The 57,671-nt window shown below is 64.3% G+C and carries 43 protein-coding genes and 1 pseudogene (1 of these 44 running past the window's edge); 18 read left to right on the forward strand and 26 right to left on the reverse strand.

Annotated elements, in window-relative coordinates; genetic code table 11:
* Nucleotides 1-149: pseudogene (locus AC1DIO_RS27280) on the forward strand (IS481 family transposase); the annotation flags it as partial.
* Nucleotides 150-525: 376 nt separating this feature from the next.
* Here the strand turns inward: AC1DIO_RS27280 and AC1DIO_RS27285 are convergent.
* From AC1DIO_RS27285 to AC1DIO_RS27305, 5 genes are all read right to left on the reverse strand, one after another.
* Nucleotides 526-3,315 carry a virulence-associated E family protein gene (locus AC1DIO_RS27285; RefSeq protein WP_476854376.1) on the reverse strand — a complete coding sequence of 930 codons (2,790 nt, stop codon included), beginning with the start codon at nucleotides 3,313-3,315 and terminating at the stop codon, nucleotides 526-528.
* A 2-nt stretch (nucleotides 3,316-3,317) separates the two neighbouring features.
* Entirely contained in the window at nucleotides 3,318-3,518 is a 201-nt protein-coding gene (locus AC1DIO_RS27290) for a hypothetical protein (protein ID WP_476854377.1), read from the reverse strand.
* Nucleotides 3,518-3,769, reverse strand: a complete 252-nt coding sequence (locus tag AC1DIO_RS27295; RefSeq protein ID WP_476854378.1) for a hypothetical protein — start codon at nucleotides 3,767-3,769, stop codon at nucleotides 3,518-3,520. Before AC1DIO_RS27295 ends, AC1DIO_RS27290 begins: the two co-directional genes overlap by 1 nt.
* Nucleotides 3,770-3,851: 82 nt before the next feature.
* On the reverse strand, nucleotides 3,852-4,166 hold the full coding sequence (locus AC1DIO_RS27300) for a hypothetical protein (protein ID WP_476854379.1): 315 nt from the start codon (nucleotides 4,164-4,166) through the stop codon (nucleotides 3,852-3,854).
* On the reverse strand, nucleotides 4,166-5,341 hold the full coding sequence (locus tag AC1DIO_RS27305) for a tyrosine-type recombinase/integrase (protein WP_476854380.1): 1,176 nt from the start codon (nucleotides 5,339-5,341) through the stop codon (nucleotides 4,166-4,168). Before AC1DIO_RS27305 ends, AC1DIO_RS27300 begins: the two co-directional genes overlap by 1 nt.
* Nucleotides 5,342-7,207: 1,866 nt before the next feature.
* Here AC1DIO_RS27305 and AC1DIO_RS27310 point away from each other — a divergent pair.
* Entirely contained in the window at nucleotides 7,208-7,900 is a 693-nt protein-coding gene (locus tag AC1DIO_RS27310; protein ID WP_441504890.1) for a MarC family protein, read from the forward strand.
* A gap of 731 nt (nucleotides 7,901-8,631) precedes the next feature.
* Here AC1DIO_RS27310 and AC1DIO_RS27315 read toward each other — a convergent pair.
* The 10 genes from AC1DIO_RS27315 to AC1DIO_RS27360 all read right to left on the reverse strand — a co-directional run bounded on the left by AC1DIO_RS27315 (nucleotide 8,632) and on the right by AC1DIO_RS27360 (nucleotide 18,784).
* Nucleotides 8,632-9,906 carry a polysaccharide biosynthesis/export family protein gene (locus tag AC1DIO_RS27315; protein ID WP_441504891.1) on the reverse strand — a complete coding sequence of 425 codons (1,275 nt, stop codon included), beginning with the start codon at nucleotides 9,904-9,906 and terminating at the stop codon, nucleotides 8,632-8,634.
* A 1-nt stretch (nucleotide 9,907) separates the two neighbouring features.
* Nucleotides 9,908-11,173, reverse strand: a complete 1,266-nt coding sequence (locus AC1DIO_RS27320; protein WP_441504892.1) for a hypothetical protein — start codon at nucleotides 11,171-11,173, stop codon at nucleotides 9,908-9,910.
* Nucleotides 11,170-12,177, reverse strand: a complete 1,008-nt coding sequence (locus AC1DIO_RS27325; protein WP_441490654.1) for an SDR family NAD(P)-dependent oxidoreductase — start codon at nucleotides 12,175-12,177, stop codon at nucleotides 11,170-11,172. Before AC1DIO_RS27325 ends, AC1DIO_RS27320 begins: the two co-directional genes overlap by 4 nt.
* Nucleotides 12,174-12,866 (reverse strand): sugar transferase, encoded by a 693-nt coding sequence (locus AC1DIO_RS27330; protein WP_441504893.1) that lies wholly within the window; start codon nucleotides 12,864-12,866, stop codon nucleotides 12,174-12,176. The genes AC1DIO_RS27325 and AC1DIO_RS27330 overlap by 4 nt, the downstream gene beginning before the upstream one ends.
* Before the next feature lie 44 nt (nucleotides 12,867-12,910).
* Nucleotides 12,911-14,047, reverse strand: a complete 1,137-nt coding sequence (locus AC1DIO_RS27335; protein WP_476854381.1) for a DegT/DnrJ/EryC1/StrS family aminotransferase — start codon at nucleotides 14,045-14,047, stop codon at nucleotides 12,911-12,913.
* A 66-nt stretch (nucleotides 14,048-14,113) separates the two neighbouring features.
* Nucleotides 14,114-14,833 carry a nucleotidyltransferase family protein gene (locus AC1DIO_RS27340; protein ID WP_441490651.1) on the reverse strand — a complete coding sequence of 240 codons (720 nt, stop codon included), beginning with the start codon at nucleotides 14,831-14,833 and terminating at the stop codon, nucleotides 14,114-14,116.
* Between the two features lie 706 nt (nucleotides 14,834-15,539).
* Nucleotides 15,540-16,274 (reverse strand): hypothetical protein, encoded by a 735-nt coding sequence (locus AC1DIO_RS27345; RefSeq protein WP_476854382.1) that lies wholly within the window; start codon nucleotides 16,272-16,274, stop codon nucleotides 15,540-15,542.
* Between the two features lie 134 nt (nucleotides 16,275-16,408).
* On the reverse strand, nucleotides 16,409-17,206 hold the full coding sequence (locus AC1DIO_RS27350; RefSeq protein WP_441504896.1) for an FkbM family methyltransferase: 798 nt from the start codon (nucleotides 17,204-17,206) through the stop codon (nucleotides 16,409-16,411).
* Between the two features lie 628 nt (nucleotides 17,207-17,834).
* Nucleotides 17,835-18,077: a VanZ family protein gene (locus tag AC1DIO_RS27355; RefSeq protein WP_476854383.1), complete on the reverse strand. Its 243-nt coding sequence runs from the start codon at nucleotides 18,075-18,077 to the stop codon at nucleotides 17,835-17,837.
* A gap of 182 nt (nucleotides 18,078-18,259) precedes the next feature.
* Nucleotides 18,260-18,784: a helix-turn-helix transcriptional regulator gene (locus tag AC1DIO_RS27360; RefSeq protein ID WP_069882281.1), complete on the reverse strand. Its 525-nt coding sequence runs from the start codon at nucleotides 18,782-18,784 to the stop codon at nucleotides 18,260-18,262.
* 1,326 nt (nucleotides 18,785-20,110) lie between these two features.
* Here AC1DIO_RS27360 and AC1DIO_RS27365 point away from each other — a divergent pair.
* The 5 genes from AC1DIO_RS27365 to AC1DIO_RS27385 are packed head-to-tail and all read left to right on the forward strand — an operon-like array spanning nucleotide 20,111 to nucleotide 28,335.
* Nucleotides 20,111-21,334, forward strand: a complete 1,224-nt coding sequence (locus tag AC1DIO_RS27365) for a glycosyltransferase family 4 protein (protein WP_476854384.1) — start codon at nucleotides 20,111-20,113, stop codon at nucleotides 21,332-21,334.
* On the forward strand, nucleotides 21,331-22,584 hold the full coding sequence (locus AC1DIO_RS27370; protein WP_441504900.1) for an O-antigen ligase family protein: 1,254 nt from the start codon (nucleotides 21,331-21,333) through the stop codon (nucleotides 22,582-22,584). The genes AC1DIO_RS27365 and AC1DIO_RS27370 overlap by 4 nt, the downstream gene beginning before the upstream one ends.
* Before the next feature lie 4 nt (nucleotides 22,585-22,588).
* Nucleotides 22,589-24,583 carry an asparagine synthase (glutamine-hydrolyzing) gene (gene asnB, locus AC1DIO_RS27375; protein ID WP_441504901.1) on the forward strand — a complete coding sequence of 665 codons (1,995 nt, stop codon included), beginning with the start codon at nucleotides 22,589-22,591 and terminating at the stop codon, nucleotides 24,581-24,583.
* A 2-nt stretch (nucleotides 24,584-24,585) separates the two neighbouring features.
* Nucleotides 24,586-26,841, forward strand: coding sequence for a GumC family protein (locus tag AC1DIO_RS27380; RefSeq protein WP_441504902.1), 2,256 nt, complete (start codon nucleotides 24,586-24,588; stop codon nucleotides 26,839-26,841).
* Nucleotides 26,842-26,874: 33 nt separating this feature from the next.
* Nucleotides 26,875-28,335: a lipopolysaccharide biosynthesis protein gene (locus tag AC1DIO_RS27385; RefSeq protein ID WP_441504903.1), complete on the forward strand. Its 1,461-nt coding sequence runs from the start codon at nucleotides 26,875-26,877 to the stop codon at nucleotides 28,333-28,335.
* Between the two features lie 130 nt (nucleotides 28,336-28,465).
* Here AC1DIO_RS27385 and groL read toward each other — a convergent pair whose 3' ends face one another.
* Both groL and AC1DIO_RS27395 read right to left on the reverse strand, forming a co-directional pair.
* The gene (gene groL / locus AC1DIO_RS27390) at nucleotides 28,466-30,088 is read right to left on the reverse strand and encodes a chaperonin GroEL (protein WP_441504904.1); all 1,623 of its coding nucleotides are present in this window, start codon (nucleotides 30,086-30,088) and stop codon (nucleotides 28,466-28,468) included.
* A gap of 220 nt (nucleotides 30,089-30,308) precedes the next feature.
* Nucleotides 30,309-30,803, reverse strand: coding sequence for a hypothetical protein (locus tag AC1DIO_RS27395; protein ID WP_441490641.1), 495 nt, complete (start codon nucleotides 30,801-30,803; stop codon nucleotides 30,309-30,311).
* 378 nt (nucleotides 30,804-31,181) lie between these two features.
* Between AC1DIO_RS27395 and AC1DIO_RS27400 the strand changes: the two genes are divergently transcribed.
* From AC1DIO_RS27400 to AC1DIO_RS27420, 5 genes are all read left to right on the forward strand, one after another.
* The gene (locus AC1DIO_RS27400) at nucleotides 31,182-32,651 is read left to right on the forward strand and encodes a M81 family metallopeptidase (protein ID WP_441490640.1); all 1,470 of its coding nucleotides are present in this window, start codon (nucleotides 31,182-31,184) and stop codon (nucleotides 32,649-32,651) included.
* A gap of 103 nt (nucleotides 32,652-32,754) precedes the next feature.
* The gene (locus AC1DIO_RS27405; protein ID WP_441490639.1) at nucleotides 32,755-34,356 is read left to right on the forward strand and encodes an ABC transporter substrate-binding protein; all 1,602 of its coding nucleotides are present in this window, start codon (nucleotides 32,755-32,757) and stop codon (nucleotides 34,354-34,356) included.
* Nucleotides 34,357-34,477: 121 nt separating this feature from the next.
* On the forward strand, nucleotides 34,478-35,419 hold the full coding sequence (locus AC1DIO_RS27410; RefSeq protein ID WP_441490638.1) for an ABC transporter permease: 942 nt from the start codon (nucleotides 34,478-34,480) through the stop codon (nucleotides 35,417-35,419).
* Nucleotides 35,420-35,431: 12 nt separating this feature from the next.
* Complete coding sequence (locus AC1DIO_RS27415) at nucleotides 35,432-36,322, forward strand: ABC transporter permease (protein WP_441490637.1); 891 nt, start codon at nucleotides 35,432-35,434, stop codon at nucleotides 36,320-36,322.
* Between the two features lie 106 nt (nucleotides 36,323-36,428).
* Entirely contained in the window at nucleotides 36,429-37,448 is a 1,020-nt protein-coding gene (locus tag AC1DIO_RS27420) for a D-cysteine desulfhydrase family protein (protein WP_441504905.1), read from the forward strand.
* Nucleotides 37,449-37,478: 30 nt separating this feature from the next.
* On the opposite strand, the gene AC1DIO_RS27425 is transcribed toward AC1DIO_RS27420, so the two are convergent.
* Nucleotides 37,479-38,369, reverse strand: coding sequence for an EamA family transporter (locus AC1DIO_RS27425; RefSeq protein WP_441505116.1), 891 nt, complete (start codon nucleotides 38,367-38,369; stop codon nucleotides 37,479-37,481).
* Nucleotides 38,370-38,452: 83 nt separating this feature from the next.
* Between AC1DIO_RS27425 and AC1DIO_RS27430 the strand changes: the two genes are divergently transcribed.
* The 3 genes from AC1DIO_RS27430 (at nucleotide 38,453) to AC1DIO_RS27440 (ending at nucleotide 41,732) form a co-directional block, all read left to right on the forward strand.
* Complete coding sequence (locus tag AC1DIO_RS27430; RefSeq protein ID WP_441504906.1) at nucleotides 38,453-38,944, forward strand: MarR family winged helix-turn-helix transcriptional regulator; 492 nt, start codon at nucleotides 38,453-38,455, stop codon at nucleotides 38,942-38,944.
* Nucleotides 38,945-39,118: 174 nt separating this feature from the next.
* The gene (locus AC1DIO_RS27435) at nucleotides 39,119-40,264 is read left to right on the forward strand and encodes an amidohydrolase (protein ID WP_441504907.1); all 1,146 of its coding nucleotides are present in this window, start codon (nucleotides 39,119-39,121) and stop codon (nucleotides 40,262-40,264) included.
* A 211-nt stretch (nucleotides 40,265-40,475) separates the two neighbouring features.
* The gene (locus tag AC1DIO_RS27440) at nucleotides 40,476-41,732 is read left to right on the forward strand and encodes an aminopeptidase (RefSeq protein ID WP_441504908.1); all 1,257 of its coding nucleotides are present in this window, start codon (nucleotides 40,476-40,478) and stop codon (nucleotides 41,730-41,732) included.
* 102 nt (nucleotides 41,733-41,834) lie between these two features.
* Here the strand turns inward: AC1DIO_RS27440 and AC1DIO_RS27445 are convergent, their stop codons facing one another.
* Nucleotides 41,835-43,997 carry a methyl-accepting chemotaxis protein gene (locus AC1DIO_RS27445; RefSeq protein WP_476854385.1) on the reverse strand — a complete coding sequence of 721 codons (2,163 nt, stop codon included), beginning with the start codon at nucleotides 43,995-43,997 and terminating at the stop codon, nucleotides 41,835-41,837.
* 276 nt (nucleotides 43,998-44,273) lie between these two features.
* On the opposite strand from AC1DIO_RS27445, the gene AC1DIO_RS27450 reads away from it, so the two are divergent.
* Entirely contained in the window at nucleotides 44,274-44,624 is a 351-nt protein-coding gene (locus AC1DIO_RS27450; RefSeq protein WP_441490631.1) for a hypothetical protein, read from the forward strand.
* A 20-nt stretch (nucleotides 44,625-44,644) separates the two neighbouring features.
* On the opposite strand, the gene AC1DIO_RS27455 is transcribed toward AC1DIO_RS27450, so the two are convergent.
* From AC1DIO_RS27455 to AC1DIO_RS27465, 3 genes are all read right to left on the reverse strand, one after another.
* Nucleotides 44,645-45,706 (reverse strand): class I SAM-dependent methyltransferase, encoded by a 1,062-nt coding sequence (locus AC1DIO_RS27455; RefSeq protein WP_441504910.1) that lies wholly within the window; start codon nucleotides 45,704-45,706, stop codon nucleotides 44,645-44,647.
* A gap of 474 nt (nucleotides 45,707-46,180) precedes the next feature.
* On the reverse strand, nucleotides 46,181-48,466 hold the full coding sequence (locus AC1DIO_RS27460; RefSeq protein WP_441504911.1) for an NADP-dependent malic enzyme: 2,286 nt from the start codon (nucleotides 48,464-48,466) through the stop codon (nucleotides 46,181-46,183).
* 129 nt (nucleotides 48,467-48,595) lie between these two features.
* Nucleotides 48,596-50,428 carry a methyl-accepting chemotaxis protein gene (locus tag AC1DIO_RS27465; protein WP_441504912.1) on the reverse strand — a complete coding sequence of 611 codons (1,833 nt, stop codon included), beginning with the start codon at nucleotides 50,426-50,428 and terminating at the stop codon, nucleotides 48,596-48,598.
* 103 nt (nucleotides 50,429-50,531) lie between these two features.
* Between AC1DIO_RS27465 and mutS the strand changes: the two genes are divergently transcribed.
* Nucleotides 50,532-53,282, forward strand: coding sequence for a DNA mismatch repair protein MutS (mutS, locus tag AC1DIO_RS27470; RefSeq protein ID WP_476854386.1), 2,751 nt, complete (start codon nucleotides 50,532-50,534; stop codon nucleotides 53,280-53,282).
* 97 nt (nucleotides 53,283-53,379) lie between these two features.
* Here mutS and AC1DIO_RS27475 read toward each other — a convergent pair whose 3' ends face one another.
* The 3 genes from AC1DIO_RS27475 to AC1DIO_RS27485 all read right to left on the reverse strand — a co-directional run bounded on the left by AC1DIO_RS27475 (nucleotide 53,380) and on the right by AC1DIO_RS27485 (nucleotide 56,162).
* A complete protein-coding gene (locus tag AC1DIO_RS27475; protein ID WP_441504914.1) occupies nucleotides 53,380-54,243 on the reverse strand; it encodes a C40 family peptidase in 864 nt (287 codons plus the stop codon).
* A 46-nt stretch (nucleotides 54,244-54,289) separates the two neighbouring features.
* Nucleotides 54,290-54,643 carry a MarR family transcriptional regulator gene (locus AC1DIO_RS27480; protein ID WP_069878324.1) on the reverse strand — a complete coding sequence of 118 codons (354 nt, stop codon included), beginning with the start codon at nucleotides 54,641-54,643 and terminating at the stop codon, nucleotides 54,290-54,292.
* Between the two features lie 127 nt (nucleotides 54,644-54,770).
* The gene (locus AC1DIO_RS27485) at nucleotides 54,771-56,162 is read right to left on the reverse strand and encodes a leucyl aminopeptidase family protein (protein ID WP_441504915.1); all 1,392 of its coding nucleotides are present in this window, start codon (nucleotides 56,160-56,162) and stop codon (nucleotides 54,771-54,773) included.
* A gap of 174 nt (nucleotides 56,163-56,336) precedes the next feature.
* Between AC1DIO_RS27485 and AC1DIO_RS27490 the strand changes: the two genes are divergently transcribed.
* Nucleotides 56,337-57,155, forward strand: coding sequence for a tetratricopeptide repeat protein (locus AC1DIO_RS27490; protein ID WP_441504916.1), 819 nt, complete (start codon nucleotides 56,337-56,339; stop codon nucleotides 57,153-57,155).
* 130 nt (nucleotides 57,156-57,285) lie between these two features.
* Here AC1DIO_RS27490 and AC1DIO_RS27495 read toward each other — a convergent pair whose 3' ends face one another.
* A protein-coding gene (locus AC1DIO_RS27495) for a type II secretion system F family protein (RefSeq protein WP_441504917.1) crosses the window boundary here: on the reverse strand, nucleotides 57,286-57,671 show its end. The gene runs 592 nt beyond the window's last position; 386 of the gene's 978 nt are visible here — the last part of the coding sequence; its start codon lies off the right edge, out of view; its stop codon occupies nucleotides 57,286-57,288.

Raw genomic sequence — 57,671 nt, forward strand, 5'->3', positions numbered from 1 at the left:
TGGTCTTCGTTACCGCCTACAACTTCGCCAAGCATCTCAAGGCGCTGCGATGGCGAACGCMCTATCAGGCCATCTGCGACGCCTGGATCAGTGACCCGTCACCCTTCAAAATCAATCCGCACCATCTCATCCCGAGACCGCACACCTAGATCGGGTGATGCGAAGCCCAGGACAGAGGGTCCACACTCCGGTCCACAACTGGCTCGCCGCCTAAAGAGCGATGGCGACCCTCTCTCGAGCGCTCCCCTCGCTTCTGTTGCCCTCCTCGTTGCCCCTCTGTAGCGGCGGCAGGGCAACAGCCTAAGCCTCAGAGTTTGCAGGTAAATCGACCAGAAACCTGCATCTGTTGCCCCTGTAGCGGTGAATTTCCTTAGAGGTCCGCCACGCGCATGCCCCCCTCTCTCACTCCCTCTTAATGACAGTCTTTTGTATATTTCACCGCTACAGGGGCAACACCGCCTCAAACCTCTGATAAATATAGTGTTTCGGGTGTTGCCCCACAGCAACAAGCAGGGCAGCAGGCCGCTACAAATCAGACAAGGGGCGCTCGTATCCCTTCATGACAGCGATGCCGAATGGCCTCGTCCCGTCCGTTCCCATCGGGTACCGCACGCGGATGTCTTTGGGGCCGCTCCATCCCAGCCTGTTCATCACCACCGCCAACCGCGCGTAGATGGCGCTGGTCATCTGCCCGGGCTTCATACTGAGTTGCTCCAGAAGCAATTCGGCAGTCCCGATGCGCTCGACCCCATTGCCACGCTCGCCCCGCACATTGGCAAAGACGTCATCCCAAGGATCGCGCACGCGGCGCCTGTCCTGCTGCTCGGCGGCGTCCGCATAGAGGCTCGGATCAATCGTCAATTCCTCGCCGAATTGCTCCAGAAGCGCCGCCTCAGCCCAAAGCTGGTCCCTATCGCGCTCCAGCGCCTCAAGGTCGATCTCTCCGGTCCTGACCGGCCAGAAGCGGCGGTTGCCGGTATGGTCGTTCAAGTAGCCCGCCTGCTCGCCGCCGTTCGTGGTGCCGATGAAGATGCAGCGGCGCGGCTTGTCGACACGGAACCGCCCATACGCCGGACGCGCGGAGTCCACCGAGCGGCTCAAGATATTCTTCACATGCTCGACGTCCGCCTTCCGCAGACCGGTCAATTCGCCAACCTCGAAAATCCAGACGCCGGTCACCGCCTCCTGCTGCGCCTTGGGATCGTCCCATTTGATCGGGGCGTCGCTGAAATTTTCCTTCTGGCGGGCCAGGATCTGTACGGCGCTGCTTTTTCCGCTGCCCTGCTCGCCCTCCAAGACCAGCATAGTGTCGAACTTGCAGCCGGGCTCGCGAACGCGGCGCACGGCGGCCAGCAGGGTCTTGCGGCCGAAGGCCCGGTTCAGCGGCGTGTCGTCGGCGCCCATGTAAACGGGCAGCAAGCGATCGATGCGCGGTGTCCGATCCCAAGCCAATCCGTTCAAATACTCGAGGACGGGGTCGAAGCGATTGGTCTCGCACGCATACTCCAGCCCCTCCTGCACGTTCCCCTTGCCAGGATCGAAGCCGAATTTCGAGATGATCGCGTCGCGGACCCTCCTCGCGGAGGCATCGCTCAACTCCCCCTTGAACTCCCCCCCGAGGGTTTTCCTGTCGTGAAATTCGTCGTAGCGGGCCTCGATGCGTATCTCATCGATCGCCAAACGCGTATTCTTGTAGGAATTCGACTTCAGCTTGCCAGCCCGGTCACGCTCCCAACCGAACGGTGGCGCGTTGCTGGCGCGCCCCGGCTCCGCCTTCTCCTCGTCTGCCGCGCTGTCCCAGTGCTCTTCGGCCCCGGCCTTCGCTCCAGCGCCAGCCGCGTCATCCTGCATCGTTTCCTCCTGTCGCGGACTCGGCTTGAAAATCCCCTTGAACGCCTCGCGCAGGGCGCACTGGGCGGGCTTGTCGAACATCAAATCGTTCAAGGCGTAATAGGCGCGCTCGGCCATGTAGCTCTCGACGCCATCGCTTCCGGCACCCCAATCCTCGACGAAGGCAGAACGCAAAGCGTCGATGTCACGGCCTTCGCGACGCGCCTTGGCGACGTCGTCAACGAACTGTTTCATCCAGCCATCGAGGTGGATTCCGATGGCGTTCCAGTTCAGGCAGCGCACCTCGCTGAAGCGTGCCGCCCAAGCCGCAAGGAAAGCCTTTGCTGCCTCTTCGCCAACGCCGCACCACGCCAGATGCCCGACGACGCGAAGAACGTCTGTGCGATTGGCGTCGCCAGCGAGGGCCACAGCCGGGTTGAACCAGTCATGGGAGTCTCCCTTGCTTTCGAACGGATTCCCGTCACGCCCCTCCCTGCGGTTCGCGCGCTTCGGCTTTTTCCATTCGCTGGCCGCGTAGAGGCCTGCGGGGTTCTCACCGAGGGCAGCCTCGACCTCCTCGATGTTCACACGCCTGCCAGAGTCCAGCCCTTCCACAGGCTCTATCAGGATCGGCCTGCCGTATCGGGGCTTGCAGTTGAACGTGTACGGAAGCCGCAGGAGGTGGCCGACATCGTGGGCGTTGGGATCGCCGCCGTAGAGGTCGATCAGGCGGCCCGTGGCGGCTTCAACGCGGGCGATGTTGCCGGGGGTGGCCTCGAGTGTCCCCTCGAGTGGGATGAAGACGTGCAGGCCCCCGCCAGAACGATTGATGATCGCCGGGCGCAAGGGCGACCCGAGGAAACCGTTCACGGTGCGGTGAAGGAGCTCTTCCGGCGAATTAACCGTGTGATCCTTGAAGTCGATCTCGAAGGCGAGGCAAGAAATCTGGCTGATGAAGTCCTTCCGCCGCAGCGAAGTGGGCCGATAGACGGGTTTGTGGGTCGGGTCGGCCCTCACCTTCGCGCGCTCGGCGCGGTTGTGGGCCTTGGCGTCCTTCTGGTTGCCGAGCGCTTCCGAGTGGCTGACCGGCGCCGTGGACACGAAAATGGCCCGACCAGGACCGCCGTGCTTGACGACAAAGTCCTGCAAATGAAAAGCGGCGTCCTCGGAAAAGGGATTGATCAGCGCCTCAACCGAACGGGGGCGCGCATCATCCCATTTTTCGCAGGCCTTCCGCCGTTCGTTCGGCAGCGAGACGATGTAGAGCGCGCTGCCGGGATCAGGCGTCCTCATTATCGCCTGAAGAAACGCAATCATCTTCACGACATGGGAGGCGTGCGGTTTATCGCCGGGCGCGTAGTCCCCGGAAGGAGTCTGGCGCGCCTCCTCGTCAAAGGCGGCGCGGCGCTTCCTGTTGGTGGCCTCGTCGTCGAACTCGTCATCGTCATTGGCGTGCGGCGGCTCGGGTTCAGGCTTCCCGCCCATCATCACGCCCCGGCCTTTTTCTCGGCGCGTACCTGACGCGCGGTGGCCCCTGTCTCGGACATTTGGGTCGGCGCGGTCTGGTCTCTGAACAGGGCCATATCAACGGACCTCCTCAGGACCGGCGGCGCGCCCAGGCTCCATGGCGCCAGAATTTTGTTGGAGCGATTGCCGGGCCAAAGCGCGGCGCAGTGGCGCTTGTCCATCACGCCCTCCGCAGTTGCAGCTGCTTGGCTTCGGCGGTCGAACGAACGGGCTCGCCGAGCACTTCGCGCGCCCAAACGTCAAGGGCGTCAGTCGCATAGAGGGGATTGCCCGGCACCGGGTAGTAGGCCGGCCCCTTGCCCGAGACAGCGAGGTGGCCCAGCGTGTTGGGCTTGTAGCTCAGACCATGGGTTTCGAGCAGGTATTTGGATGCTTCAGCTCGATTGAACTTGCGCGACGGGGCGGCGGGCATGTCTTGATCCTCCAAGGTTTGGATGACCAAGACTATCGAGGCGGGAGACTCCGTGTCCTCCGCAGAGTCCCGCATGCGGTTTTTATCGTGCCTTGCCCTTCGGCCACGCCAGCTTGACCGCTTCTTCGAAAGTCCGCTGCGAGAATTCACCGGCGCCGGGGCGCTCACGGAGTTGTTTGGCGACGTACTTCAGCTTCGCGCGCGGCCTCCCCAGCTCATACATGGCCTGAAGTTCATCCGCGAGGCGCTGGGCAAGGCTGTCGCTCTTGATCGGCTTCTGCTCGGCTCTGATGATCGCGGCGGCCCGTTCAGCGACTTGCCGCAGCTTGAAGTCCTCGACGGCCTTCAGGCCGCGAGCAATGACATATTTCGGATCGTCGGGGTGGAGGCCGGACACTACGCGCGCCTCGCGCCCAGATCGACAACCGCGCCGCCGAGAACGGCGTCGCCCATGAGTCCCGCGATTTGGTCGGCCACTTGATCGGCGGCGCGCAACAGGGTGGCGTCCGCGTGGATGTAGCCTTGCGTAGTCGAAGACTTCCTATGGCCGAGCAGGAAGGCGATGGTCAGCTCGGACATCCCAAGCCCGAAAGCCTCGGACGCGAACGAATGTCTCAGGACATGGGGCGTGATGTCGGCAGGCATAGCAGCCATCTTGGCGAGCCGCAGCCACATTTTATGGTAGCCGCCCATGGTCTTGTCCGCGTCGGCGGCGCTGGGAAAGACCATCTCGCCGTCCCGCGACTGGCGCTTGAGGATAGTGCAGGCGACATGCGAGAGCGGGCGGATACTCTTGCCGGTCTTGGTGTCGACCAGTCTGGCCGTCCGGGTCTGAAGATCGACCGAGTCCCACGTGAGCGAGATCGCCTCGGCCCTGCGCCAGCCCGTGACCGCGATGAAGCGGCTTGCCGCTACGGCGCTGGCCAATGACGCAGGCGCATCGCGCAGGGCCGCGCCCAGCCGGGCGTACTCTTCGCCGGAAAGGCGGCGCTCGCGCTTGCCATCCGCCGGGCGATCGACGCCCCGGACTGGATTGTCGACGCGCATGTTCTTGACGACCGCGTAGGCGAAGATCGCGCCCAGCATGCCGACCACTCTGGCCACGCCATGGCCATCGAGCTTGTCGCGGAGTTTCTCAATGTCGTGCCGCGTGACGGCGGCGACCTTCAGGCGGCCAAGGGCGGGCTTGATGTGCAGGTTGATCCGGCTCTCGTCGGTGGCGATGGTGCTCGACTTCTTCGCCTTGCCGCGCTTCTTGATCTTCCCCGCCTTGGCGTCGGCGATGTAGGCGTCACAGAGCGTTTCGACAGTCGGCGCGGCTCGCCATGCGGCTTTGACCGCGCCGGGGTCCCTGCCTCTGGCGACTTCAGCCAGATGTTGCTGCGCCTGCTCGCGCGCCAGCTCCAACGTCAGGCCAGCCCCGTGCCGCCCAAGCGTCATCATACGCTGAAGGCCGAGCTTCGTCCTGTAATAGAGCACGTAGGCGACGGCGGTGCTGCGCTGGCGGCGGACTCCAAGGCCGGTCACGCGAGAGTCCCAGACCGTCGTGTTTGGCAGCAGCGCCTCGATCATCGCGATGGTGATGGCCCTTTTGGTCTTCGACATCTTCCCGGCCTGCTGGTCCCTGCTAGCTATCTAGCTAGCGCATAGATAGCAGCTTTGGGTGAATGTCGTCCATCGCAACCCATCGCCGGGCGACGAAATCCATCATCGTCAGATGGACTAAAAATGGCTTAATTATAAGGATATTAGATGGATGAAGAGGTCATGATGTTGAAGCGGCGAAAAGATCGTCCGAATACGGCGCCAAAGTCCGGCTCTGCCCTCCGAAGGCAAAGGTCACACGTTCGAATCGTGTCGGGCGCGCCATTATAGATAGCCTTTGTTTTCAAGGGCTTATGCTTTGGAATCCCCTCCTCAGAGACGATCAGAATCCCTGTCTGTCGCAGCATTTGTCACAGCTGTCACAGGGTGCTTATGGCTACGATCCGCAAGAGAGGTTCCAGTTGGCAAGCTCAGGTTAGGCGCGAGGGCAGCCCTCCCGTCTCCAAGAGTTTCCCCACGAAGGCTGCTGCGTCCGCATGGGCGAGAGGCCTTGAGGCTCAGATGGACACAGCCCACCTATCACCTTCGATCCGTGATCTCCGCACGATAATCGTTGCGCACCTCCTTGAGCGATATGACGAGGAGGTCAGCCCTTCCAAGCGTGGTGCTCGCTACGAGAGGGCGCGTATCAAGTTCATGCTCACGCACAAGGTCGCTGAGGAGCGCCTAGGAGGAGTCTCAGGGGCTTCCGTGGCCCGCACAGTGCAAGCCTGCCACCGTGCGCCGCGAGCTTGTCATTCTGCGGCATGTGTTCGAGTTCGCCATCAAGGAGTGGAGCATTCCGCTCCCTAGCAATCCCGTGCGAGCCATCGAGATACCCAAGGACTCTGCGGCCAGAGACAGAAGGCTTCATGAGGGCGAACTGGCCAAGCTGTTCGGCGCGAGAGGCCCAAGGACCGCATGGTATCTAAAGCCCTTCATCGTCCTCGCCATCGAGACAGGCATGACGCGCGGAGAGCTTGTGTCTCTCCAGGGGGCTCATGTGGACCTCATGAAGCACACATTGGTGTAGCCATGATGCTCTTCATCACAGCGTCGGACTGGTCCGGCTTCATGAGAACGGTGACGATATAGTGAAAGATGAAGGAGCTAGCGAACGACACGCCGMAGATCAAGATAGACTTGCCTATCTTCTGAAGGAGGCCGTCAGGACGGCTGCAATGAACGAATAGACCGGATGCTCAAGTCTCAGCAGATACGCGAGCGCAAAGGCGAGCGTGCCTGCGAGGACGACTCGCAGGGCGAGCAGAATTCCGGCGAGCTCCGTTTGATGTTTCACGTCGCCTGAAACGCCTCATCTGGTCGGCAGACTAGCCGGTAGCACGTCGACACGCCACGAGACCGCGGCCGATCGAGCCGATTGCACCCCCGGAACCGTCACCACAATCGAGGCGCGACCGTACCTGCCGTTTGACGGCTCGTTCCAAGCCAGGGTTTGACTGACCTGCAGGCTTTGACGTCCAGATACAGCAAGGCGTACGGTGATKATCGATGGCCGAGACATGATCGCGGCGCCATACCGTGTCCACATCCGCCGCGCCAACCAGGCTTTACCAGTCGAGTAGCCGGGAGGCCKTCACAGTCCGGCTTGATGTGGTGCCCGTCCCATGGCTCCACTGGACGCGCAGCACAGCGGAGAACCTGAATAGGGTGCCATGACAATTTGAGGGCTCAGCAATGAAGGATGCGATCGGAGACGACGGTGAACGGCATCCCGTTCAGCCGGGTGGACAGGGCGACGATGCGTGCTTTGCTCTTTCCGGAGAGCTGCTTCCCGCGGAGAAGCGCCCAAACCTGTGCATCGTCAGCCCCCACCATATCGAGCCGGCTTGAATGTCCGCGGCCATCAATACGTTCCTGGTTGTGCTCGCAGCCATCTTTCCCGTGGTCAATCCGCCGGGGTCAGCACTTGTTTTCCTGGGATTGACACGCGGCGCAGTGCCCGACACCCGGCGCATCCTCGCGCGGCGTATCGCGGTGAATTCGCTCTTCGTCCTGATGGGAGCGTTCCTTTTGGGCGCGCTCATCCTGCAGTTTTACGGAATTTCGATCCCCATCCTGCGCGTGGCGGGCGGGCTGATCGTAGCGGTATCCGGATGGAAGTTGCTCAACGAAGGCAGCCAGAAGGATTTCGACGCGCATGCGGACGATGTGTCGCGCGCCAACCTCCTGACGCAGGCCTTCTATCCGCTGACCCTGCCACTGACCACCGGTCCTGGCACGATCGCTGTCACGATCAGTATCGGCCTTTCACGCGCAACGTTCACGGCGTCCTCTGGCGCGGTCGTTTTCGTTCTCGCCAGCCTCCTTGCCATCGCCGTAATCGCCCTCAGCATCTGGCTCTGCTTTACCTATGCCGTTCGCGTGCAAAAGCTTCTCGGGCAAGGCGGCACCGAAATTGCGGTTCGCCTTTCGGCGTTCATTCTGTTCTGCCTGGGCGTACAGATCCTGTGGTCAGGAGCGAGCGAATTGCTGAGCTCTCTCCTGCATGGACCGGTCGGCGCAGCCTCAGCCATGGCGACCTGATTCCAGGAGATGCCTGAGGCGAACGAACGGCATCTCCTCGCGCGCCGGTAGCAAACCGTACCGGCGATGAATGGCACTTCCCTGTCACGAGCCTGAGGACCATCACTGGAAGCAGGGGGCCGGAGCGCAGTGTTCTCCCACGCGACCTCGGCGTTCAAGCTCCACGACCGCCGTTCTGACGTGAGATCGCCAACTTGCCGGCCCCGTGTTTTTCTCGGATACTATTATCGTATGAAATGAGTTGAAAGATCGCGCGATGAGAGCTGCTCTGGTTGTTTCCAGCCTTATTCTATTGACCAGTATTGCAGGCTGCACGCCGCGCGAGGAATTTGCCTCACCCGCCGTTGTATCCACCGCAGCGCCCCGTGCCTCGGCCGAGCGCAGCTATCTCGACGTGGGCCCCGCTCCCGGCCGAGGCGGCCCGGCCTATCTCCAGGCGAACACGGCAAGCGGACCACGGCAAACGGACTTCTTTGGCAACGACGTGCTGCCCCGCGCACCATAGGTGCCTTGGTAATTTCAAACCCGGCCCGAGCCTTTGGCAAGGGCAGGTGCCTGGCCCGGCGACATCGATTGCCCGGCCTGATCGCCAGCGTGTGCCGGCGGCCCAAAGTAGCCCCCAATGCCGGATGCGCGCGTCGAGACGCCGATGGGGAGGGCACAGCGGACGGTTGGCTCGGCGTTCCCTGACGAATGCGCGGACGGCATCGGGGCCTCGATCCTGCTGACCGCTACTGGACGGCTGCAGCAGTGGCCCCCTCTCCGCGGAACACGGCCTCGATGACATCGCCCGGCTCGACCTCGGTGTCCTCGGTGGAGGGCAAGCGCTGCCATTGCTGGCCAGCCTTACGGACGATGACGACCTCCGAGCGAAGGTCGTTGCCTGCAGCTGGCATGGAGCTCACATTGCCGAGGGGGCGGAGCTTTTCGCTGATCGCCTGAATTCTCACGCTGAGATCCGCCAGGCGTAGATTGGAGTCCCTCAGCTCGCGCAACAGAGTGATCCGCCGCTGATTGGCGACGCGCTCGAGTTGGCGACCATATTCTTCGACCTGAAGCCGCGTCCGCATCAACTGAGCGGTGGTTTCCAGGCGGCGCGATGACGATAGGAGCAGCGCGCGTCGGCTCTCGCTGATACGCTGGCTCACGAGGGCGCCGCTTCCAAACAGCTTATTGACCCGCTCAAGCTCCTGGGAATCGGCCTGCACTCCCTTTTCCTCTTCCTGCTCGCGCTGGATCAGCACCGTGACCTGTTCGCCTGCCTCCTTTACGGCGCGCTCCAGAAAACTCCGCTCGTCGCGGAAATCGGCCAGCGAGATCTTGAGCGATTCCGCCTCGCTCTGGGCAACGCCCGAGGCCACGATCGTGGGCAGGGGCGAACTCCTCGGCGGGCGCAGATCAAAGGTCTCCTGATCATCCAATTCAGCGCGGACGCGCAGCGCGTGGAAATACTCCTTCAGATACTCGGTCCAGAGCGAGTCGTGATCGCGCCTCATATCAACAGGATCCGGGCCGAGCTGCCCGGCACGAGAGCGAAGAAGGCTGTATCCGCCGGCAACGGTAATGGCTTGCCGGACCGTCATGGTCGGCCGATAGGCCTGCTGGCCGGGGGTGAGCACGTCGCCGGCGACATAGATCGGCCGGTATTCGGCGACCCAGGTGGTCACGTCGCCCGGCCTGACGACCTGGACCTGTTCGCGGCCATCTGGAGCGCGAAATCGGAAGACCTTGGTCGGCATCAGGGCCTCCATCCGGCTCTGGAACTCCGCCGGGGTGAGGCCTGCGACGACGACCGACCCGACAGCCGGCAATGCGATCGTGCCGTCGAGCTGGACCGTCGCGCGCTGACGCTGATCCGGCAGGCCGGCCAGGGCCATTTCGATGGTATCGCCCGGAGCGAGCCGGTACGGAGCGCCGGCATGGGCTCCGCCACCCAGGCAGGCTGCCAGCAGGACACCTGATGCGAGCCTGCCGAGGCTGGAACGCTTGACTGCAAACAGGGTCATTTCACTGGCCTCTCGCGTGCTGTCCGGCAGGGGCGACCTCGTCGGGCCAATCCAGGCGCGAGACGAAATCGAAGACGGGGCCGCCTGCCTGCCCCCAGTTGCTCGACCAGATGATCTGCGACCCATCGGGTGACGGCGAAGCGTGGGTCTCGCTCCAGTAGTCATGGGGCGCGTTTCTGGTCTGTGCGATCCGCCGGAACTCGCCGCTGCCGTCGATCTTGAGTGCCAGGATTTCCTGCGCGAACGGCGCCCACCCCCCGTGGCGACCGACCTCGTCCGGCATTCCGGAATAGCTTAGGAAAACCCAACCGGGCCGTCGCATCGCCAGGGAAGCGTGCTGAGCCTCGCCATAGCGGGTCAAGGCGGTGACGACACCATCATCGAGACGCCGCTTGATAACCTGGAACTGGTCGGGAGGCGCCTTGCTGATGCCGACATAGACCTCGCGGCCGTCCGCATCCACCGTCATGTCACCATGACCGGGCCGGTGGTTTTCGGTCCAGCTCTGCACCAGTGCCCCTTCGAGCGTGAAAATGAAGGTCTGGTTGGTCTCGTCCGGCAAGCTCTGGAGGCAATAGACATGCACGCCCAAGGGAGAGATGGAGCAGGCATTGCTCTGGCCTGGGAGCTTGGCGAGCGCGATGTCGGGAAACTTCGTCCGGGTCGTCAGGTCGTAGGCGAAGGCAACCAGTGCCCCACTCTCCGAAAGTGCCCGCACGACGATACGGCGACCGTCCCAGGACGGGTTTCCCTTGTAGGGGCCGAATTGAAGGTTGCGATGATGGTCTGCGGTGTAGACCACGCGCTCGAGATTGGTCCGCGGCGCCCAGAACGAAACAGTCTGCCCCCCAACGCAGATCATCAGCTCCGGATTGCGTGGGTGCCATTCGCATTCGCCGCTCCGGGTGCGCCGGAAGAGCGGCGCATAGCTGCGACCATCAAGAAAGCACAAGCCGTTGCAGCCATTGACGATGACGAGGAGGCTCTGATCCGCGTTCCAGGCCTGGGCGCTCGAATAACGATGGCTGCAGTGGCCGGGGCCGCACACGATGCCCGAGCCCAGTGGCCCCGGCCGGGTCACCCGCGTGAATGCCACGCCGAAGGCCGGGTCCGATGCAGGCTGCAGATATCCGGGCAGCGGCATGTCCACCGGCGCGACCAGCTGCGCGGCAGAGAGGTCGTCGGCTGCGGCCGCGGGCCAGAATGCCGGCACGAGCGCGGCGGCCAGGAACGCCCCAAGCCATGATCTCGGAAGAACCGACCTCATGTGATGAAGTCCTTCTGGCGGCGAACCTGCCCCGCCGCCACGCGGGTGAGCCACCACGCGATCGTCCGTTCCAGGCCCTCGCGCAGACTCGTGCGCGGTCGCCAGCCGGTTTCGCGCTCGAAGCGGGAGCAGTCGGCCAGCAGTGCCCGCACCTCGGAATTGACCGGCCGCATCCGCGTCTCGTCGCGCAGAACCGGCTTTTGGCACGCGCTCAGTTCGCGGATCAGTTCGATCAGGTCCGCAACGGTCACCGCCCGCTGACTGCCCGCGTTATAAGCGTGTCCGTAATCGACCGCGACCGCGCTGCCTGCGGCCATGAACGCCGCGACGGTGTCCTCGACGAAGGTCAGGTCCCTGATCGGCGTGGTGTCGCCCACCATGATGGCCGTGCAGGCCGGATCGAGCGCCTGGCGAATGATGGTGGGGATGATTGCCCGCTCGCTTTGACGCGGTCCAAACGTGTTGAACGGCCTGAGTGTCACGACCGGAAGCCCGAACGACCGCGCAAAGGCCTCGGCCATCATATCGGCGCCGATCTTGGACGCCGAATAGGGCGACTGGCCCTGGAGTGGATGGGTTTCGCTGATCGGCATCGTCAGCGCCGTGCCATAGACCTCGCTGGTCGAGGTGTGGACGATCCTCTCCGTGCCATGCTGGCGCGCCGCTTCGAGCACGTTCAGCGTCCCCAACACGTTGGTCTCCACATAGGACTGGGCAGCCAAGTAGGAATGGGGAATGGCGATCAGAGCGGCGAGGTGGAAAACGATCTCCTGGCCCTGCACGATTCGCCCGATGAACGCGGCGTCGCGAACGTCCCCCCGCACGAGATTCAGCTGATTGCGGGTGGCCTCTGGAACATCGTCGAGCCAGCCATGGCTGTCGAAGGAGTTGTAGAGGGCAAGGGCCGTGACCTTGGCGCCGTCGCGCACCAGCGCCTCGGTCAGATGGGACCCGATGAAACCATCGGCTCCGGTCACCAGCACGCGCATGCCGCTGTAGCTCATTGAGCTGCTCCCTCGGACTTGGTTGCTTCACGGGTTTCGGCAACACCTGGCCGGCCTGTCCGCTGAGCGGGCACGGCCTGCGACGGGACCCAGCCGAAGACGGCCAGAACGCCCCTCATGAGCCACCCAATGTCGCCGACGACGCTGTGATGGGGGAAATAGGCGAGATCGAGCCGCGCCTTGGTCGGAAACAGCACATCCCGATAGAAGCGCGTCGGGTCCATGTCCGGCGGGTAGAGACTGCCCTCGTTGCGGAACAGGATCTGACTAGGCCCCAACAGACCTGGCTTGTGCTCCAGAACCTGTTCGAAGCCATTCTGGAAGCAATCGGCAAAGGCCAGCGACTCGGGACGCGGCCCGATAATGGCCATGTCGCCCCTCAGGACGTTCCAAAGTTGCGGAAGCTCATCGAGTTTGGTCGCGGCCAGAACGCGGCCGACCGGTGTCATCCGCCCATCCTTGGCCATGGTCAGGGGACATCCCTCGGTGCCGCAGGTGGCTGCGAACTTACGGAACTTGTACATGCGAAAGGGCTGCCCGCCCTTTCCCAGGCGGGCCTGGGAAAACAGGATCGGCCGACCGCCCTCCAGCCAGATGGCGCAGGCAATGACCAGCATGGGCAAGGCCAGGACCAGGGCGGCTGCAGATGCGACGATGATGTCGAAGGCGCGACTCGCAACCGCGTTCATATCGACGCCCGCCGCAGAATGCCCGACACGGATCTGACGGGGCATCATGCGACGGCCTTGACGACGGTTTCGGCCTGCACGGCACGCGCCAATGTGTCCACGACCAGTTCGACCGTTTCGGCTTCCATCCGCGGGTGGAGCGGCAAGGTCAGCTCGCGCAGCGCGAAGTCTTCGGTCCGCGGCAGTTGCACACCGGGGCAGAGCTCACGGTAAAGCGTCATGAGATGGACCGGAGGGTAGTGTATCGTCGTCTGAATGCCGTTCTCCCGCAGGTGATCGATGACCTCCTGCCGCACCACACCGGCCKGCAAGACAACCGGCATGATGTGGAACGTGGATAGCCGCGGCTGCTGGAAAGGTACCGTAACGGACGGGCAGCGTTCGGCGATGAGCTGCCGGTAATCGGCCACCAGGCGGCTCCTGACCTCGTTCCAGCCCGGCAGCTTCCGCAGCTGGACAAGACCGATGGCGGCCCGCATCTCGTCCATGCGGTAGTTGAAGCCAAGCATGGTGACATCATAGGTCGGCGTGCGCGCGTTCAGGCGCTGGCGCGTTCCGCTGGTCATGCCGTGCCCCCGCGCCTGCCGGATCGTCTCGAGCAGGGCGGAATCGCGGGCGATGATCGCGCCGCCCTCGGCGGTGGTCATGTTCTTGTTGCCGTAGAAGCTGAACGCGGCAGCTTCGCCGAAGGTCCCGACCTGCCTCAACCCGGGCGCATGTGCAGCATCCTCGATCACCAGCAGCCCTTTCCGGCGAGCGAAGTCCCGCCAGGCCTCGCGATCGGCGAGATAGCCGGCGAAATGAACGAGAATGACGGCCTTGGTCCGCGCGGTGCAGCGGGCCTCGGCGTCGGCCAGCGACATCAGCGGAACATCCGCCGACTCGATATCGACGAAGATGGGCGTCGCGCCGACATAGACCACGCAATTGGCGGTGGCGACGAAGGTCAGGGCGGGAACCAGGACCTCGTCGCCTGGCCCCAGTCCCAGGGCATGCAGAATGAGGTGGAGGGCCGCCGTACAGGAATTGACCGCGACGGAATCCTCGACGCCATGGACTTCGGCGAAGGCCTGCTCGAAAGCTCTGACCCGGTCCCCCATGGTCAGCCAGCCACTGTCGATGACCTCTGCAAGGGCAGTCTTCTCTTCGGGGCCCAGGATGGGCTCGGCAACCAGCAACATGGAAGGCTCCATCACGCGTGGCGGACAAGTCGCCGGCGCCGAGCGGCGCCGGCCAGACCGGCGTCGTCAGGCCGCGACAGGGTGCTCGATCACAACCGACTGCTCGTCCCAGGCGACGTCCTGCGCCTTGTGGAAGTCGTCGACGCGACCGATGTCGAGCCACACACCCTCGTGCTTGAAGACGTGCACGGGCGTGCCAGTTTCCAGCATCTGGAACATCAGGTCGTCGAACCCGAAGGGCACTCCCGACGGAATGAACTCGAACACTGAGGGATCCATGCAGTACAGGCCCATGCTCACCAGATGCGGCAGCGCCGGCTTTTCCCGGAAGGTCTTGACCTCGCCATCAACCTCGTCGATCACGCCGAAATCCATCTTGATCGTGCGAGTGGTCGTCGCGATGGTCACCGGGCCCGGATGGTGCCGATGGAAGCTGGCAAACTGGCTGAGGCTGATATCGGTAAGCACGTCGCCGTTGAGCACGAGGAACGTGCTGTCGAGCTGGTCCCGCAGCAGCGAAAGTGGGCCGATCGTACCGAGCGGCTCGACTTCCTGGGTATAGGTGATCTTCATGTTCCACTGCGCGCCGTCTCCGCAGAAACTGCGAATGAGATGGCCGAGATATCCGGTCGTGACGAAAACCTCCTGGATTCCGTTCCGGCGGAGCCATTTGAGCAGCAGCTCCAGGACCGGCCTCGATCCGATCGGCATTAGCGGCTTCGGCAGGACCGAAGTATAGGGGCGCAGACGGGTGCCCTTGCCGCCGCATTGGATCACAGCCTTCATCCGAGCCTCCTATAAGTGGTCTGCGGCCACGTGCCGCTCCGGCTTGCTACGTGTGGCGCCGGGCATGACAGCGGTGGAGCGGTGTCGGAGTGCCTGACACGTCACGGCACAAGGCACCGGTTGGATCACCACGCACATAGTTCACCCGGTCATCTGGGAGAGGATGCTATGAGCGCCGTAACCCACTGTCTTCGTTCGTTTGCATGATGGAGGCGGGGCATGCCGCCATCGGCTCTTCTGCCTCCGGGCCCGGCGTCGCGTATTTCCCGCGATAGCCTTCACTCCCGGCCGGCGCGCCCCCCCGATCCCGCCTCTCCTGGAGAAGCCGGCTGGCCGGGTCCGGTGCAGGGTCCAGACGGCCCCTTCGACGAGAGGATTCCCGATGCCGCGTGTCTCTGGTCCCTCTTCAGCGACCAGGCTGCGCGACACGGGCTGCGGGAGCCCGCTGACCGCGGCCTGCACAGCGGCTGCCCTCGCCCTGCACAATCCACCTGGCGCTGAGTGATATCCTGGCTCTCACGGGCGACAGCCCCTGCCGCAGGGCCGATGATCGCGGTCGCCTCCGCCGTTGGCGGCAACTCGAGTCACCCCAGCCAATGCCTGCCCCCCGCCCCGACGCCGGATCAAAAGAATCGGCCGGTGAAATGGATTCCGGCTCTCGGGAAAGCTGGGTCATCGGACCGGAAACGGGGTCCGGTCCGATGCTCTAATGGGAGAGCGCCGCATAGCCGCGTGCTGCGGGCTCCTCCGCAACGGCTCGCGATGGGCGCATCCTGGCGAGAACTGCGGCGCTGATCCGATCGATCGACAGATTGCGGCTCGGGGCATCAATGCTGCTGACTCGGATCATGGGGAGCCCGCGCGCACCGACCAGGCCGGAGATCAGGTCGACATGGTCCACGTGGTCCAGGCTGCCTTGCAGGTCGATCTCGAGGTAGCGCTGAAGCGGGCCGATCCTCTGTCGACGATCCCGAAGGCGCKCCTCCAGGAGGGGGCGTGGCGCTTCGAAGCGGATGAGCAGGTCCGGCTTCGGCACGCAGTCGAGCGCGCGTCCGACAGGGTCGCGCTCGACTATGCCGCTGAGCAGAACGAGCGAGGCCACCGCCTGGACCATGCCCTGATCGAAGATCGTGATCGCATCCGAGGATTGCGCCGCAGTCCATTCGCGATGGAGCAGTGCCAGGTGCCAATGCAGGCGAACGCCCCATAGCCGATCCTTCGGTGGCAGTATCCTGAAGAGATCCGCGACGCCGCCGGCCGAACCGGCGGAGTTGAGCAACCGGGCGCTGGCCAGGCATTTGAGGATAATGCGTCTCAGCGGGTGAGCCCTCACGCCGATCAGGGGGGTCACGACATAGCCGAGACCGCGCAGATGGGCGGTCAGGGCGGACGCCATCGTCGTCTTTCCCGCCCCGGACGGCCCGAACATCTCGAGGATCATTACAAGCCTCTTCCTCTTGCCTTGACGCTCAGAGCCGCGTCCTGACCTCGGAAAATTAGGCCGAACAGAGAGATGTTGATCTCCATGTCCAGAAAACCGCCATGGGAGTCTGGTCTATCCAAATCGAAGAGGCCTTATATCCACTCCCTAAACAATATCCCATCGCTCTCTATCGTCTTTCGGATATTGGATTCCGCCACTACTTTGATTTCTCTCTCGAGACGTTTCATGTAAATGGAATGGAACTCTATATATGCCGCGTATAATTCTCTATGAGCTCCTGTATTTATCATATCGAATAGTATTTCGTATTCCGCACCTTCGACATCGAGCTTGAGAACGACGACATCATACAGCATTTTCTTTGCCATGATGAGGTTCGACAGCGAGAATGTCTCTACGACGTCAGAATCTGCATCCCCCGCGGCATACAGGCTGCTATTGTGCTCGGGAACGATCGATCGCCCTTCATAGGTAGGTTGGCGTCGATCCGACGGAGGCCCAAACAACTTGGTGAAGCCCTCCCGGACGCTCGCCGCCTTACCGATGATCTCGATATTCGCACTCGAACTCGCCTGKAGCGCCTGAAGATATGGCAGACAACTCTTGTTGGGCTCTATCATGATGAAATCAAAATATTCTTCGGTATAGTACCGACTGAATACGCTATATCCCTGCCCAACGTTTGATCCGCAATCGATGAAAAGCCCTCGCCCGCAAGAGCTGCTCTTTATCTTGGCGATAGCGCGCTTGGCGTCCGCTGACACGGCGATCCGCACGCGCATTGATCGAACTGGCGCACTCAGCGATAGAGCGGACAACTCCAGAAAGCGGAGTGCACCCTCGTCCTGCAAGACGTCGGCTGACTGCTGAAGCTTGGCCGAGAGTCTGGCACTGAGACGTCCGGCTGCCCCCATTGCGGCGTTAGTCATTCCTACCTCCATGACCGCAATACGCCTTGAGCGATGTGCGGCCTCACCTGCCACGCGCCCGGCCCATTCCTATCCAAGCATCCCAACCACCCTGATCGACGGAACGTCGCTCCATGCGTCTCGTCGAGCCCCGGCGCCAATCGACTTCTGCCTGTGGCCCGAGCACATCATGGCTGCACAGTCTCGCGAAGCAGCGGGTCAGGCCGTCAGAGGACACTATGGAGACGCCTTGTGAGCGTCATCGTCCATTCGAAGGATACTGCGGACGCCCCCCGCGAAGGACCGTCAGAAATGCCATCGGATCGCTGGCGAGATCACGCCTTCGCCAGCTATCCGCCTGGAACGCCATCGCCCCCGTCAGACCACTCCGGCGTCGGAGCAAGACAGGCAACAGGCTGGCGCGCGCGTGAAAGCCTGCGGTTGCGACAGACGTCCCTGTTTGCCGCATCAGACCGGCGCATCCGCAAGGGCGTAGCGGACGGTTTCTCACCTGTCCTTGCGATGTGAGGAGAAGCGATGCAGAGCTTCCGTTCGCCGAGCTGCCCGCATCGCCGCAATGTCTTGGCTCCGCCACAGCAACCGATGTCACCAGCCCAAGTCAAATCACCAATCCGCCTCGCCGAACGTGCTACTTCGAAACCCGATATCGCTTCGACCACGCTCGGCGCAGGACGAGACCAGCCGCCAGCCCGATCATGCTGCCGACAATACTGCACGCCGCATCGACGACTCGTGGCGTGCGGCCCGGAATCCAAAATTGGGCCAGTTCGAACCCGACGGCGCCAATGATCAGCAAGGCGGCAGACAAGGGGGCGCCCTTGCGCCCGTAGACCACCGCGAAAATTCCGCCCGTGATCGCATAGGCGAACACGTGCTCCAGCTCGGGTGGCGCCCGGGTTCTGAACTCGATGCTTCCGGGCAGGATCGAGGCAATGCCGACGAKGGAGAAGGCGCACCAGGCGACAGCCCGCCAGTGCTTCCAGCGGACAAGCCTGTCGATACCGGCGCTGCGTTGCTCCGGGTCGAGGCGGCGCGCCGAAGCAAGCCCGCTCCTCACGGCAGGACCGCGACACGGGCAAGCAGCGTGACCAGCTCCGCCTGGCGCCTGGTCTGCGTCTTGGCGAAGACCGAGGCCAGCTGGGAGCGAATGGTGGTTCGGCTGAGACGCCGACTGCGGGCGACATCCGCCGGCACATCGCCGCGCGCCATTTGAATCGCCAGGCGCGTCTCGGCCATGGTCAGGCCAAACATGCGCTGAAGCATGAAGGGATTGGGCTCCAGATGAGCATCAAGATCGAGAAGCATCACTACGCTGGTGCCGTCCGGCATGTCGTCCGCGACCTGATTGAGAACGAGAGGCGCATCGTCCTTGTCCGAAATGACGATCCAGGTCAGCGGGCCGAGTGACGGGCGGTTCGGCGCGCGCGCGATCAATCGCTTGAAGGCGCTCGTCAGTTGGTCGAGGCCTTGAACCGAGCCCGCCTCACGGCCAAGGATCAGCCGGGCCGTGGCGTTGGCTTCGACGATCTTCCGGCGGTCCTCGAGGACAAGATAGCCGCAGCCGATGCGGTCGAGCATGCTCAGAGCCACGGTGCCGCGATAATTGCTTGGGGGCGCTACGCCCGCCCCGCCCTCTTCCTGGTCGAGAACTGGGGACGCGCAAAGAGGCCCGACGAGGCCGGCATTCAAGGGCATCGCATGACGGACGGACGCACCCAGGGGCGCCGGCGCTTCGACAGATCCGCTGACCAAAGACATATCGGCACTCTCCTCGATGTTCCGCATTCCGGACCAGAGACCATCCGCTTAACCTCGCCCCGCAAACCATGTCGGTTGAGATGACGCAGCTACTCACAGCGCACGTAAACTTAATCGCTGCAAGATATCGCGCACAAGGAGCGGAAGTTACTACATATTATACTCAAATTACCTTTGATTATATCGTCAGTATGGAAAATTATCTTATATATTCATACGCTCCGGATACATTACTATAGAACAATATCGGAACCATGAGGGAACAATATCAGAAAACCCCCGAGCGAAAACGCATTCAAAGGAGCCAGTCTGCCTACACCCAAAGGTTAAGGTCCCGCCCCCCCGAAAGGCCATACCGGCCGGCCTGCATACACCGGCCGCTGTCCCCGGCAAGGAAGGGCTACCCAAATTGGACGAACGGGCCGCGGCGGGGCAGCAGGCGGGCTCATGCCAGCGTGACACGGAATGCTCACGGTCCCCCGTGGGTAGAAGTAATCGTCGCCATGCGCGCATGGAGATAGAGCCCCTGGAAGTGGCCGCCCTCGACAGACTCGAGCCCCGGGGGCTCGCCCTCCATTCGGACAGGCTCGCTCCGAGGCCGTTTCGAGATCAAACACGGCGGCTGCACGCACAAATTCGTGACGACCTGAAGATGCGTCGGGAGACTACATGTTCTCTCCGGTCCCTGCACAGTTGGCCGGCTGTCTGGTTTTCGCGCCACGGCCGCTACCGCGACGCCTCTTCCGGCGGCCCCGCCCCAATGCTGGCATCCTACGCCTGCCAGCACGTGAATCCGCTGTCAGCCGGGCCGAGCCGGCCTCTTCCACGCAAACCATAGCGTGAGGCAGAAGCTGTCGGCTTCAAGGCGAACACCCTGCCGCCTCTGAAGCGATGAGGCCGGCGATCGCCGGATTCTTCCCCCGACCATGCGGAAACGCACCGATGCCGGCGCCCTACGCCATTTACGTCCGGTTCCGATCCGTCATCCAAATGAATGAGGACAGTGCAGAGCCTGCTCCATACCGTGATTTCCTACCGGATACGGTCCTGTGGGGCAGGAACGCGCCGGAAAAGGTCATCAGGCCGAGCGCTTGCACTCAGGGGTCAGGCCCCCCGCAGTCCCAGCTCCTGGCAGGAGGAGTCAAAATGGTTCCGCATGTGCTTTGCGTGGGAGGGGAGGACCATTCGCTGCGCATCCCGTTCCTCGCAGCCTTGCAGGACCGCGGCTTTCGGATAACGGCAGCCTCGACCACAGACGGGGCCGCCTTCTTGCAAGCCGGCCTGGCTCATCGGCGTTATCAATTCGACCGGTTCGACAGTCGCGGCGCCGATCTCGCTGCCATCCGCCAGCTCGCGAAGATGATCGCGGATATCGGCCCAGACATTGTCCAAAGCTTCGATACGAAGCCCAATCTGCTGGCCCCCCTCGCGGTCCGGGGCAAGGTCGCCGTGGTGCGAACCATCAATGGGATGGGTTGGGTATTCTCGTCCGAGACGGCCCGCGCGCTCGCCCTCCGGTCGGTCTACTGCGCCTTGCAATGGCTCGCCTCCCGCTGGACCGCGGCTACGGTTTTCCAGAACCGCGACGACAAGGCCTATTTCGAGAGTCACAGGCTGGTTCGGGGGGACCGCGCTCATCTGATCCGCGGATCGGGCATCGACATTGCCGCCTTCGATCGATCGCACGCCCGTGGCCCCGTCACTGCGGCGCTAAGGGAACAGCTCGGCCTCGGGACGGACGAGATCGTCATCACGGTCAGCAGGCTGACGCAACAGAAGGGAATTCCGACGCTACTGGAGGCTGCTTCGCTGGTCAGGAAGGTGCGCCCGGGTGTGCGCTTCCTGCTCGTCGGTCCACGAGAAAGTGAAGGGCCCTTCGCAGTCGCTCAGGACGAGATCGACCGGCAGGCGCCCCATGTGATGGCGCTGGGCGCGAGGAAAGACGTGCCGGCCCTGCTCGGCCTTGCAGATCTGTTCGTCCTGCCGACGGAATATCGGGAGGGGATCCCGCGCGTGCTGCTGGAKGCCGGCCTTGCGGGCTTGCCGATCGTCACGACCGACATGCCCGGCTGCAGCGATGTGGTCACGCATCACTGGAACGGCCTCCTCGTGCCACCGCGCGACCCGGGCGCTCTCGCCAGCAGCATCCTCGAGCTCCTCGAAGACCGGCGCAGAGCGCTTGAAATGGGTGGTCGATCCGTAGCGCTGGTTCGACGCGAATTCGGGCTCTCGACGATCGTCGGACATTACACGGAGCTTTATCGGCAGGTTCTGTCGGAACAGGGTGGTACGGACAAGGCTGCGGGCAGGTCGCGATCGCCGATTCTGGAGGGCGCCGGCGCGCTCCGCGGTGTCGGAGAAGGGGAATGATCCGAAATGCGCTCCTCGGAGCGGGGCTCGTGCTGTCTTCCGCATCGCAGCTCCGCCTGCCCGGCCTGCCGATCGGCCTAGGCGAGCTCTGCCTTGCGCTCTGGATCGCCCTGTCGGCGACCCGATTTCTGGCCGGGTACCCGATGGCGGCCAGTTCAGCCTTGACCCGACTGAGCGCATTCTGGGCCGTGTTCGCGCTCACCTTGAGCATAGGCGCGTGCATCGGACTTCTCTTCGATCCGCTGACCGACGTCGGCGCCATGGTGCATGACTCCACCGCCTATCTGCTCATGGCCTGTGTGACGATATTGTCCATGGCCGAACCAGACAGTGACAACCGCCTGCGGCAGACCGCCTGGTTCGTCATCGTCTTCGGCAATATCGGCCTCGCGCTGCAGATTGCCATCGGCTGGGGGCTGCTCCCTCAGGGTTCGCTCGATCCATGGTACTGGGACCGCTTTCGCGGCTGGTCCGAGAACCCCAACCAGGCTGCGCTCTATTGCGCCGTGTTTGGTCCGCTCGCGCTCCATCTGGCGATGAGCGCGGAGACGGGCTTCGGCCGCGTCTCCGGCTTTGCTTTGGCGGTCCTGCCCGTGGTCTTCGGGCGATTGACGAAGAGCGACGCCTTCTTGGGCGCCACGGTCATCTCGAGCACGTTCCTGATCGGGTTGCGGCTGCGGACCTGGCTGGCCATGCCAGGATACAGCATGCGTTACATCGCAGCCGTCCTCTTCATCCTGGCGGCCCCGCCCACCACGATCGCGCTGTTGCCCTACGGCATCGCCGCTGCCGATGAGGCGGAGGATTTCGCCAAAAGCCTGGCCAAGGACAAAGGCGGGGACGGGACCGTAGCCACAGCCAATCTGCGGTTTCTGCTTTGGCAGCAAGCACTGCTGAAAGGGTTGGGGTCGGCCTCCCTGGGCCTCGGTCCGGGGCCGCATTCCGAACGCCCCACGGGTCCTAACCCGCAGAACCTGCCCGGCCCGTTCGAGGCGCACAGCACGCCCCTGGACCTGTACACCCAAGGAGGCGTGCTTGGCCTCGCCACTCTGGCGTGGCTCGTCGGCAGTACCCTCTTGCTCACGCTGCACGCCCGGTTCGATGCCCTCTCGGCACTGATCTGCTCTGTGGCGGTGTTCAGCATCAGCCACTTCATTCTTCGCCACCCGATCTTCTGGTTCGCCCTCGCCCTGTGCTTGGCCGAGGGCTGCACGCGAAGGCCGACGGTGTCCGCTCACTACGGGAGATGACAGGATGTGCGGGATTGCGGGTATCATTCTGCCCCCCGACGCTGCGGACCCCGGGTTACTGGGTGCGATCAAGCCGATGACGGCTTCCATTCGCCATCGTGGGCCGGACAGCGACGGGTTTTGGAGTGACCGTGAGGCAGGCGTCGCACTGGGTCATCGACGCCTCGCAATCGTCGACCTGACCGAGGGCGGTCACCAGCCGATGCTTTCCCACAGCGGACGGCTGGTCATGACCTTCAACGGCGAGGTCTACAATTTCCATACCCTGCGCCGCGAACTCGAAGATCTCGGGCATAGCTTCCGTGGTGGCAGCGACACCGAGGTGATGCTCGGCGCGATCGAAAGCTGGGGTCTGGAGAGGGCGCTCCAGCGCTTCACCGGCATGTTCGCACTCGGCCTCTGGGACCGAAGGGCGCGTGTTCTCCATCTGGTCCGAGATCGGATGGGGAAGAAGCCACTCTACATCGCGCGCATCGGACGTGCCCTTGTGTTTGCCTCCGAGCTGAAGGCAATTCGCACCTTTCCGGGCTTTCAAGCCCGGATCGATCGAGAGGCTGTGGCCGCCATGCTGGCGCGCGGCACGATGCCGGATCGGTGCTGCATCTGGCACGATGTGTTCAAGCTGCCCCCTGGAGCCATGCTGTCGGTGAGCGCCGACGAGATCGCCGACGCTCCCGACACAGCAACTCTCAAGTCGAGGATCCACCAATGGTGGTCCCTGGCTGCCGTGGCCGAAGAGGGGCGGAAGAATCCGTTCGTTTCCAACGATGTCGCACTGGTCGCGGAGCTTGACGAACTGCTTCGTCTCGCCGTGCGCGAGCGGATGGTCGCCGACGTTCCGCTCGGCGCATTCCTCTCCGGAGGAATCGACAGCTCGACCGTCGTCGCGCTGATGCAGGCCCAGTCCGACAGGCCGGTGCGCACGTTCACGATTGCATTTCGCGAACGAGGCTATGACGAGTCGGTCGAGGCCGGGCGTATCGCCCGGCACCTCGGGACAGATCATACGGAGCTGCATCTGACGCCAGCGGAGGCTCGCGAGGTCATCCCCGAATTGCCACGCATCTGGGACGAGCCATTCGCCGACTGGTCGCAAATCCCGACCCTGCTCGTCTCCCGTCTCGCTCGCACTGATGTGACCGTGGCTCTGTCGGGCGATGGTGGCGATGAATGCTTTGCCGGCTACTCCAGGCATTTTCTTGCGGTGCGGCTGGCTTCCCTGCTTGGCCTGCCCCCCATTCTCCGCCGCACCGCTGCAGATTTCCTGGTTCACCTGGCGAATGGCGCCAGCGAGGAATTCGTCAATCGGCTGCCGGTGCCGGACCGGCTGAGGCGTTCGCTGCGCGGCGACCGCCTGAGGCGTCTTTCCGATCTCTTCGCCGCGAACGGAGACCAGGAAATCTACCGGCGGCTGACACGTGTCTCGGAGCTAACCCTGGCGCGCGACGCCGAAGCTGCCGAGCCCGATGCTCCCGTCCTCGACGATCTGGTGTCGCAACTGATCTTTCGGGACATGACTGGATATCTGACGAGCGACATTCTGGTGAAGCTCGACCGGGCAAGCATGGCGACGAGCCTGGAAGCCCGCTGTCCGCTTTTGGATCATCGCGTTGTCGAATTCGCCTGGCGCCTGCCGACAGCGGTCAAGGTCCGCCACGGCCAGGGCAAGTGGATCTTGCGACAGGTTCTTGCGCGCTACTTGCCCCGGCACCTGTTCGAACGCCCCAAGCAGGGCTTCGACGTGCCTGTCGGTGCCTGGCTGAAGGGGCCGCTACGGGCCTGGGCGGCCGACCTGCTGACCGAATCGCGGCTGCGGCGCCACGATCTTCTCGACGTGGCGGCGGTCCAGGCGTGCTGGGCGGAGCATCTGAGCGGCCGCCGCGACCATTCGCTTGCGCTTTGGGCTGTGCTGATGCTCCAGGCCTGGCTCGACGAGGGCGCAGGTCCGCCGGCCACCACACCGGTCGGTGAATTCGACCTCGCATTGCAGGGGAGCTGACGATGGAAGCGTTGACCGGCAAGGGCCAGCGGTTCATCGCGACGGCACGACCTTCGGATCTGCCGCCACTCGAACCGACGACGCGGATAACCAGACCGATCATTGGATCGGCGCCAGGGCCGCTGCCATTCCAGCGGATCGTCCACGCGCTGTCGAGGCGGCGGGGTTTGATCCTTGCAATGATGCTCCTCGGCGGCGGAGGGGTCGCGATCGTTGGCCTGATCATGTCGCCCACCTATACGGCAACGACGCAAATCGTGGTCGATCGAGCCTCGGAAGGGTCGAGTGGCACATCCCAGGCCTCCCAAGCCATCGACGATGCGGCGATCGACACGCACTTGGCCGTGCTTTCGTCCGATGCGCATCTGCGACGGGTCGCTTCCGCGCTCCTTCTTGCCCATGAGGAAGTGGTGGCGGCAGGGAAGCAACCGGACTCCTGGCTGCACCGTGTCCAGGATGGGCTCGGTGCCGCTTGGTCGTTTCTCACGCAGCCGTTTCGGCGTAGCGCTGACAGCCACTCCCCTGACAGTAACGAAAGCGCGCTGGCCCAGCAGTTGAAGCGCTCCGTAAAGATCGGCCAAGAGCGACGTTCGAGAGTCTTGTCAGTTGTTGCAACGGATTCCGATCCGGGACGTGCAGCCGAGATCGCGAACACCGTCGCGAATGTCTACATCGAGGATATTGCGCAACGAAAGCGCACCGACGCGGAGCAGCTTGTGGTCTGGCTCGCCAAGCGCGTTCCCGAAATGAGGCTGGAGGTGGCGCGTGCCGAAGAGGAGCTGCAGGCCTACCGCTTGCTCCATGGCGCAGCGGTCGATGGCACCCCTGATGTAACCGGCCAGCAGATCGCACAGCTGGCCCGGCAATTGGCCCTGGCCAAGTCCGATTTCGCCGCGACGCAACAACGGCTGAACCGGTTCAACGACTTGCGCCAGCGCGGCGCACCCACCTCCGCCCTTGCGGATGCACTGGGATCAGCGAGCCTGGCCGAGTTCGCCCATAACGAAGCAGCACCAGCGACAGTCGGTCAGGAGCCTCAGCCGGAGCCGCGCCGGAAAGCGGACCGTGCGACAGAGCAGGCGATCGATCAGGCGTTCAGCCAGGTAGAGACCGACGGTCGCATTCTCCAGGCTCAGGCCAGATCAATCGAGGAGCGGCTGCAGTCCCTGAAGGCGGCGGCGACCGAAACCGCGGCCAGCATGTCCGGTTTGCGGGCTCTCGAGCGTCAGGCGGCCGCAGTGGCCCAGCTCTATGATGCCCTTCTGAGCCGTCAGCAGCAGGCAAACGAACAGGTCCAGCTCATTCAGCCGGACGTCCGGGTCATGGCGTCGGCGTGGCCGCCGGAAAGGCCAAGTTCGATTCACCCGGCCTTCCTCATTCCGCCTGGCGTGATGGTCTTCGGCATCATGGGCGTGCTGCTTGCGCTCGGCATCGACAGACTTGATCACACTCTTCGCAGCACGGATGAAGCCGCCGAAGCTCTGGCCGTTCCTTGCCTCGGGCAGGTCCCGCGGGTCACGCTCCGGCACGCAAAGCGGATCGAGGATCTGCTGCGGCAGCAGCCTCAATCAGTCTATGCGCGGTCAATCCGCTCATTGCTGATCTCCGTGTTGCCAAGGGGCTCCGGCAGCTTCGCGTCGAAGATCATCCTTGTCAGCTCCGCCCTTCCGGGCGAAGGCAAGACCACGGTCGCGCGGAGCCTTGTCCTCTCGGCGGCGCGCCTTCGACTGCGCGTGCTCCTGATCGACCTCGGCGAGCCAAGCGGGCTCCCTGAACGGGACATCGTGACGATGGCGCGCGCGGCCGCCCCCGGCGTCGATCTCGTCGACGTCCTGAGCCGCGGCCGACCGATCGCCGATGCGGTGGAGCACCTTCCTGAGCTTGGGGTCGACTACATTCCGCCGCCTCGACTCGATGGCAACCTGCTTCATTTCCTCGCAAACCCGCAAGTTCCGCACTGGCTTGATCAGTTCCGCGAGACCTACGACTTCATCGTGATCGATGGGCCCGCAGCGGTCGATCGGCTGGAAGCGAGTTTTCTGGCGGGCTGGGCCGACCAGATACTGCTCGTGGTGCGCTGGGCACAGACCGGCCGGGAAATGGCGCAGAGTGCGCTACGGCTGGTCGGCGGCGCTCCGGGGCCCGACGCCGATGGCGCTCCCCGAGTGGCGTCGGTGCTGACCTGGGTCGATACCGAGCACGATGCCGGCTTCCATTTCAAAGACATCCGCAGCTTCATGAGCTGGCGTCGGTCATGATCGATTACAGTCACAACGCTGGGTATTGATCTGATGTTGACAGGTTACGCCACCGCCACCCGGCTGGCCCGCAGCGATAATGCGCCGACTGCGACCGCTCTATCTGAGCCCGCGGCCGCGCCCTCAAGCGGCGAAACCGGTTCGAAGGGCAGCAGTGACCTCGCTCACCGGCTCTCATCCGGGAGCGTTTGGGCTCTGGTCGTCTATGTCGGCGGCGCAGGGCTTACGAGCGTTGCTCAGTTCGAGATCGCCCGGCTGGTCGGCCTTTCCAGCTATGGCACATATTCCTACGCCTTTGCCTGGGTCAGCCTCCTGGCCTACAGCGCGACCCTCGGCTTCAATGTTGCCCTGCTTCGGTTCGTGCCGGCCTATGGTGCGAAGGGGGAGTGGTCTCTGGCGCGTGGTGTGATTCAGTTTGCCGTGGGCTGGACCCTCGTGGCAGCCATCGTTCTCGCCGGAATCGGCACCGGAATCGTGGCCGTTTCCTCCGCTCGCCCGCACTCGGAGCTCAGCATCAGCCTGCTGATCGGAATGGCCACAGTCCCGCTGGTCACGATGTATCTGATCGGTGCGACGCTGCTACGCGCTTTCGGCGGAATCGTTTCGGCTCTTTTGCCGGAACGCATCGTCCGTGACGGCCTCTTGCTCGTGCTTGTCGTCCTGGCCGCCACCGCAGCTTCATGGCGGCTGGACGCAGCGCTCGTCATGGCTGCACTGTTGATCAGCTCGGCGGTCACGGTGGGCGTTGTCTGCGTGATCATGCGCCAGCTCTGGCCCCTTGCTCTGCGAGGCGTGAGCTCGGCCTACGCTCCGCGCTATTGGTTGACCGCCGTCTTTCCCATCATGATCATGACGGCCGTCGACACCCTGATGAACCGCACGGGGGTGATGCTGCTCGGCTGGACCGGCAACATCCGGGATGCTGGTACGTTTGCGGTCGGTTTCAATGTGGCGATGCTGCTCCTGTTGCCGCGCGTCGCCGTGAGCACCGTATTTGCCCCCACGATCGCGGACCTTCACGCGCGCGGGGACCGGCTGGGCCTGCAGGCGCTGTTCGCGCGCGCCAGCGTGTTGTCCTTCGTCGGGGCGGTCATGCTGGCTGTGCCGCTTCTGGTGGTGCTCGAGCCGGGGCTACGATGGTTTGGCAAGGATTTCGTCGCCGCAGTTCATGTTGCTCAGATCCTGATGATCGGTCAGGTCTTTGCCGCGGCGGCCGGCCCGCATCAGAACCTCCTGACCATGACCGGTCATGAGCGCGCCGCCGCGGTCATCATGGTTGCGAGCGCCGCCGCGAACGTCGCAGCCTGCGCCATAGGAATCGCGCTCTACGGCGCAATCGGCGCGGCAGTGGCCACCACGGCGACCATGGTGCTCTGGAATGTCGCGACCGGCATTTGTGTCTATAGGCGTCTCGATCTCATTCCAGGGCTCGCCGTTGCAATGCGCGCGAGGCGAAACAAGCCGGTACACCCGCTGAAGCTGACCCACGAATAGCAGGCGCACCGTGGTGGCACGTGAGAGACAGCGCCAGAAACCTCCGAGCTGGCGCGCGCGATACACCCCCAATGATCCAGCCGGATCTCCTTCGCAAGCGACACCCGATCGAGTCCGCCCGTATCAATCATCAGAAATCCATGCCGCCCGGCATCGCCTGCGGCGCTTCCTTCTTCGGCTGCTCGGCAATGATCGCCTCGGTCATGATCAGCAGCGAGGCGATCGACGCCGCATCCTGAAGGGCGGTCCGCACCACCTTGGCCGGATCGATCACCCCATTCGCCACAAGATCCTGATACTCCCCTGTCGCGGCATTGTAGCCCTGGTTGTAGTCATCCTTCTCGATCAGCTTGCCGACGATGACCGCACCGTCGGCGCCGGCGTTTTCGACGATCTGTCGGGCCGGAGCCTGCAGCGCGCGGCGCACGATCTCGACGCCGGTTCTCTGGTCGGCATTGGCGGGCTTGACGGCGGCAAGGGCCTTCATCGCCCTCAGCAGCGCCACGCCGCCCCCCGGCAGGATGCCTTCCTCGACCGCCGCGCGGGTCGCGTGCATGGCATCGTCGACACGATCCTTCTTCTCCTTGACCTCGATCTCGGTCGCGCCGCCGACGCGGATGACCGCAACGCCACCGGCGAGCTTGGCCAGACGCTCCTGGAGCTTCTCACGATCGTAGTCCGAGCTGGTCTCCTCGATCTGCGCCTTGATCTGTGCCACGCGAGCGCCGATCTCCTTCTTCCTGCCGGCACCGTCAACGATTGTGGTGCTTTCCTTCTCGATCATGACTTTCTTGGCGCTGCCGAGCATTTGGAGCGTKACGGTCTCGAGCTTGATGCCGAGATCATCGGAAATGGCGGTTCCGCCAGTGAGGATCGCAATATCCTCCAGCATGGCCTTGCGGCGATCGCCGAAGCCCGGAGCCTTGACGGCCGCGACCTTGAGGCCACCCCGCAGCTTGTTKACCACGAGCGTGGCGAGAGCCTCCCCTTCCACGTCCTCGGCGATGATCAGCAGCGGCCTGCCGGTTTGCACCACCGCCTCGAGCAGCGGCAACATGGCCTGGAGCGAGGAGAGTTTCTTCTCGTGGATCAGGATATAGGTGTCTTCGAGCTCGGCCCGCATCTTCTCCGCATCTGTGATGAAATAGGGTGAAATATAGCCACGATCGAACCGCATGCCCTCGACCACATCGAGCTCGATCTCGAGCGATTTTGCCTCCTCGACCGTGATGACACCCTCGTTGCCGACCTTCTTCATCGCCGCGGCGATCATCGCCCCGATCTTGGTGTCGCCATTGGCCGAGATGGTGCCGATCTGAGCGATCTCGCTATTGGCCGTGACCGTCTTGGCCCTCTTCTTGAAATCTGCCACCGCAGCCTCGACCGCCATGTCGATGCCGCGCTTCAGATCCATCGGGTTCATGCCAGCGGCGACGGCCTTGGCTCCCTCACGGACGATGGCGTGGGCCAATACAGTTGCCGTCGTGGTGCCGTCGCCGGCGGCGTCATGCTGCTTTGAAGCGACCTCGCGCACCATCCTTGCGCCCATGTTCTCGAACTTGTCGGCAAGTTCGATCTCCCTGGCGACGGCGACGCCATCCTTGGTGATGCGGGGCGCACCGAATGACTTCTCGATCACGACGTTGCGCCCCTTGGGACCAAGCGTGACCTTGACGGCGTTGGCCAGGATTTCGACACCGCGCAGCATCCTCTCGCGGGCATCGGACGAGAACTTCAACTCCTTGGCGGCCATGATCCGGGTCCTCCTCCAGGGGATTTCAACGGTCAGCAGCAGATATGGTCAGGCGGGTTCCTCTCGATCGGGCTGATTATATCGCTCTCCGCGGGGATCAGCAGCACTTCTCGCTCGAACGCGATGCGGGGCGCATCGTGAGAGCGAGCTCGCGAAGCAGCAACGGGTTACGCCGCCCTGCGAGCGGCCGCCTGCCGTGCAATGATCCATGCGCCGCGGATCAATTCGCAGGGTCGCGCTCGGCGATGGTTCGTGGGCCGGGGTCTGGCTCGAACTTGCGACCGCCCGCCGCCGCCTCGACCCTCTGCTGGGTGGACCTGGATACAAGGCGAGACTTCCCGAGGGCAGTAAAATCGCTGGCACTGTGGTTTTGACTGGCGCGCCCCTCAAAGACCAGAACGTCCGAACGCGTAACGACGATATCGCCGCGGCGCAGGGTCGGGTCGTCCAGGTACCAATAGTGATCGGTGGCCGGATCGAGCTTTACGACTGGAGGCGTCGGCCTGGATACGACGGCTTTCCGCTGATGCGAACGACGCGTCGGCCGAACGGTCACATCGAGCGGTTCAGGCCCAGTCGGGTAAACCTGCGGAGGCGGTCTCCCGAACACGGCTCGGGCCAGTTCATCGAAGAACCCGGCAGAGTGAGCGGGTGTCACAAGAACAAAGGTGCTCAGGCCAATGCTGAGCAGCCCGCCAATTCGAGTGCTGTTCATGGGGCAAATCCTCGCGACCCGTCTTGCTGGCTAACGCCGCCGACGGCCGGCGGTTCCAACGCGGTGTGGCCCGAAGTCGTCCAAAGCGCAGGCGGGCCGACGGCCACAGCGGCCCGCAGCGACATGATGGGCGGTATCCGGGGGCCCAAGCTTCACGCGGCCGGCGGGATTCTCCTACACCCCTGATGACCGGGAAAAGTGGATTTGCGCGGATAGGATGTAGAATGACGAATGCCCCCATTGCCGTCGTCAATGGCCATTGACCTCAGCTCCGGGATTGCGAGCATCACAAAGCAGGATTTCTTGCTGCGACGCAGCTTGACAGGCGCATTGCTGACGTCGGAGCTTGCCTCCGCACGAAACGGGAAGGCTCTGATTATGCGTCTGTTCGCCGCGTCGCTTGCTACCGAGACGAATACGTTTTCGCCTATCCCGACATCCCGCGCGAATTTCGAGGCATCGGCCTATTTTCCCGCAGGTCAGCATCCCGACCGGGCGACGCATTGCACCGCGCCACTTTACGTGGCGCGCCAGCGGGCAGAGCGAGACGGTTTCACGCTGATCGAAGGTTCCTGCTTCTGGGCCGAGCCCTCGGGAACCTGTGCCCAGGCCGATTACGAGGAGATGCGGGACGAGATCCTCGGCCAACTCAACGCCGCAATGCCGGTCGACGGCGTCCTGCTCGGGCTGCACGGGGCCATGGTCGCGCATGGCTATGACGATTGCGAGGGCGACATTCTAGAACATGTCCGCGCCATCGTCGGCCCGAAGGTGCCGATCGGTGTCGAGCTCGATCCGCATTGCCACCTGACCGAAAAGCGCGTGCGGCTGGCGGACGCCATCATCCTCTACAAGGAATACCCGCATATCGACTTCGTCGAGCGGGCCGAGGAATTGGTCGACATCATCCTTGCGACGATCCGTGGCACGATCAAGCCGGTGATGTCGCTCTATGACTGCCGGATGATCGAGCTGGTGCCGACCACGCGTGAGCCCGGGCGCTCCTTCGTCGACCGGATGAGCGCACTCGAGGGCAAGGACGCCGTGCTTTCGGTCTCGCTCGCTCACGGTTTCCAGCAAGGCGACGTGCCGGAGATCGGCACGCGGGTCCTGGTCGTCACCGACAATGCCAAGGCCGCCGGAGATGCGCTCGCCGCGCGGCTCGGCGAGGAGTTCCGCTCCCTGAAGGGGCAATTCGCTCCGCCGGTGGTCCCGCTCGACGAAGCGCTTGACCGGGCTCTCGGCAGTTCTGCCAACGGCCCGAGCGTGATTGCAGATTCGACCGACAATGCCGGAGGGGGTGCGGCGTCCGACAATACCAACATCATCCACCGCCTGCGCGAACGGGGTATTCGCGATGCGGCGATCGGTCCGGTCTGGGACCCTGTCGCCGTCGAATTCTGCCTGACCGCCGGTGTCGGCGCCACCATCCCGCTGCGCTTCGGCGGCAAGGCCGCCTCGACCTCGGGCAAGCCGGTCGACGGCGACGTCACCGTGCTCGGAGCCATCCGCAACGGCACCCAGAGCTTCGGCACAGCCAAGGTCCCGATCGGCAATGCCGTCGGCATCCGCATCGACGGCATCGACGTCGCGCTCTTATCGCATCGCACGCAGGCGCTGGGGCTCGAGATTTTTACCAGCGTCGGCATCGACCCGACGCAGAAGCGCATCGTCAGCGTCAAGTCGACCAACCATTTCCATGCCGCCTATGGGCCGATCGCCAGTGCGGTGATCTACACCGACGGCGGCGGCCCTTCGCATCTCGACGTGCGCAAATACCCCTATCGCAAGATCGCCCGGCCGCTCTGGCCTCACGACCCGCTGCCGCCCGGCCGCATCGTCGTCTGAGCCTGGCCACGTGGATGGAGACTTGACCGTGATTTGATCACCGAGGGTGGCCAGACGAAGCGAATGCTCGCGGTCATTCAGCATCTCTTGGAGGGAGAGAGACATGACGACCACACGCCGCAGATTCGTCCAGGGCAGTCTCGCCGCTGGAGCACTGACCGCCGCGCCCGCCCGCCTGAGGGCCCAGACCACCCCACCCGTCTCACGCACCGTCCGCGCCGTGCTGCATGGCGATCTTCGCGTCTTCGACCCGGTCTGGACGACCGCGAACATGACCTCCTACCATGCTGCCATGGTCTACGACACGCTGTTCGGGGTCGACGACAAATTCGACGCCAAGCCGCAGATGGTCTCGAAATGGAGCCTTTCGGACGATCGCAAGACCTATAATTTCGAACTCCGTGACGGATTGCGCTTCACCGACGGCACGCCGGTGACGGCGCGCGACTGCGTCGCCTCGATCCGGCGCTGGGGCGCGCGCGACGGCGGCGGCCAGCACATGATGGCTCGCCTCGCCGATACGCCGATCAAGGACGACAAGACCTTCCAGATCGTGATGAAGGAACCCTACAGCCTGGCTGTCGATTGGCTCGCCAAGGCGGCGACCAATGCCTGCTACATCATGCGCGAGAAGGAAGCGCAGACCGACCCGATGCAGCAGATCCAGACGATCATCGGCTCAGGCCCGTTCGTCATGAACCAGGACGCCGTCGTCCAGGGCCAGCGCTACGTCTACGACAAGAACCCGAACTATGTGCCGCGTTCGGAGCCGGCCGTCTTCACCTCCGGCGGCAAGGTCGTGAATGTCGACCGCGTCGTCTACGAGAACATCGCGGACGAGGCGACGGCGATCGCTGCCATCCGCGCCGGCGAGATCGACATGATCGAGTACCCGAATGTCGATCTGCTGTCCTCGCTGGAGGGCGAGAAAGAGATCAAGCTCGAGGTCCTGAACAAACAGGGCCAGCTCGGCTGGGCTCGCGTCAACTGGCTCCACCCGCCGTTCAACAACGTCAAGGCCCGCCAGGCGATGCTCTACCTGATTCACCCGACCGAGGTGATGAAGGCGACCTTCGGCGACGAGAAATACTTCAAGGGCTGCTCTTCGCTGTTCGGCATGGGCACGCCGATGGAGAATGACGCCAATATCGACTGGTTCAAGGGCGGCCAGAACATCGAGAAGGCCAAGCAGCTCGTCAAGGAATCCGGCTATGACGGCCGCCCCGTCGTCGTGCTGCACGCTACCAACATCGCCTATATGAACAATGCCGCGAACCTGATCGCGCAGTGGATGCGCCAGGCTGGCTTCAACGTGTCGCTGCAGGCCTCGGACTGGGGCGCGGTCATCACGCGGCGTGCCGTCAAGAGCCCCCCGGACCAGGGCGGCTGGAACGTCTTCTTCACCTCGGGTTCGGTCAATGCCTTCGGCAATCCCGTGGCGCTCAGCGGCCATGCCGCCAATGGCGAGAAGGGCTGGTTCGGCTGGCCGACCGACGAGAAGCACGAAGCCTTCCGCGACAAATGGGCGGCCGCCTCGAATGATGCCGAACGCCGGCAGATCGCGCGCGACATGCAGCAGAACGCGTGGGATTTCGTGCCGCACATGTATTACGGGCAATGGTTCCAGCCCGCGGCCCTGCGCAATCTCACCGGGCTGATCGGCATGCCGGAGCTGATCCCGTTCTGGAATGTCAAGAAGGGGTAGCCGCCTCCGCCGGCCGGGCTCCGCCCCGGCCGGCGTCGGACCATTCCGGCGGGCTGGTGGACGGCGCAGCCGGCGCGCGGCGCGACCGGCCTGCTTAGGCTGAAGGAGGACGATCGACCCCATGCTCAGTTACATCGCCCAACGGCTGGCCCAAACCCTGCTGGTGATGACGCTCGTCGGTATCTTCGTCTTCCTGTTGCTGCATTTCTCGGCCGGCGATCCAGCCGCGATCATCGCCGGCGATTACGCGACGCCCCAGCAGATCGTCGCCATCCGTCAGCGGCTCGGGCTCGACGATCCGCTGCTGGTACAATTCTGGCGTTGGGCCGCACGCGTGCTGAGCGGAGATCTCGGGGTTTCGATCTTTTCGAACACGCCAGTCAGCAGGCTGATCCTCCAACGACTGGAGCCGACGCTTTCGCTCGCGCTGCTGACCATGCTCTTCGCCGTCAGCATCGCGGTCAGCCTCGGTGTGATCGCGGCCTGGAGGGTCGGAAGCCTGGTTGACCGTGCCCTGATGGGCTTCTCCGTGCTCGGATTCTCAATGCCGGCCTTCGTCGTGGGCTACGGCCTGATCTACATCTTCGCTATCGAGCTGCGCTGGCTTCCCGTCCAGGGCTACAAGCCGCTCGCCGATGGCGTGGGGCCGTGGCTGCTCCACCTAATCCTGCCGACCGTCACGCTCGGCCTCGCCTATATCGCGCTGATCGCGCGCATGACGCGCGCTTCGATGCTGGAGGTGCTCGAGGAAGACTATATCCGGACGGCAAAGGCCAAAGGTGTCACGACGAAGACGATGCTGATGAAGCATGCGCTCAAGAACGCCGGCGTACCGATCATCACGGTGATCGGCATAGGCGTCGCGCTTCTCATCGGCGGCGTCGTCATCACGGAGACTGTGTTCAACATACCCGGCATCGGACGGCTCGTTGTCGATGCCATCTCGAAGCGCGACTATCCGATCATCCAGGGCGTGATCCTGCTGTTCTCCGGCATCTATGTCCTGGTCAATCTGCTCGTCGATCTCTCCTATTCGCTGATCGATCCCCGGATCCGGTACTGAGAGAGCGAAGCGATGAGCGTGATCACGGCCCATACCGCCCCTTCCACCCTCAGCCCTGCGCCGCGCAGTCTCGGCGCCCGGTTCAGGCGCTTCGCCCGGCGCAACCCGACGATGCTGCTGGGCGGCGCCATCCTGATCTTCTTCGTCGCGATCGCGATCTTCGCGCCACTGCTCGCCGGCGACCCGATGCTGAAGGCGCCAACACGCCGGCTGCTGCCGCCATCCGCGCAGTTCTGGTTCGGCACCGACCATCTCGGCCAGGATGTCTTCGCCCGCACCGTCTACGGAGCACGCGTCTCACTGATCGTCGGCCTCACCGTCGCGACGATCTCGATCAGCGCCGGGCTTCTTATCGGCCTGATGGCCGGCTATTACCGCTGGATCGAGACCCCGGTCATGCGCCTGATGGACGGGCTGATGGCGATTCCAGCGATCCTGCTTGCGATCGCGCTGGTCGCCCTCAACCAGGGCAGCATCGGAATCGTCATTGCCGCCATCGCCATTCCGGAACTGCCTCGCGTGGTCAGGCTCGTGCGCTCGATCGTGCTCAGTGTCCGCGAGCTGCCTTTCGTTGAGGCGGTGATCGCCTGTGGGGCGCGGACGCCGCGGATTCTGGTGCTTCACATCATGCCGAGCACCATCGCGCCCCTGATCGTGCAGGCGACCTATATCTGCGCATCGGCAATCCTGGTGGAAGCGTCGCTGTCATTCCTCGGCGCCGGCGTGCCGCCGGAAACGCCGAGCTGGGGCAACATGATCGCCTCCAGCAGACTCTACCTGGCGCGCGCGCCCTGGACGATCTTTTGTCCGGCGATCGCGCTGGCGCTGGTGGTGCTCGCGGTCAACCTGCTCGGCGACGGGCTGCGCGACAAGCTCGATCCGCGAATTTCGAGGAGGATGTGACAGCCAGGCGCATGGCTGTCCCGCCCTGGCGCGGCTGCCTTTTTCCAACCCGCCGCTATGGTGGGCCGCAGCGCCACTGCGCCGGTCTCGGTGAGGAACAATCGACATGAACAAGCCCTGGTCATTGGCTGAGCGGAGCCGGGCTCCGCTTTCGATCCTGCCGACCCCCTTCGAGGAACTGCCCCGGCTGTCGCGGGAACTCGGGCGCCATGGCCCCGCTCCCTCGATCTGGATCAAGCGGGACGACTGCACGGGCCTTGCCGGCGGCGGCAACAAGGCGCGCAAGCTCGAATATCTCGTCGGCGAAGCGCTGCAGCAGGGGGCCGATACGCTGGTCACGCTCGGGGCCATCCAGTCCAATCATGCGCGGCAGACGGCTGCGGCCGCCGCCAGGAACGGCCTCGGCTGCGTTCTGCTCCTGACCGACAAGATCAGCGGACGCAGCGCGAGCTACCGGGCCAACGGCAATATCCTGCTCGACCGATTGCTCGGCGCCGATATTCGCATCCTGACCGCCGAGCAGGACGCCATGGAGGCGCTCGAACAGAACCTGGCTGCGCTGCGTGCGCAGGGCCGACGGCCCTATTTCATCCCGATCGGCGGCTCCAATGCACTGGGCGGCCTCGCCTATCATGATGCGCTGGTCGAACTCGCCGGGCAGGCCAAGGCCGCAGGCCGACAGATCGACCATATCGTGCTGGCGACCGGCAGCGGTGGCACTCATGCCGGCATCGTTGCAGGTGTGCAGACGTTGGGCCTCGCTTGCGCCGTCCACGGCATCAGCGTCTCGCGGCAGGCCGAAGAGGCCCGCGGTATCGTCGCCGGCCTTGCGCGCGACACGCTCGCGCTTGCTGGGAGCCAGAGCGTCGCCGATGTCTCGATCACGATCGACGCAACGCAGATCGGGCCCGGCTACGGCCAGCCGACGACGGCGATGCTCGAAGCCGTGACCAGTGTCGCGCGCCTCGAGGGCATCCTTCTGGATCCCGTCTATACCGGCAAGGCTATGGCCGGGCTGTTTTCGCTGGTGCGGCGTGGCGCGTTCAGGCCCGACGAGACAGTGGTGTTCTGGCACACCGGCGGCCATCAGGGACTGTTCGCCTACGAAGAGCTGTTTCAGGGATAACCGACGACACGCGCGAGGAGGCGTGCCCCGTCACGCCTCCCGGGGTTTCGCCACCGTGGGAGCGCTGGCCGGCACAGTCTGCTGAGCGCGCTGGCTCAGCCAGACGCTGCCGAGGACGATCGCCATGCCGGCGATCTGGGCAGGGCTGAGCGATTGGCCGAGCACCGACCAGCCGAGCATGACAGCCGTCACCGGGCTGAGAAAGCCGAGCGGCGAGACCGTCGAGGGACCCAGCCGGGCAATGCCGCGAAACCAGAGGATATAGGTCAGGGCAGCGCCCATCAGCCCGAGATAGGCAAGGCCGAGGATGTTCGTGCCGGTCAGCGTCGGCGGTGCGGGTTCGAGCCAGAGGACCACTGGCAGCAGCAGGGCTCCTCCCGCGGTCAGCTGCCAGGCGGTGAAGGTCAGTGGCGAGACCGGCGGCTGCCAGCGCCGGCTCAGGACCGTGCCCGCCGCCATCGACAGCGCACTGGCGAGACCAGCGGCGATGCCGAGCGGATCGAGCGCAGCCTGCGGCGTCAGAATCAGCAGCGCGACACCTGCCATGCCGGCGATGGCCGCGACGATGGCGAGCGGGCGGATGGCGAAACCGAGCAGCAGACGCGCGAGGAGCAGGACGACGAGCGGCTGGATCGCCCCTACGGTCGCCGCGACACCGCCCGGCAGCCGATAGGCTGCGATGAACAGCATCCACCAGAACAGCGAGAAATTGAGCGCGCCGAGGAGGAGAACCCGTCCCCACCAGATTCCCTGCGGCAATTGCCGGACGGCGAGCAGCAGCAGGAGGCCAGCCGGGAGCGCACGCAGCATCGACACGGTCAGTGGGTAGCCCTGCGGCAGGAACTCCGTCGTCACCAGATAGGTGCTGCCCCAGATAGCTGGGGCGATCGCGGTCAGCAGCAAGTCGGCATTCCGGGCCATGATGGCGGTCTCGCTCATTATCTTGACGTCAAGATAATGACAAATATCTTGACGTCAAGATATTTGGTCGCAACGATGGCGGCATGGACCATGTCGACGGAATTCTCGCGCAGTGGAACCGGGAAAGACCGGACCTCGATGTCACGCCGATGGGGTTGTTCGGCCGCATGAAGCGGCTCTCGCAGCATCTCGGCCGTGAGATGGAGAAGACCTTCACCGAGCATGGCCTCAACAGCGCAAGTTTCGACGTGCTGGCGACACTGCGGCGCTCCGGCCCTCCCTATAGACTGTCGCCGGGAGATCTGCTGGCGACGATGATGATCACCTCGGGCACGCTGACGAACCGCATCGACCAGCTCGAGAAGACGGGCCTCGTCGAGCGCACCCATAACCCCGAAGATCGCCGCAGTTTCATCATTTCACTGACCGAGCGTGGATTTGCGACAATCGAGGCTGCTGTCACAGCACATGTCGCAACCCAGGCGCAGCTGAGTTCCATTCTCTCCGCGGATGAGAACGCGGCCCTCAACGCACTGCTGGGCAAGTACCTGGCGGGTTTCGAAGGCAGCCGGTGAGGCCTTGCGTCGGGGGGCTGCCTCCGCAGTAAACTCGGCTTGTGGGCCAGGAATGAGCACAGCGCGCCCCCCGCAGGCAAGAATGGCGCTTGCCGCTCCACGCAAGTTGATAATTCTCTGGCCATACGAAGCCGGCATCAGGTCTGGTTCAGCCGGCGCTCAGGGGATAGCGGAATGTTTCTCACCAACTCCGACATGGTCGAGCTTGTCGCCTGGCGGCAGCAGTTGCACCGCTCTCCCGAGATATCGGGCGAGGAGCAGGAGACGGCGAAGGCAGTGGTTGCCTTCCTTGCCCCGAGCGAGCCGGACCGTATCGTGACCGGGCTCGGCGGCCACGGCGTCGCGGCTATTTATGAAGGGCGCGAGCCGGGGCCGACAGTGATGGTTCGCTGCGAACTCGACGCCCTGCCGATCGAGGAAATCTCCGAGAGCCCCCATCGCTCCCAGGTGCCGGGCAAATCCCATGCCTGCGGCCATGACGGGCACATGACCATGGTCGCTGCGCTCTCACGCGGGCTCGGCCGCCAACGGCCGCAGCGCGGCCGCGCGGTGCTGCTGTTCCAGCCGGCAGAGGAGAACGGCGCAGGTGCCGCCGCCGTCATCGCCGATCCGAAATTCGCAGAAATCGCGCCGGATTACGCATTCTCGCTGCACAATAAACCCGGCCTGCCATTGGGCTACATCACCCTCTCCGAAGGTCCGGCAAACTGCGCCTCGCGCGGACTGCAGATCGTGCTGACTGGCAAGACCTCGCATGCCTCCATGCCGGAACACGGCATCTCCCCGGTTGCGGCGGTAGCCCGGCTGATGCCGGCATTGACGGCGCTCGGCCCCGGCGGTCCACTCGACGCGGCCTATGCGCTCGTCACCGTGACCCACGCTGCAATCGGCGAAGCTGCCTTTGGCATCGCACCCGGCCGGGCCGAAATTTGGGCGACGCTGCGCACGCTGAACGATGCGCAAATGGGCGCGCTTTGCACACGGGCCGAAGCGCTGGTGCGCGAAGCGGCTGAAGCATCGGGTCTTGGCATCGAGCTGAGCTATCACGACGTCTTCCATCACTGCGAAAACGATGCCGAGGCGGTGGCGCTCCTGCGCAAGGCCTTCGATGACGAGAAGCTGCGGCACGGTGAGGGCTCGCCCTCGCGCGGCTCCGAGGATTTCGGCCTGTTCGGCCGCCAGGCGAAATCGGCGATGTTCATCCTAGGCTCGGGCAAAAACTCGCCGCAGCTGCACAACCCGGATTTCGATTTTCCCGATGCCCTGATCGAGCCCGGTTCGCGCGCCTTCATGCGCACGCTGCGCAATTTGCTCGGCTAGATCCTCGGACCCGATATCGTATCCGATCCGAGGATCCAGCCTCTGCATTTGCATCGGCTTTCCCGAAAACCGCAATCCACTTTTCGGGCCGATGCCTTAGCCCATTGCACCTGACCAAGTGGGCGATGTTCTTGTTGCCAAACCGCAAAGACGCCCTGATCGGCTGCATGATGCCGATCAGGGATTTGCCAAGCATGAGAGGCCGTATTCCATGACCACGCATCAGCCGAATATCCTGGCATCGATCGATCCGGCCAAGCTCGACAGGCTCGCCGAAGTCGCCGTCAAGGTCGGCCTGAATCTCGAGGCCGGGCAGGATCTGTTCCTGACCGCGCCGGTCGCCGCCCTGCCACTGGTCCGGCGGATCGCCGAGCACGCCTACAAGGCCGGTGCCGGGCTCGTGACGCCGATGCTGGCKGATGAGGAGGTAACGCTCTCACGCTATCGCCATGCCCCGGATGCAAGCTTCGACCGGGCGCCGGGCTGGCTCTATGAAGGCGTCGGCAAAGCCTTTGCCGCCAACACCGCGCGCCTCGCCATCGTTGGCGATAACCCGATGCTGCTCTCAGGGCAGGATCCAGCCAAGGTCGCGCGCGCCAACAAGGCCAATTCGATCGCCTATCAGCCCGCTCTCGAGAAAATCGCCGGCTTCGAGATCAACTGGAATATCCTGGCCTATCCGACCGCGTCCTGGGCCCGCCAGGTCTTCCCGGACGAGGCAGAGGACATCGCTGTCGCCAAGCTGGCCGAGGCGATATTCGCTGCCTCACGGGTTGACCGTGCCGACCCCATTTCGGCCTGGGCTGCGCATAATGCGACGCTCCGCAGCCGGACGCAGTGGCTGAACGGGCAGAACTTCCATTCGCTGCACTTTTCCGGGCCGGGCACGAACCTGACGATCGGGCTTGCCGACGGCCATGAGTGGCAGGGCGGCGCCTCGACTGCCAAAAACGGCGTGACCTGCAATGCCAACATCCCGACCGAAGAGGTCTTCACCACGCCGCATGCAAGGCGGGTCTCCGGCCATGTCGTCAGTACCAAGCCGCTCTCGCATCAGGGCACGCTAATCGATGGCATCTCGGTGCGCTTTGAAGAAGGGCGTATCGTCGAGGCCAGGGCCACGCGTGGTGAGGAGGTGCTGAACAAGGTTCTCGACACCGATGAGGGTGCGCGTCGCCTCGGCGAAGTGGCGTTGGTGCCGCATTCCTCGCCGATCTCGCAGAGTGGCGTCCTGTTCTACAATACGCTCTTCGACGAGAACGCCTCCTGCCATATCGCGCTCGGCCAGTGCTATTCGAAATGTTTCGTCGATGGCGCCAGGCTCACGCCCGAGCAGATCGCGGCGCAAGGCGGCAACAAGAGCTTCATCCATATCGACTGGATGATCGGCTCGAACCAGGTCGATATCGACGGTGTGCATGCCGATGGCAGCCGCGTCGCAGTCTTCCGCCAGGGCGAATGGGCCTGAGCAGCCTCGCACAGGCCACGTCTCTCCGCTGATACGAAAAGGCCACCGGGCGAACCCGGTGGCCTCTTCATTTGACGTGTATCGTGCCCCTAGGCGGCAGGCTTAGAACTCTTCCCAGCCCGCATCGGACGCGCGGCCGTTGACGACCTTCTTGGCCGGCATGACGGGGCGCTTCGGCGCAGCCTTGGTCTGTGCGAAGGCCGCCTCGGCAAGCTGGCGCAGGCGCTCGGGCTCAGGGCCTCCTGCATCGATCGCCTCGACATCGGAGGCGCGCAACGCGGGCGGCGCGTAGGACGCTGCCCTGGTCGCAAGGCGCGCGGGGCGGGGCGCCATCTGGGTGACGGCAGCGGCCGCGATCGGGGCGGCCATCGGCCGTCCCTGCTCCGGCCCAGTCCGGAAGGCCGCAACGAGGTCGTTGAGCTGGCCGATCCGCGACGTCAGCGACGCAGCGGAGGCAGCACTCTGCTCGGCCAAAGCCGCGTTCTGCTGGGTCATTTCGTCGAGATGCGCGACAGCCTGGCTCATCTCGTCGATGCCATTGGCCTGTTCGCCGGACGCGGTCGAGATCTCGGCGATGGTGGCAGCGACCTTCTGCGACGCATCGAGGATTTCGGTCAGGGCCGCACCGGCCTGACGCACGAGTTCGACGCCCTCGGTGACCTCTGCATTCGAGGAGGAGATCAGCCCCGAGATGTCCTTGGCGGCGGCGCCTGAGCGCTGCGCCAGGGTACGCACTTCCGACGCAACGACCGCAAACCCCTTGCCGGCATCTCCGGCTCGCGCCGCCTCGACCGCCGCGTTGAGCGCGAGCAGATTGGTCTGGAAGGCAATATCGTCGATCACGCGGATAATGTCGGAGATCTTCTTCGAAGCGCTTTCGATGCGCGCCATGGCCTCGACGGCCCTGCCGGCAATCTCGCCGCCCGACTGCGCAGCTCGCATCGCGTCCTCGGCGATCGTCGCGGCCTGTTTCGAAGACTGGGCCGAAGCCTTGACCGAAGCAGCAAGCTCCTCGGTCGTCGCGGCGGTCTCCTCGAGCGAAGACGCCTGCTCCTCGGTGCGCTTCGACAGGTCGTCGGCGCCCGTGTTGATCTCGCGGGACGCCAGACCGACATCGCCGGCGGTCACCTGGATTGTGCGCACGGTCGAGGACAGGCGATCGACGGTCTCGTTGATCGCGCCCTTCAGATCGGCGAAGCKACCGCGATAAGTGGTATCGACTCGGTTCGTCAGGTCACCGGAGGCAACAGCCTGCAACACCTTCGCGAACTCGGTCGTGGCAGAATCAACCACCGCGTTGATCTCGTTGATGCCGCTGATCAGCTTCTGCATTTGTTCGTCAGCGCCATCGATGGCGAGCCGCGCCGAGAAGTCACCGGACGCAGCAGCCGCAACGACCTCGCCGACATCCGACACGACCGAGGCCATCGACTCGGCCTGACGCAGGCGACGCTCCGCACTTGCGCGCTCCTCCGCCTGCAGTGCGGCGACTTGCTCGGTGCTTTCACGCAACACCGAGACGGCGCGGGCCATGGTGCCGATCTCGTCCTGACGGGCGACATGCGGCACATCGACCTTGGTATCGCCGGCGGTCAGGCGCTCCATGACAGCACTGAGGGCGAGGATCGGCGAGGTGACCGAGCGCTGCGCGAAGATCAATGCCGCACCGAGCGCACCCACCAGGGTCACGAGCAGCACCAGCGGCAGAACCAGCCTGGCCTGCTTCGTGAAGGCTGCCGCCTCGTCGCCGAGCACGTTTCCGGCATCCTCGTTGCGCTTACCGAATGCGACCAGGAGATCGTTCACGGCCTTCCGGTTCGCCCGGTTCAGATCGGTATTGCCCTGCGCATTGGCCGCAGCGGCCGAAACCTGCCGCCCGATACGAACGGTTTCAGTCCGATAGGTGATAAAATCCGCGACCGCCTTCTCGATCTGAGAAACACGTTCCTGTTCGCTCGCCGGGGAAAGCGCCTTCAGCCGTTCGACGAGCTGCCGCATCTGCGGGAAGCGATCTTCCATCCCCTTGCCGTATTGCTCGATCTCCTGCGCGTTCTTGGCCATGTAGATGCCGCGCGACTCCATCACGACACCCGTTACGTGCCCGTTGAGCCGCTCCGTCAGCAAGGCGATGTCGCCCTGGTTGCTTGCGCGTTCGTTCAGACTATCCGCCTTCGAGAGTGCATAGAAACTCAGCACTGCCGAAATGAGCGCGGCCGCTGCAACAATGAGCAGCATGGTCAGGATCTTGATACGGATGGACTTCATCGAACTGCGCCCCGACGCATTATATTTTTTGTTATCAACGCGACACGCTCGCGCGTGGTTGCGGCCAAGAAGAAGGAGCCCTTGCAGGCAAGGGCTGGCGGACAGGCTGCACGGCAGAGCCGTGCATTTCCCATCAAATCACCAAAATCTGTAAAGAACGCTTTAAGCAGAGTGCGCGGGATCATTTCCCGGGGAGCATTTCGGCGCGACTGCGGCCTCATCGACTAGTCCAGCGCGGGGCCTGGATACTTCAGCATCCTTGCAAGTAGTTCAACAATGATTGAACTGCGTAGAGCGAGCGCGGCCACGGATTTCGGGCAGGACGCTGTTCCCGTCACATTCCGCTTCGGCGTTAACGTCTTACTGACCCTGCGGAACGAAACTGACGGCACGATTCGCCGTCAGTTAGAGTTCCCAATGGGCCAGATCCTCCAGTTCCGCTTACCCGTACAGCCGCTCACCATGCCGGAACCGCTGGACATCGACCTTCTGACGGCCGTCGACGTCGCGCTGCGCGACCTTGCCGAGATCACCCAGTACATCACCCTCCCCTCGGCACGGGACCAGGCGGAAGCCTGCCGCTTGATGCTGCAGGATGCCTATGACGCGGCGACGGCCACCGGCTGAAACGCCGGCGGGGGGCTCTCTCAGGCCCGAACCTCGAAGACCATGTTGAACGGGGTCTCGGTCGCACGTCGGAAATGCGAGAATCCGGCATCGAGCACAACCTTGCGAAGGCGCATCTCGCCGGCCTGGGCGCCAAGCCCGAGGCCCACCTCCTGAGACAGGGAGGCCGGCGTGCAGATCAACGTCGAGGCGCCATAATAGATCCGGCCTACCGGGTTGAGATTGTCCTTCAGGCTATCATGCGCAAAGGGCTCGACGATCATCCAGGTGCCGTTCGGGCCCAAGGTCTCCTTGACGTGCCTGCCTGCACCGACGGGATCGCCCATGTCGTGCAGGCAGTCGAACATGGCGACGAGATCCCAGGACCGACCTGGAAAGTCCTTCGCGCTGGCCTGTGCGAAGAACACGCGTTCGGCGACACCGGCTTCCTCCGCCGCGACGCGCGCGCGTTCTATCGAGGGCCCGTGATAGTCGAAGCCCGTAAAGGTGGACTTGGGATAGGCCAAGGCCATCAGAATGGTCGAAGCGCCATGGCCGCAGCCGACATCGGCAACGACGGCGCCCTCCTCCAGGCGCTCCTGCACGCCGTCCAGTGCCGGGAGCCAGTCTGCCACAAGGTGGCTGTTGTACCCGGGCCGGAAGAAGCGCTCGGTGCCGCGAAACAGGCAGTTGCTGTGCTCATGCCAGCCTAAGCCCTTGCCGGTCCGGAACGCTTCCGCAACCTTGGGTTCATCGATCCACATCGACTGGACGATTTCGAAGGCGCCCGCGAAAAAGGCGGGACTGTCGTCCTCGGCGAAGACCATCGCCTGTTCCGCGGTCAGGCTGAAGCGGTCTTCGCCCTCGTCATAGGCCACATAGCCGGCGGCCGCCTGCGCTGACAGCCACTCCCGCAAATAGCGTTCCTTCAAGCCGGTCCTTTGCGCGAGCATCTGCGGGCTGACGGGCTCTCCATCCGCCATCGCCTTGAAGAGCCCAAGTCTGTCCCCGAGCACAACAAGCGCGCCCGAAACGGAGGCGCCGACATCGCCCACGAGATTGCCGATCAGGGCGTCAAGTTTTTGCATATCGGGTTCACGCATCACGTCCTCCCGGTCGAGCGAACTCATCCGGCATCGACGGACGAGTCCCGTTCCAAGTTGGGTTGAGCAGAAGAAGGCCCGAGAGCGCAGATTCTGCGCTATCCGTGGCAATTTCAGGACTGGCCCAGCCTTCGAACTGCGCCGGCGCCCGGCTCGAACCCGATCTGGAACAGTGAGTTGCCCCACCGAGAAACCTGCGATGGAGCCATGCCGCACGGCAACAAATCCGCCTGCACCGACAAGCAAAGGCGCGAGGCCAGGCGCACGAATGAGAGCGGCGGCGGCAACAAGACCTGTTCGGGCCGGAGCATACCGATTGCGAGCGGCCGCACCAAAGGCCGGACCCCGAACGCTCGGCCCCGGCCAGGAGGACGGCCGAGACCCGCAGGAAGAAGGCGTCCCGAACTCCTGGCCGTCATCGCCAAGAGGCCGCGACGCAATCCAGCACCGGGGGCGCTGGATTGCCGAGCGCGCTTAGCCGCCGATATTGAAGGCTGCCAGCGCCGCCATGTTAACGATGTCGGAATCCTTGGCGCCGAGCGGCACGATCTGCACCGGCTTGTCGAGACCGACGATCAGCGGACCGATCACGGTCGAGCCTCCGAGTTCCTGCAGCATCTTGGTCGAGATCGACGCCGAGTGGAACGCCGGCATGACAAGCACATTGGCCGGCGCGGTCAGGCGACAGAACGGGTACTGGCTCATCACGTCGCGATTGAGCGCGACATCGGCCGCCATCTCGCCGTCATATTCGAAATCGACGCGCTGCCCATCGAGGATCTTGACCGCCTCGCGCACCTTCTCGGAGCGCTCGCCCGCCGGATGGCCGAAGGTCGAAAAAGCGAGCATTGCAACCTTCGGCTCATAGCCGAGACGCCGCGCCACACCTGCTGCCTCGATGGCGATTTCAGACAGTTCCCGCGCCGAAGGCATCTCCGTGATCGCCGTGTCGGCGACAAGCACCGTGCGGCCGCGAGAGATCACGACGGAGACGCCGATCAGCCGGTGCCCCGGCTTGTCGTCGATGACACGCCGGACCTCCTCCAGGGCGATCGAGTAGTTGCGGGTGACGCCCGTCACCATCGCGTCGGCATCGCCGAGCGCCACCATCGCAGCAGCGAAATGGTTGCGATCCTGGTTGATCAGGCGCTGGCAGTCGCGGAACAGGTAGCCATGCCGCTGCAGGCGCTCATAGACATACTGGGCATAGGCGGTGTTTCGATGCGAGAGCCGCGCGTTCTGGATCTCGATGCCCTTGGCTTCAAGGTCGACACCGAGGAAGGTCGCGGTTTCGCTGATCCGGTCCTCGCGGCCGACCAGAATGGCGTGGCCCAGTCCTTGATTGACGAAGGAGGTCGCGGCGCGAATGACCTGCTCCTCCTCGCCCTCGGCGAAGACGACGCGCTTGGGGTAGCGGCGAACCCGCTCAAAGATGCGGTTCAGCGTGCCCGCGACCGGATCGCGCCGCGCCGAGAGCTGCGCCTTGTAGGCGCCGGTATCGACAATCGGTTTGCCGGCAACGCCTGTTTCCATCGCGGCCTTGGCGACAGCCATCGGCACGACATGGATCAGACGCGGATCGAACGGGACCGGGATGATATAGTCCTTGCCGTAGCGCGGGCGCGCACCCTGGTAGGCGGCTGCCACCTCGTCCGGCACATCCTCGCGTGCGAGCGAGGCAAGAGCCTCGGCAGCGGCGATCTTCATCTCCATGTTGATCGTGGTGGCGCGGACATCGAGTGCGCCACGGAAGATGAAGGGAAAGCCGAGGACGTTGTTGACCTGGTTCGGATAATCCGAGCGACCCGTCGCCATGATGGCGTCGTCACGCACTGCTGCGACCTCTTCCGGCGTGATCTCCGGGTCGGGATTGGCCATGGCGAAGATGATCGGGTTCGGAGCCATGGAGCGAACCATGTCCGACGTCACCGCACCCTTCTGGCTGAGGCCGAAGAAGGCGTCGGCGCCCTCCATCGCCTGGGCGAGCGTGCGCCGGTCGGTGATGGCTGCATGCGCCGACTTCCACTGGTTCATGCCCTCCGTGCGGCCCTGATAGATCACGCCCTTGGTGTCGCAGAGGATGACGTTGTCGGGCTTGAAGCCCATCGCCTTGAGCAACTCGGTGCAGGCGATGGCGGCAGCGCCCGCGCCATTGACGACGAGCCTGGTCGTCTTGACGTCGCGGCCAGTCAGATCGAGCGCATTGATCAGGCCGGCGGCGGCGATGATCGCAGTGCCGTGCTGGTCGTCATGAAAGACCGGAATATCCATCAATTCGCGCAGGCGCTCTTCGATGATGAAGCATTCCGGCGCCTTGATGTCCTCGAGATTGATGCCGCCGAAAGACGGTCCGAGATAGCGCACCGCATTGATGAAGGCGTCGGCGTCTTCGGTGTCGACCTCGAGATCGATCGAGTCGACATCGGCGAAGCGCTTGAACAGCACCGCCTTGCCTTCCATCACCGGCTTGGAGGCAAGCGCGCCAAGATTGCCGAGACCGAGGATCGCCGTTCCGTTGGTGATCACCGCCACGAGATTCGAACGGGTGGTGTAGTCATAGGCCCGCGACGGATCTTCCGCGATCGCCAGCACCGGCACCGCAACGCCCGGCGAATAGGCCAGCGAGAGGTCTCGCTGGGTCGCCATCGGCTTGGTCGGCACGATCTCGAGCTTGCCCGGCCGCCCCTGCGAGTGGAACAGCAACGCCTCCTGATCGGTGAAGGTCGGGCGGGCGCGTTTGGTCGGCGGGCTATCGTTCATGCGACTGTTCTTTTTGTGAGCGTTTCCTGAAGGGTACCGACATTAGGTCAGCCGGCAGCCGCTCCACAAGGCGCGATTGCGGATCAGGGCTGATGACGATGACGCAAGAATGAAGGGCGGTCGCCGACTTCAGAGCCTGCCCCGAACGCTGCGGACGAAATCACCGACATAGCGATCGAGCGCAACCGTCTGCTCGCTGACCTGGCGCGCAGCCTCCACCACCTGAATGGCGCTCTCGCCGGTCATCCGGGCCTCGCCGCCGACGCTGCCGACACTCTCACTGACCGCATTGGTGCTGCCGGCGACAAGCACCGCGTCCGAGGCGATGCCGGAGACGATCCCGGCCTGCCGACCGACGACCTCGGCAATGGCGCTGGAGGTCTGCTCGATCGCGCTCATCGTGCCTTCGATCCGCGCGATCGCATCTGAAGCGGTGGAGGCGGCAGAGCGGATATCCTGCAGCGTGTCGGCGATGTCGCGCGTCGCCTTCTGCGTCTGCTCCGCAAGGTTCTTCACCTCCCCGGCAACGACGGCAAACCCGCGCCCTGCCGCCCCGGCACGCGCCGCCTCGATCGTGGCATTGAGCGCGAGCAGATTGGTCCGGGAGGCGATGTCCTCGATGAAGGCGAGCACGGAGCTGACCTTGTCGGCAGCCTCGGTGAGACCGGAAACATCGCGGCGCGTGGAGCGGACATAGCTTGCCGCCTCGCGCGCGGTGTCGTCGGCGTGCAAGGTCTGGCGCGTCAGCTCGCGGATCGAGGCATCGATCTCCTCGGCGGCGACCGCGACGCTGCCKACGCGCTGGGAGGCATTCTCGGCCTGGTGCGTCACATCGACGGCGCGCAGTGCCGTGCTATTGGCGTTCTCAGCCATCTGGCTCGCAGCCTGGTGCATATCGCGCACCGAAGCGCCAACCTGCCGCAAGGCCTGCCCCACGGTGACCTCGAGGTCACCGGCAAGTTCGGTCAAGGCTGCCTTGCGTTGTTCCTCCAGGGTCTGCTGGCGCGCTTCCAGAGTCTTCTCGTCGGTAATGTCGAGCAGGATGCCGTCCCAGACCACAGAGCCATCCGCCATCTTGCGCCGCGTCGATTCGCTGCGCAGCCAGACGATCGATCCGCCCGCGCCGCGGTAGCGCGCCTCAAAACGCCAGAGCGTGGCGGCCCCTTCCGGCGCCGCCCGCAGCTGCTCGAACCGCTCCCGGTCCTCGGGCAGCATCCTGCCGAGCCAGATCTCCGGGTCGCGCTCGACCTCTTCCCTGGCAATGCCAAGCGACTTGTCTATGGAGAAGGAGGCGAACCGATAGCTCGTCCCACCCGCGGGATGAAGGATGCGTTGATAGAGCGTGCCCGGCGCCCGCTGGATCAATGTCCGTAGCCTGTAGGAATTCTCGCGCCGCTCACGATCATTATTGATGACGAGGCCAACGAGCATCGTGCCCGCAGCACTGACGGCAATCATGGCCGGCACGGCCTCGCGGAGAAACCGCTCGGCGACAACCCAGCTCGGCATGAAGACCGCCGAGGCGAGCAGGCAACCGGCCCCGACCAGGCTCAGCGCCGCAAGATCGCGGAACGCCAGCGGGCGCCTGCGCCGACCCAGCCAGGCGGCGTAGGCGACACCGGCAAGGGCGTGCAGCACGATTCCCGCAACCCCGGTCGGCATACCGGCCCCGCCATTGGCGTAACGCATGGCGGCAAGCGAAACAGCAGTGACAGCGGCGGCCAGGGGCCCTCCAACCGGCCCGGCCAGAATGGCGAAGACATTGCGGGAATCAATGGCGATGCCGGGCTGGAGCACAAAGGGATGCGCCATGCTGAGTAGGCCGCCGATCGAAAACAGGACTCCGACACAGCATTGGCGCAGCCAGGGCCGCCCCTCGATCAACGGGGCCGCAATGGTCAGGATCAACGCCGCAAGCAGCAGGAACGAAAGGCTTTCGACGAGACTGATCAGAAGCAGCATGAACGGGCCTTGGGCCGGAATGATGAAATGACCGTGCTTTCAATTGTTGAAAGTCTCGCTAACGGATGGCGGCGCGCGTGGTTTTTGATAGCGTCCGCCAGCCATGCGCCGCGACATTCCAGAATCCCCGAGCCTTACCGAAGCAGCGAGTTCAGTCCCGAAGGCTGCGGCCGCGGTCGACGCCGGCCGCGTCACGCCGATGATGGCGCAATATGTCGAGATCAAAGCGGCCAATCCCGATTGCCTGCTGTTCTACCGGATGGGCGATTTCTACGAGCTGTTCTTCCGGGACGCCGAGATCGCCTCGCGCACGCTCGGCATCGTGCTGACCAAGCGCGGCAAGCATCTCGGTGAGGACATCCCGATGTGCGGTGTGCCGGTCGACCGCGCCGATGACTATCTCCAGCGCCTGATCGCCGCCGGACACCGTGTCGCCGTCTGCGAGCAGACCGAAGACCCCGCTGAAGCCAAGAAGCGCGGCGGCAAATCCGTGGTCCAGCGTGACGTCGTGCGACTGGTGACGCCCGGCACCATCACCGAAGAGCGATTGCTGGAACCCGGCCGCGCCAGCCTTCTGGTCGCGGTTGCACGCCGCAAGCTCAGCGATTCGAGCGCGCTCTACGGCCTCGCGTCGGTCGACATCTCGACAGGACGTTTCTCGGTCATGGAGGCCCCGCCGGAGCGGCTCGCCGTCGAGTTCGCCCGGCTTGAGCCGCGCGAGATCGTTTGCCCGGAGGCGATCCACGACGACCCCGAGCTGAAGGAATTCTGGCGCGAACTCACAGTGCCGGTGACCCCACTGGCTCGCGAGGGCCTCGATGCGGCTTCGGCCGAGCGCCGACTCAAGGAGTTCTTCGGCGTAGCCACTCTGGATGCCTTCGGCGCCTTCAGCCGCGCCGAGATTGCAGCCGCAGGCGCAGCGCTGGCCTATGTCGAGCGGACCCAGTTCGGCGCGCGCCCACCCCTGTCGCCACCCGTACGCGATTCCGGCAGCGCGACCATGCTGATCGACGCTGCGACACGCGCCAATCTCGAGCTGACGCGCACGCTTTCGGGCGAGCGAACCGGCAGCCTTCTCTCCAGCATCGACCGGACGGTGACCCCCGGCGGAGCGCGGCTGCTGGCGGAGCGGCTTGCCGGGCCGTTGACCGAGCCGGCGGCGATCGCCATGCGGCACGACGCCGTCGAGGCGCTGCTGAACGATGCGCCCCTGCGCGAGACCCTGCGCGGAGAGCTCGACCACGTGCCGGATATCGCCCGCGCCCTCGCCCGGCTCTCGCTCGATCGCGGCGGTCCGCGCGACCTGGCGGCGCTGGGCGCAGGCCTGAGTGCGGCACGGGTGATCGCGCAGTCGCTCGCCGACCAAGACACTCTGCCGGAAGCCCTGACCCAGGCCGCCCGAACGCTGGCCGCAACCGACCCGGCCCTGCCCGCCCGGTTGACCGAGGCGCTGGCCGACGATCTGCCGCTCAACCGCCGCGACGGACGCTTCGTGCGCGACGGCTATGACCCGGCCCTCGACGAACTCAGGCTGCTCCAGGTCGATTCGCGAAAGGTCATTGCCCAGCTCCAGGCGCGCTATGCGGCCGAAACCGGCTGCCGCACCCTGCGGATCAAGCATAATTCCATGCTCGGCTATTTCGTCGAGGTGCCGCAGGCCGCCGGCGAGGACTTCCTGAGGGAGCCCTGGCGCGCCACCTTCGTCCACCGTCAGACCATGTCGGACGCGATGCGCTTCTCCTCGGTCGAGCTCGGCGAGCTCGAATCGAAGATCGCCTCAGCCGCCGACCGCGCGCTGAAGCTCGAACTCTCAGTCTTCGCCTCGCTCAATGCCGCCGTTCTCGACGAAGCCGAGCCCGTGAAGGCGGCGGCGCTCGCTCTCGCCGAGATCGATGTTGCCGCAGCCCTTGCGGCACTCGCGGCCAACGAAAACTGGACGAGGCCCCTCGTCGATGACGGCGCCGATTTCACCATCAAGGGGGGGCGCCACCCGGTTGTCGAAGCCGCACTGAAGCGCGACGGAAAACCCTTCGTCGCCAATGACAGCGAGCTCTCGGCTCTTGGCGGAGCCGGCACCGGCGGACGCATCTGCCTCATCACCGGCCCGAACATGGCGGGTAAATCGACTTTCCTGCGGCAGAACGCACTGATCGCCGTGCTGGCGCAGATGGGCTCCTATGTGCCCGCCGCCAGCGCCCATATCGGCATTGTCGACCGGCTGTTCTCACGCGTCGGCGCCGCCKACGATCTCGCCAGGGGGCGCTCGACCTTCATGGTCGAAATGGTCGAGACCGCCGCGATCCTGAATCAGGCCGGGCCGCGCGCGCTCGTCATTCTCGACGAGATCGGCCGCGGCACGGCGACCTTCGACGGCCTGTCGATCGCCTGGGCCGCCATCGAGAACCTGCACGAGATCAATCGCTGCCGGTCGTTGTTCGCGACTCATTATCACGAGCTGACAGCGCTTGGAGACCGGCTGGCCCGCGTCACCAATGCCACTGTGCGCGTGACAGAGTGGAATGGCGAGGTCGTCTTTCTGCATGAGGTCGTGCCCGGTGCCGCCGACCGCTCCTATGGCATCCAGGTCGCCAAGCTTGCCGGCCTGCCGCCGGCCGTGGTCGAGCGGGCCCGCGCCATTCTCGGAGAGCTGGAGAAGACGGAGCGCGAGAAGCCTGTCGCCTCGCTCGTCGATGATCTGCCGCTCTTTGCGGCGCCGGCCCGGCCTCCTGCACCAGTTGCGGCGGCCGAACCTGGCCCGGACGTATTGCGCGAAGCGCTCGCCGCGCTCGATCTCGACGAGATGACGCCACGCGCTGCGCTTGACGCACTCTATCGGCTGAAAGCGCTGGATTAAAGCATCAGCCCGAAAAGTGGATTGCGATTTTCGGTAAAACCGATGCGAACACAAAGACTTAGATCATCGGACCGGATACGATTTCCGCTCCGATGATCTAAGCGCCAGCAATCCGCCGGATGCTGGTGATGGCGCCGAAGCTCTTGTCTAGGATCCGGTCGCGAGCGGTGCGCAACGGCTCGCGATGGACCGTCATCGTATAGCCATTGGCGTGCAGCAGCGTCTCGGCATCGGTCATGATGCCGACATGCCCCTTCCAGAAAACGAGGTCCCCGCGCTTCAGGCCGAGGAGGCTCTCGTCGAAGGCGATTGGCTCGCCTATCGCCGCTTCCAGCATGTCGGAATCACGCGGCGAGGCGATCCTGGCCGCAGCCAGAGCCAACTGAGTAAGGCCGGAGCAATCGAGACCGAGGCTTGTCTTGCCGCCCCAGAGATAGGGGACATGCTCGAAGCGCTCGGCAACGGCGACGAAATCGGTCTCGCCCTCGCTGAATTCCGCGAGATGCGTGCGCCAGACATGGCCGCCATCCGCGAGTACGAGAAAATTGCCGCTCTCGCCAGCAACGGCCAGGCCGGCACCCAGAGACAGCGCGGCAAGCGGCGGCAGTTTGATCGAGGCTCCGGGATAGACGAAGGTCCGCAATGCACGAACGCAGTGCGTCGGCGCGGGCACATCGGCACGCAGCGCATCGTCCGGCAAATAGCCGACATAGCCATCAGCGCCGAGCTGGCCCCAGGCCCAGCCCTCATGCTGCTCGTAAACCTGCACGACCTCGCCCGCGAGTGCCTCGGTATCGAGCGGGGCATCGGGACGCGGCTCACGCCGAACCGGTGCGGAAGGGGCAACGACGCGCATGGTGACGGGATCGGCAAAGGCGCGCGCCTCGACCTGGCCGATCAGATGCCGGGCGGCGAGGTCAGGGCGGGCCGGGGTCAGGCGACGGTCGAGAATCGTGTTCATGCGGGCACCATAGCCGGAGCCTGCTCATGAGCGAAGACGCCTTTGCTCAGCCCGGCCCGAGATCACGCGCCCGTTGCACCACCAGGTCGGCAAGCCGTTCGACAGCGAGGGCCCCCGCCACGGTCCGCTGGATCACGACATTGCGCCGGTCGAACTCGTCGCGCCTGCGCGTGACGAGGCCGAGCTTGCCCATCGTGTCGAGCGCGCGGGTAATCACGGGCTTGGTGACGCCGAGCTGCTGAGCAAGGCCGCGCACGGTATGCGGTGGCAACTCGAGATAGATCGTCAGCAGGATCGCGGTCTGGCGGGCCGAGAGGTCCGCCTGACCGTCATGCACCAGATCGAGATGCACCTGCCGCCAGAGCCTGAGCGCCTGCGAAGGCCTGATCTCCAACGCCATGACTGATACGAACCCCGATCGTTACGGGTCCGTATCATTATCGCGCCAAGCTGCGGCTGCAATCGCTCTCGTCGAACAGACTTAACCGCCGACTATCGATGGCATGCCGCGCGGAGATCGCCGGGCTTCATCCCTGGACCTTCGGATAGAGCTGCTTGACCAATGCATAGGTCAAACGCGCGGCTTGGCATTCGCCGCCCTCGGGGCGGCCGGGCTTCGACGATGGGTTCCAGGCATAGATATCGAAATGCGCGTAGGACTGTGTCTTCTCGACGAAACGATTGAGGAAGAGCGCAGCCGTGACGGAGCCGGCAAACGAGCCCCCGGAGACGTGGTTGACGTCGGCGATCTTGGAATCGAGCAGCCCGTCATAGGGCGGCCAGAGCGGCATGCGCCAGACCGGGTCGTTTACCGCCTGCCCCAACCGGGAGATTTCGACCGCGAGCCCTTCATCATGGGTGTAGAAGGGTGGCAGCTCGGGACCGAGCGCAACGCGGGCGGCACCGGTCAGCGTCGCATAGTCGATCAGCAGCTCCGGGGCTTCCTCATCCGCCAAGGCCAACGCATCGGCCAGGATGAGCCGGCCTTCGGCGTCGGTGTTGCCGATTTCGACCGTCAGCCCCTTGCGGCTCCGGAGCACATCGCCCGGGCGGAACGATGCACCGGAAACGGCATTCTCGACGGCGGGCACAAGGAGGCGCAGCCGTACCGGAAGCTTCGCCTGCATGATCATGCGCGCAGCGGCAGCCGCGGCCGCGGCACCGCCCATGTCCTTCTTCATCAGCAGCATGCCGGCATCTGTCTTGAGGTTGAGCCCGCCCGTATCGAACGCCACCCCCTTGCCGACGAGCGTCACCTTGGGATCGGCCGGATTGCCCCAGACAAGGTCGATCAGGCGCGGAGCGCGCGGCGACGCCCGGCCCACGGCATGGATCATCGGAAAGTTGTGCTCGAGCAGATCGTCCCCGACCTGGCTGGTGACGCTCGCACCAAGATCCTGCCCGAGCTGACGGATCGCGGCCTCGATCTCAGCGGGCCCCATGTCGCTTGCCGGCGTATTGACGAGATCGCGGGCAAAGGCGACCGCCTCGGCGAGCGCGCTCAGCTCCACACCATCCACGCCCTCGGGCAATACCAACCGAGCGCGGACCGGCTGCGGCTTGCGGTAGCGCTCGAAACGATAGGACTGGAGCAGCCAACCCAGCGCCGCAAGGCCGAAATCATCGATCTCGCCCTCCAGACGATAATCGCCCTCCGGCAGGACCGCGGCGAGCCGGCCGGGAGCAAATGGGTCGCGTCGGCGCGCCGATGCCCCCTCGACACCAAGGAGCACCGCGCTGACAGCGCCCAGCCCATCCGGCAGCACGACATGCTGCCCGGGACGCGCGGCGAAGCCATGGGCCTTCGCAAAGCGCGCGGCCTCCGGCGCGAGGCGCTCAATGAGTGCCGGCCAGCCCGCCTTCGAGACGAGATGAACCGGGACGGCGGACGGTGCAGTGGCAAGAAGCAGGCTGTGCACGGCTGAAGGAACCTGTTCGAGAGGGCGATCGATGAGGTCAGTTAAGGAACCATTAGGGTTAACGTTTTACCACCGGACGGACCAGTTCTCTCTCGTGGCAAGGCAATCTGGCCCATGTCCCGCTGCTTCTCCGCAGTCCCGTTTTCTTCGTCTGCGGCCTCCCGCGGCAGGCTGTTGGCCGCCGTCTGCCTTGCCTCGCTCGCCTTGGCCGGCTGCCAAAGCCGCGGCGGGATCGGCGACATTACCGGCTCCATCGGCCGCTCCGCCCCGACCCAGCCACGCGGGCCAGCCGAATGGCGCACTGAGGCCGACCAATGGGGCAAGCGCTACGACGCGAACCAGAAGGACCGGAACTCCGCCTTCTATTACGCCCGTGCGCTGCGGGCGCTCGACCAGAACGCCCAGGCTCTCGCCGTTCTGCAGAACGCTGTCCTGATACACAACGACGATCGCGAGATGCTCGGTGCCTATGGCCGTTCGCTGGCCGATAACGGCCGCTACAAGGAGGCGGACGAGGTACTCTCGCGTGCCCATTCGCCCGAGCGTCCGGACTGGCGCATCCTGTCGGCGCAGGGCACCGTCGCCGACCAGCTTGGCGAACATGCCCGCGCCCAGCAGATCTATGAGACTGCCCTCAAGCTCGCTCCCGGCGAGCCCACGGTGATGTCCAATCTCGGCCTGTCGCTCGCACTATCGAAGCGCCTGCCGGAGGCCGAGCGCGTGCTGCGCGATGCTGCAAACTCAAATCGTGCTGACGCACGAATCCGGCAGAATCTCGTGCTGGTGCTCGGCCTGCAGGGCAGGTTTGGCGAAGCGGAAACGCTTGCACAGCAGGACCAGAGCCCGGCCGAAGCAGCGGCGACCATCGCCTATCTCAAGCGCAGCGTGAGCCAGCCCAATAGCTGGAACATGCTCAAGGGCGGCGGCAGCAAGGCAAAGACAGCGGCATCAGCGCAGCCTGAGCAAGCGGATCGGTCTATCCCACAGGGATAGCCCGCCGGTCACCTCGGCGGGGCGTCCAACCACGAGCCTATGAGCCGCCGGGAGGAATCTGCAGCATCCGCCGCGTGTCATTGCCCAGCGCCAATATGCGCGTGGCGGCTCGCCGGTCGAACGGACGAGGCTATTTCAGCCCCATCACCTGAATGATCGCCGGGACCATGATCACGACGAAGAGCACAGGCAGGAAGAACAGGATCATCGGAACCGTCAGCATTGGCGGCAGGGCCGCAGCCTTCTTCTCCGCTGCCGACATGCGCTGGTCGCGGCTTTCCTGTGCCAACGTGCGCAGCGCAGTACCGAGCGGCGTGCCGTAGCGCTCAGCCTGAACCAGTGCGGTCGAGACCGACTTCACTCCCTCGAGCCCGGTGCGGACCGCAAGGTTCTCATAGGCCTGGCGTCTTTCGGCGAGGTAGGAGAGCTCAGCCGTGCAGAGCGCAAATTCCTCGGCGAGAGGAACCGACTGGCCGCCAATCTCGTTCGAGACCTTGCGAAAAGCATGTTCGATCG

The sequence above is a fragment of the Allobosea sp. 05T439 genome, assembly GCF_056396005.1.

What these genes read in the sequence shown, in the direction of transcription:
- AC1DIO_RS27285 (WP_476854376.1), bottom strand. Translation starts at nt 3,315, where the DNA reads ATGGGCGGGAAGCCTGAACCCGAGCCGCCGCACGCCAATGACGATGAC.
- AC1DIO_RS27290 (WP_476854377.1), bottom strand. Translation starts at nt 3,518, where the DNA reads ATGGACAAGCGCCACTGCGCCGCGCTTTGGCCCGGCAATCGCTCCAAC.
- AC1DIO_RS27295 (WP_476854378.1), bottom strand. Translation starts at nt 3,769, where the DNA reads ATGCCCGCCGCCCCGTCGCGCAAGTTCAATCGAGCTGAAGCATCCAAA.
- AC1DIO_RS27305 (WP_476854380.1), bottom strand. Translation starts at nt 5,341, where the DNA reads ATGATCGAGGCGCTGCTGCCAAACACGACGGTCTGGGACTCTCGCGTG.
- AC1DIO_RS27310 (WP_441504890.1), top strand. Translation starts at nt 7,208, where the DNA reads ATGTCCGCGGCCATCAATACGTTCCTGGTTGTGCTCGCAGCCATCTTT.
- AC1DIO_RS27315 (WP_441504891.1), bottom strand. Translation starts at nt 9,906, where the DNA reads ATGACCCTGTTTGCAGTCAAGCGTTCCAGCCTCGGCAGGCTCGCATCA.
- AC1DIO_RS27320 (WP_441504892.1), bottom strand. Translation starts at nt 11,173, where the DNA reads ATGAGGTCGGTTCTTCCGAGATCATGGCTTGGGGCGTTCCTGGCCGCC.
- AC1DIO_RS27325 (WP_441490654.1), bottom strand. Translation starts at nt 12,177, where the DNA reads ATGAGCTACAGCGGCATGCGCGTGCTGGTGACCGGAGCCGATGGTTTC.
- AC1DIO_RS27330 (WP_441504893.1), bottom strand. Translation starts at nt 12,866, where the DNA reads ATGAACGCGGTTGCGAGTCGCGCCTTCGACATCATCGTCGCATCTGCA.
- AC1DIO_RS27340 (WP_441490651.1), bottom strand. Translation starts at nt 14,833, where the DNA reads ATGAAGGCTGTGATCCAATGCGGCGGCAAGGGCACCCGTCTGCGCCCC.
- AC1DIO_RS27360 (WP_069882281.1), bottom strand. Translation starts at nt 18,784, where the DNA reads ATGCTCGACCGCATCGGCTGCGGCTATCTTGTCCTCGAGGACCGCCGG.
- AC1DIO_RS27370 (WP_441504900.1), top strand. Translation starts at nt 21,331, where the DNA reads ATGATCCGAAATGCGCTCCTCGGAGCGGGGCTCGTGCTGTCTTCCGCA.
- asnB (WP_441504901.1), top strand. Translation starts at nt 22,589, where the DNA reads ATGTGCGGGATTGCGGGTATCATTCTGCCCCCCGACGCTGCGGACCCC.
- AC1DIO_RS27380 (WP_441504902.1), top strand. Translation starts at nt 24,586, where the DNA reads ATGGAAGCGTTGACCGGCAAGGGCCAGCGGTTCATCGCGACGGCACGA.
- AC1DIO_RS27385 (WP_441504903.1), top strand. Translation starts at nt 26,875, where the DNA reads ATGTTGACAGGTTACGCCACCGCCACCCGGCTGGCCCGCAGCGATAAT.
- AC1DIO_RS27395 (WP_441490641.1), bottom strand. Translation starts at nt 30,803, where the DNA reads ATGAACAGCACTCGAATTGGCGGGCTGCTCAGCATTGGCCTGAGCACC.
- AC1DIO_RS27400 (WP_441490640.1), top strand. Translation starts at nt 31,182, where the DNA reads ATGCGTCTGTTCGCCGCGTCGCTTGCTACCGAGACGAATACGTTTTCG.
- AC1DIO_RS27405 (WP_441490639.1), top strand. Translation starts at nt 32,755, where the DNA reads ATGACGACCACACGCCGCAGATTCGTCCAGGGCAGTCTCGCCGCTGGA.
- AC1DIO_RS27410 (WP_441490638.1), top strand. Translation starts at nt 34,478, where the DNA reads ATGCTCAGTTACATCGCCCAACGGCTGGCCCAAACCCTGCTGGTGATG.
- AC1DIO_RS27415 (WP_441490637.1), top strand. Translation starts at nt 35,432, where the DNA reads ATGAGCGTGATCACGGCCCATACCGCCCCTTCCACCCTCAGCCCTGCG.
- AC1DIO_RS27420 (WP_441504905.1), top strand. Translation starts at nt 36,429, where the DNA reads ATGAACAAGCCCTGGTCATTGGCTGAGCGGAGCCGGGCTCCGCTTTCG.
- AC1DIO_RS27425 (WP_441505116.1), bottom strand. Translation starts at nt 38,369, where the DNA reads ATGGCCCGGAATGCCGACTTGCTGCTGACCGCGATCGCCCCAGCTATC.
- AC1DIO_RS27430 (WP_441504906.1), top strand. Translation starts at nt 38,453, where the DNA reads ATGGACCATGTCGACGGAATTCTCGCGCAGTGGAACCGGGAAAGACCG.
- AC1DIO_RS27435 (WP_441504907.1), top strand. Translation starts at nt 39,119, where the DNA reads ATGTTTCTCACCAACTCCGACATGGTCGAGCTTGTCGCCTGGCGGCAG.
- AC1DIO_RS27450 (WP_441490631.1), top strand. Translation starts at nt 44,274, where the DNA reads ATGATTGAACTGCGTAGAGCGAGCGCGGCCACGGATTTCGGGCAGGAC.
- AC1DIO_RS27455 (WP_441504910.1), bottom strand. Translation starts at nt 45,706, where the DNA reads ATGCGTGAACCCGATATGCAAAAACTTGACGCCCTGATCGGCAATCTC.
- AC1DIO_RS27460 (WP_441504911.1), bottom strand. Translation starts at nt 48,466, where the DNA reads ATGAACGATAGCCCGCCGACCAAACGCGCCCGCCCGACCTTCACCGAT.
- AC1DIO_RS27475 (WP_441504914.1), bottom strand. Translation starts at nt 54,243, where the DNA reads ATGAACACGATTCTCGACCGTCGCCTGACCCCGGCCCGCCCTGACCTC.
- AC1DIO_RS27480 (WP_069878324.1), bottom strand. Translation starts at nt 54,643, where the DNA reads ATGGCGTTGGAGATCAGGCCTTCGCAGGCGCTCAGGCTCTGGCGGCAG.